Annotated in this window: 68 protein-coding genes and 2 pseudogenes (1 of these 70 only partly in view); 15 read left to right on the plus strand and 55 right to left on the minus strand. The window is 43.2% G+C overall.

Features of this window, described 5'->3' with window-relative positions:
• Positions 1-229: 229 nt before the first annotated feature.
• From ACED60_RS18250 to artP, 6 genes are all read right to left on the minus strand, one after another.
• Entirely contained in the window at positions 230-526 is a 297-nt protein-coding gene (locus ACED60_RS18250; RefSeq protein WP_371728141.1) for a hypothetical protein, read from the minus strand.
• On the minus strand, positions 516-869 hold the full coding sequence (locus ACED60_RS18255) for a hypothetical protein (RefSeq protein ID WP_371728142.1): 354 nt from the start codon (positions 867-869) through the stop codon (positions 516-518). The genes ACED60_RS18250 and ACED60_RS18255 overlap by 11 nt, the downstream gene beginning before the upstream one ends.
• Before the next feature lie 338 nt (positions 870-1,207).
• On the minus strand, positions 1,208-1,876 hold the full coding sequence (gene artM, locus ACED60_RS18260) for an arginine ABC transporter permease ArtM (protein WP_371728143.1): 669 nt from the start codon (positions 1,874-1,876) through the stop codon (positions 1,208-1,210).
• Entirely contained in the window at positions 1,873-2,559 is a 687-nt protein-coding gene (artQ, locus tag ACED60_RS18265) for an arginine ABC transporter permease ArtQ (RefSeq protein ID WP_017078229.1), read from the minus strand. Before artQ ends, artM begins: the two co-directional genes overlap by 4 nt.
• 3 nt (positions 2,560-2,562) lie before the next feature.
• Positions 2,563-3,306 (minus strand): lysine/arginine/ornithine ABC transporter substrate-binding protein, encoded by a 744-nt coding sequence (locus ACED60_RS18270; protein WP_371695509.1) that lies wholly within the window; start codon positions 3,304-3,306, stop codon positions 2,563-2,565.
• A 174-nt stretch (positions 3,307-3,480) separates the two neighbouring features.
• A complete protein-coding gene (gene artP / locus ACED60_RS18275) occupies positions 3,481-4,209 on the minus strand; it encodes an arginine ABC transporter ATP-binding protein ArtP (RefSeq protein ID WP_371728144.1) in 729 nt (242 codons plus the stop codon).
• A 555-nt stretch (positions 4,210-4,764) separates the two neighbouring features.
• On the opposite strand from artP, the gene ACED60_RS18280 reads away from it, so the two are divergent.
• On the plus strand, positions 4,765-6,588 hold the full coding sequence (locus ACED60_RS18280; RefSeq protein WP_371728145.1) for an ABC transporter ATP-binding protein/permease: 1,824 nt from the start codon (positions 4,765-4,767) through the stop codon (positions 6,586-6,588).
• A 242-nt stretch (positions 6,589-6,830) separates the two neighbouring features.
• A complete protein-coding gene (locus tag ACED60_RS18285) occupies positions 6,831-7,295 on the plus strand; it encodes a thioesterase family protein (RefSeq protein ID WP_016786146.1) in 465 nt (154 codons plus the stop codon).
• A 127-nt stretch (positions 7,296-7,422) separates the two neighbouring features.
• Here the strand turns inward: ACED60_RS18285 and ACED60_RS18290 are convergent, their stop codons facing one another.
• On the minus strand, positions 7,423-9,678 hold the full coding sequence (locus ACED60_RS18290) for a peptidase U32 family protein (protein ID WP_017104327.1): 2,256 nt from the start codon (positions 9,676-9,678) through the stop codon (positions 7,423-7,425).
• 104 nt (positions 9,679-9,782) lie between these two features.
• Here ACED60_RS18290 and ACED60_RS18295 point away from each other — a divergent pair, with 104 nt between their 5' ends.
• From ACED60_RS18295 to gltS, 3 genes and pseudogenes are all read left to right on the plus strand, one after another.
• Positions 9,783-10,442, plus strand: a complete 660-nt coding sequence (locus tag ACED60_RS18295; RefSeq protein ID WP_012604003.1) for a glutathione S-transferase — start codon at positions 9,783-9,785, stop codon at positions 10,440-10,442.
• Between the two features lie 195 nt (positions 10,443-10,637).
• A pseudogene (locus ACED60_RS18300) lies at positions 10,638-10,802 on the plus strand (patatin-like phospholipase family protein); the annotation flags it as partial.
• 224 nt (positions 10,803-11,026) lie between these two features.
• The gene (gene gltS, locus ACED60_RS18305) at positions 11,027-12,250 is read left to right on the plus strand and encodes a sodium/glutamate symporter (RefSeq protein ID WP_371728146.1); all 1,224 of its coding nucleotides are present in this window, start codon (positions 11,027-11,029) and stop codon (positions 12,248-12,250) included.
• Between the two features lie 151 nt (positions 12,251-12,401).
• Here the strand turns inward: gltS and ACED60_RS18310 are convergent, their stop codons facing one another.
• The 3 genes from ACED60_RS18310 to ACED60_RS18320 form a co-directional block, all read right to left on the minus strand.
• Positions 12,402-12,851, minus strand: a complete 450-nt coding sequence (locus tag ACED60_RS18310; RefSeq protein WP_135381685.1) for a GyrI-like domain-containing protein — start codon at positions 12,849-12,851, stop codon at positions 12,402-12,404.
• Positions 12,852-12,918: 67 nt separating this feature from the next.
• Positions 12,919-13,152 carry a hypothetical protein gene (locus tag ACED60_RS18315; RefSeq protein ID WP_004733848.1) on the minus strand — a complete coding sequence of 78 codons (234 nt, stop codon included), beginning with the start codon at positions 13,150-13,152 and terminating at the stop codon, positions 12,919-12,921.
• 8 nt (positions 13,153-13,160) lie between these two features.
• Entirely contained in the window at positions 13,161-13,412 is a 252-nt protein-coding gene (locus ACED60_RS18320; RefSeq protein WP_004733849.1) for a Rho-binding antiterminator, read from the minus strand.
• 220 nt (positions 13,413-13,632) lie between these two features.
• On the opposite strand from ACED60_RS18320, the gene ACED60_RS18325 reads away from it, so the two are divergent.
• Complete coding sequence (locus tag ACED60_RS18325) at positions 13,633-13,998, plus strand: cytochrome c (protein WP_371728147.1); 366 nt, start codon at positions 13,633-13,635, stop codon at positions 13,996-13,998.
• A gap of 79 nt (positions 13,999-14,077) precedes the next feature.
• Here the strand turns inward: ACED60_RS18325 and catB are convergent, their stop codons facing one another.
• From catB to ACED60_RS18345, 4 genes are all read right to left on the minus strand, one after another.
• Positions 14,078-14,704 (minus strand): type B chloramphenicol O-acetyltransferase, encoded by a 627-nt coding sequence (gene catB / locus ACED60_RS18330; protein WP_017099903.1) that lies wholly within the window; start codon positions 14,702-14,704, stop codon positions 14,078-14,080.
• 93 nt (positions 14,705-14,797) lie between these two features.
• Positions 14,798-15,529 (minus strand): glucose 1-dehydrogenase, encoded by a 732-nt coding sequence (locus ACED60_RS18335; protein ID WP_371728148.1) that lies wholly within the window; start codon positions 15,527-15,529, stop codon positions 14,798-14,800.
• A 70-nt stretch (positions 15,530-15,599) separates the two neighbouring features.
• Positions 15,600-15,983 (minus strand): nuclear transport factor 2 family protein, encoded by a 384-nt coding sequence (locus tag ACED60_RS18340; protein WP_371728149.1) that lies wholly within the window; start codon positions 15,981-15,983, stop codon positions 15,600-15,602.
• 96 nt (positions 15,984-16,079) lie between these two features.
• Positions 16,080-16,796, minus strand: coding sequence for an HAD family hydrolase (locus ACED60_RS18345; RefSeq protein WP_017087143.1), 717 nt, complete (start codon positions 16,794-16,796; stop codon positions 16,080-16,082).
• A 253-nt stretch (positions 16,797-17,049) separates the two neighbouring features.
• Between ACED60_RS18345 and ACED60_RS18350 the strand changes: the two genes are divergently transcribed.
• Complete coding sequence (locus tag ACED60_RS18350) at positions 17,050-17,382, plus strand: PBPRA1643 family SWIM/SEC-C metal-binding motif protein (RefSeq protein ID WP_004733856.1); 333 nt, start codon at positions 17,050-17,052, stop codon at positions 17,380-17,382.
• Between the two features lie 182 nt (positions 17,383-17,564).
• On the opposite strand, the gene ACED60_RS18355 is transcribed toward ACED60_RS18350, so the two are convergent.
• The 21 genes and pseudogenes from ACED60_RS18355 to ACED60_RS18455 form a co-directional block, all read right to left on the minus strand.
• Positions 17,565-18,023, minus strand: coding sequence for a DUF302 domain-containing protein (locus ACED60_RS18355; protein ID WP_009846817.1), 459 nt, complete (start codon positions 18,021-18,023; stop codon positions 17,565-17,567).
• Between the two features lie 181 nt (positions 18,024-18,204).
• Positions 18,205-18,461: pseudogene (locus tag ACED60_RS18360) on the minus strand (hypothetical protein).
• A 188-nt stretch (positions 18,462-18,649) separates the two neighbouring features.
• Positions 18,650-19,042, minus strand: coding sequence for a hypothetical protein (locus ACED60_RS18365; protein ID WP_102248895.1), 393 nt, complete (start codon positions 19,040-19,042; stop codon positions 18,650-18,652).
• 121 nt (positions 19,043-19,163) lie between these two features.
• A complete protein-coding gene (locus tag ACED60_RS18370) occupies positions 19,164-19,745 on the minus strand; it encodes an HD domain-containing protein (RefSeq protein ID WP_135381692.1) in 582 nt (193 codons plus the stop codon).
• Between the two features lie 53 nt (positions 19,746-19,798).
• A complete protein-coding gene (locus tag ACED60_RS18375; RefSeq protein WP_029225365.1) occupies positions 19,799-20,215 on the minus strand; it encodes a VOC family protein in 417 nt (138 codons plus the stop codon).
• Between the two features lie 110 nt (positions 20,216-20,325).
• The gene (locus ACED60_RS18380) at positions 20,326-20,940 is read right to left on the minus strand and encodes a LysE family translocator (protein WP_371728150.1); all 615 of its coding nucleotides are present in this window, start codon (positions 20,938-20,940) and stop codon (positions 20,326-20,328) included.
• 49 nt (positions 20,941-20,989) lie between these two features.
• Positions 20,990-21,460, minus strand: coding sequence for a GNAT family N-acetyltransferase (locus ACED60_RS18385; protein WP_371728151.1), 471 nt, complete (start codon positions 21,458-21,460; stop codon positions 20,990-20,992).
• A gap of 36 nt (positions 21,461-21,496) precedes the next feature.
• Positions 21,497-21,853, minus strand: a complete 357-nt coding sequence (locus ACED60_RS18390) for a hypothetical protein (RefSeq protein ID WP_108193916.1) — start codon at positions 21,851-21,853, stop codon at positions 21,497-21,499.
• A gap of 90 nt (positions 21,854-21,943) precedes the next feature.
• Entirely contained in the window at positions 21,944-22,378 is a 435-nt protein-coding gene (locus ACED60_RS18395) for a GNAT family N-acetyltransferase (protein ID WP_371728152.1), read from the minus strand.
• A gap of 76 nt (positions 22,379-22,454) precedes the next feature.
• The gene (locus ACED60_RS18400) at positions 22,455-22,862 is read right to left on the minus strand and encodes a bleomycin resistance protein (protein ID WP_371728153.1); all 408 of its coding nucleotides are present in this window, start codon (positions 22,860-22,862) and stop codon (positions 22,455-22,457) included.
• A gap of 46 nt (positions 22,863-22,908) precedes the next feature.
• Positions 22,909-23,325: an NUDIX hydrolase gene (locus ACED60_RS18405; protein WP_371728154.1), complete on the minus strand. Its 417-nt coding sequence runs from the start codon at positions 23,323-23,325 to the stop codon at positions 22,909-22,911.
• A gap of 56 nt (positions 23,326-23,381) precedes the next feature.
• Complete coding sequence (locus tag ACED60_RS18410) at positions 23,382-24,227, minus strand: MBL fold metallo-hydrolase (RefSeq protein ID WP_371728155.1); 846 nt, start codon at positions 24,225-24,227, stop codon at positions 23,382-23,384.
• Positions 24,228-24,245: 18 nt separating this feature from the next.
• Positions 24,246-24,734: an N-acetyltransferase family protein gene (locus tag ACED60_RS18415; protein ID WP_371728156.1), complete on the minus strand. Its 489-nt coding sequence runs from the start codon at positions 24,732-24,734 to the stop codon at positions 24,246-24,248.
• Between the two features lie 80 nt (positions 24,735-24,814).
• A complete protein-coding gene (locus tag ACED60_RS18420) occupies positions 24,815-25,432 on the minus strand; it encodes an RraA family protein (RefSeq protein ID WP_371728157.1) in 618 nt (205 codons plus the stop codon).
• 61 nt (positions 25,433-25,493) lie between these two features.
• On the minus strand, positions 25,494-25,970 hold the full coding sequence (locus ACED60_RS18425) for a GNAT family N-acetyltransferase (protein WP_371703191.1): 477 nt from the start codon (positions 25,968-25,970) through the stop codon (positions 25,494-25,496).
• Positions 25,971-26,188: 218 nt separating this feature from the next.
• Positions 26,189-26,398, minus strand: a complete 210-nt coding sequence (locus ACED60_RS18430; protein WP_108085663.1) for a DUF3955 domain-containing protein — start codon at positions 26,396-26,398, stop codon at positions 26,189-26,191.
• A 231-nt stretch (positions 26,399-26,629) separates the two neighbouring features.
• Entirely contained in the window at positions 26,630-26,881 is a 252-nt protein-coding gene (locus tag ACED60_RS18435) for a hypothetical protein (RefSeq protein ID WP_017083586.1), read from the minus strand.
• Positions 26,882-27,110: 229 nt separating this feature from the next.
• Complete coding sequence (locus tag ACED60_RS18440; RefSeq protein WP_371728158.1) at positions 27,111-27,524, minus strand: GFA family protein; 414 nt, start codon at positions 27,522-27,524, stop codon at positions 27,111-27,113.
• A 306-nt stretch (positions 27,525-27,830) separates the two neighbouring features.
• Positions 27,831-28,205, minus strand: a complete 375-nt coding sequence (locus tag ACED60_RS18445) for a VOC family protein (protein ID WP_371728159.1) — start codon at positions 28,203-28,205, stop codon at positions 27,831-27,833.
• 78 nt (positions 28,206-28,283) lie between these two features.
• Positions 28,284-29,009 carry a pseudouridine synthase gene (locus tag ACED60_RS18450; RefSeq protein ID WP_260256502.1) on the minus strand — a complete coding sequence of 242 codons (726 nt, stop codon included), beginning with the start codon at positions 29,007-29,009 and terminating at the stop codon, positions 28,284-28,286.
• Entirely contained in the window at positions 28,982-29,143 is a 162-nt protein-coding gene (locus ACED60_RS18455; protein ID WP_260256501.1) for a hypothetical protein, read from the minus strand. The genes ACED60_RS18450 and ACED60_RS18455 overlap by 28 nt, the downstream gene beginning before the upstream one ends.
• Before the next feature lie 198 nt (positions 29,144-29,341).
• Here ACED60_RS18455 and ACED60_RS18460 point away from each other — a divergent pair, with 198 nt between their 5' ends.
• Positions 29,342-29,743, plus strand: coding sequence for a YkgJ family cysteine cluster protein (locus tag ACED60_RS18460; protein WP_371728179.1), 402 nt, complete (start codon positions 29,342-29,344; stop codon positions 29,741-29,743).
• A 52-nt stretch (positions 29,744-29,795) separates the two neighbouring features.
• On the opposite strand, the gene ACED60_RS18465 is transcribed toward ACED60_RS18460, so the two are convergent.
• The 8 genes from ACED60_RS18465 to glpT all read right to left on the minus strand — a co-directional run bounded on the left by ACED60_RS18465 (position 29,796) and on the right by glpT (position 36,286).
• The gene (locus tag ACED60_RS18465; protein WP_371728160.1) at positions 29,796-30,209 is read right to left on the minus strand and encodes an NUDIX domain-containing protein; all 414 of its coding nucleotides are present in this window, start codon (positions 30,207-30,209) and stop codon (positions 29,796-29,798) included.
• A gap of 184 nt (positions 30,210-30,393) precedes the next feature.
• A complete protein-coding gene (locus tag ACED60_RS18470) occupies positions 30,394-30,774 on the minus strand; it encodes an STAS/SEC14 domain-containing protein (RefSeq protein ID WP_099166966.1) in 381 nt (126 codons plus the stop codon).
• A 113-nt stretch (positions 30,775-30,887) separates the two neighbouring features.
• Positions 30,888-31,484, minus strand: coding sequence for a class I SAM-dependent methyltransferase (locus ACED60_RS18475; protein ID WP_012604039.1), 597 nt, complete (start codon positions 31,482-31,484; stop codon positions 30,888-30,890).
• Positions 31,477-31,983 carry an HAD family hydrolase gene (locus ACED60_RS18480; RefSeq protein ID WP_029223189.1) on the minus strand — a complete coding sequence of 169 codons (507 nt, stop codon included), beginning with the start codon at positions 31,981-31,983 and terminating at the stop codon, positions 31,477-31,479. Before ACED60_RS18480 ends, ACED60_RS18475 begins: the two co-directional genes overlap by 8 nt.
• Before the next feature lie 28 nt (positions 31,984-32,011).
• Complete coding sequence (locus tag ACED60_RS18485) at positions 32,012-32,956, minus strand: D-2-hydroxyacid dehydrogenase family protein (protein ID WP_371710048.1); 945 nt, start codon at positions 32,954-32,956, stop codon at positions 32,012-32,014.
• A 95-nt stretch (positions 32,957-33,051) separates the two neighbouring features.
• Complete coding sequence (locus ACED60_RS18490) at positions 33,052-33,516, minus strand: ASCH domain-containing protein (RefSeq protein WP_371728161.1); 465 nt, start codon at positions 33,514-33,516, stop codon at positions 33,052-33,054.
• Positions 33,517-33,778: 262 nt separating this feature from the next.
• Positions 33,779-34,834: a glycerophosphodiester phosphodiesterase gene (gene glpQ, locus ACED60_RS18495; RefSeq protein ID WP_371728162.1), complete on the minus strand. Its 1,056-nt coding sequence runs from the start codon at positions 34,832-34,834 to the stop codon at positions 33,779-33,781.
• 78 nt (positions 34,835-34,912) lie between these two features.
• A complete protein-coding gene (glpT, locus tag ACED60_RS18500) occupies positions 34,913-36,286 on the minus strand; it encodes a glycerol-3-phosphate transporter (protein WP_017097431.1) in 1,374 nt (457 codons plus the stop codon).
• Between the two features lie 553 nt (positions 36,287-36,839).
• Here glpT and ACED60_RS18505 point away from each other — a divergent pair.
• Complete coding sequence (locus ACED60_RS18505) at positions 36,840-37,559, plus strand: membrane lipoprotein lipid attachment site-containing protein (protein WP_135381715.1); 720 nt, start codon at positions 36,840-36,842, stop codon at positions 37,557-37,559.
• Positions 37,560-37,736: 177 nt separating this feature from the next.
• Positions 37,737-38,237, plus strand: coding sequence for a hypothetical protein (locus ACED60_RS18510; RefSeq protein ID WP_371728163.1), 501 nt, complete (start codon positions 37,737-37,739; stop codon positions 38,235-38,237).
• A 104-nt stretch (positions 38,238-38,341) separates the two neighbouring features.
• Here the strand turns inward: ACED60_RS18510 and ACED60_RS18515 are convergent, their stop codons facing one another.
• The 4 genes from ACED60_RS18515 to ACED60_RS18530 all read right to left on the minus strand — a co-directional run bounded on the left by ACED60_RS18515 (position 38,342) and on the right by ACED60_RS18530 (position 40,655).
• Entirely contained in the window at positions 38,342-38,596 is a 255-nt protein-coding gene (locus ACED60_RS18515) for a DUF3297 family protein (RefSeq protein WP_029223190.1), read from the minus strand.
• 243 nt (positions 38,597-38,839) lie between these two features.
• On the minus strand, positions 38,840-39,298 hold the full coding sequence (locus ACED60_RS18520; protein WP_371728164.1) for a GNAT family N-acetyltransferase: 459 nt from the start codon (positions 39,296-39,298) through the stop codon (positions 38,840-38,842).
• A gap of 67 nt (positions 39,299-39,365) precedes the next feature.
• The gene (locus ACED60_RS18525) at positions 39,366-39,500 is read right to left on the minus strand and encodes a hypothetical protein (protein WP_017107965.1); all 135 of its coding nucleotides are present in this window, start codon (positions 39,498-39,500) and stop codon (positions 39,366-39,368) included.
• Positions 39,501-39,524: 24 nt separating this feature from the next.
• On the minus strand, positions 39,525-40,655 hold the full coding sequence (locus ACED60_RS18530) for a PcfJ domain-containing protein (RefSeq protein WP_371728165.1): 1,131 nt from the start codon (positions 40,653-40,655) through the stop codon (positions 39,525-39,527).
• A gap of 235 nt (positions 40,656-40,890) precedes the next feature.
• Between ACED60_RS18530 and ACED60_RS18535 the strand changes: the two genes are divergently transcribed.
• From ACED60_RS18535 to ACED60_RS18550, 4 genes are all read left to right on the plus strand, one after another.
• Entirely contained in the window at positions 40,891-41,313 is a 423-nt protein-coding gene (locus ACED60_RS18535) for a universal stress protein (RefSeq protein ID WP_012604051.1), read from the plus strand.
• A 181-nt stretch (positions 41,314-41,494) separates the two neighbouring features.
• The gene (locus ACED60_RS18540) at positions 41,495-42,877 is read left to right on the plus strand and encodes a DASH family cryptochrome (protein WP_371728166.1); all 1,383 of its coding nucleotides are present in this window, start codon (positions 41,495-41,497) and stop codon (positions 42,875-42,877) included.
• A complete protein-coding gene (locus ACED60_RS18545) occupies positions 42,874-44,433 on the plus strand; it encodes a cryptochrome/photolyase family protein (protein WP_371728167.1) in 1,560 nt (519 codons plus the stop codon). The genes ACED60_RS18540 and ACED60_RS18545 overlap by 4 nt, the downstream gene beginning before the upstream one ends.
• On the plus strand, positions 44,433-45,173 hold the full coding sequence (locus ACED60_RS18550) for an SDR family oxidoreductase (RefSeq protein WP_122046628.1): 741 nt from the start codon (positions 44,433-44,435) through the stop codon (positions 45,171-45,173). Before ACED60_RS18545 ends, ACED60_RS18550 begins: the two co-directional genes overlap by 1 nt.
• A 147-nt stretch (positions 45,174-45,320) precedes the next feature.
• Here the strand turns inward: ACED60_RS18550 and ACED60_RS18555 are convergent, their stop codons facing one another.
• The 8 genes from ACED60_RS18555 to ACED60_RS18590 form a co-directional block, all read right to left on the minus strand.
• Entirely contained in the window at positions 45,321-46,205 is an 885-nt protein-coding gene (locus ACED60_RS18555; protein WP_371728180.1) for a PA4780 family RIO1-like protein kinase, read from the minus strand.
• Positions 46,206-46,294: 89 nt separating this feature from the next.
• A complete protein-coding gene (locus tag ACED60_RS18560; protein WP_076671818.1) occupies positions 46,295-46,438 on the minus strand; it encodes a DUF2256 domain-containing protein in 144 nt (47 codons plus the stop codon).
• 423 nt (positions 46,439-46,861) lie between these two features.
• Entirely contained in the window at positions 46,862-50,578 is a 3,717-nt protein-coding gene (locus ACED60_RS18565; RefSeq protein WP_371728168.1) for an SbcC/MukB-like Walker B domain-containing protein, read from the minus strand.
• A 5-nt stretch (positions 50,579-50,583) separates the two neighbouring features.
• The gene (sbcD, locus tag ACED60_RS18570) at positions 50,584-51,837 is read right to left on the minus strand and encodes an exonuclease subunit SbcD (protein WP_371728169.1); all 1,254 of its coding nucleotides are present in this window, start codon (positions 51,835-51,837) and stop codon (positions 50,584-50,586) included.
• 227 nt (positions 51,838-52,064) lie between these two features.
• Positions 52,065-52,637, minus strand: coding sequence for a porin family protein (locus tag ACED60_RS18575; protein ID WP_012604060.1), 573 nt, complete (start codon positions 52,635-52,637; stop codon positions 52,065-52,067).
• A 507-nt stretch (positions 52,638-53,144) separates the two neighbouring features.
• A complete protein-coding gene (locus tag ACED60_RS18580) occupies positions 53,145-53,801 on the minus strand; it encodes a glutathione S-transferase family protein (protein WP_371728170.1) in 657 nt (218 codons plus the stop codon).
• A 291-nt stretch (positions 53,802-54,092) separates the two neighbouring features.
• Complete coding sequence (locus ACED60_RS18585) at positions 54,093-54,689, minus strand: LysE/ArgO family amino acid transporter (RefSeq protein ID WP_041472819.1); 597 nt, start codon at positions 54,687-54,689, stop codon at positions 54,093-54,095.
• A 14-nt stretch (positions 54,690-54,703) separates the two neighbouring features.
• Entirely contained in the window at positions 54,704-55,162 is a 459-nt protein-coding gene (locus ACED60_RS18590) for a GNAT family N-acetyltransferase (protein WP_017097442.1), read from the minus strand.
• Positions 55,163-55,388: 226 nt separating this feature from the next.
• Here ACED60_RS18590 and ACED60_RS18595 point away from each other — a divergent pair, with 226 nt between their 5' ends.
• Positions 55,389-55,461 carry the start of a diguanylate cyclase gene (locus tag ACED60_RS18595; RefSeq protein ID WP_371728171.1) on the plus strand. 1,253 nt of this gene lie beyond the right edge of the window, so the window shows 73 of its 1,326 coding nt (coding positions 1-73); its start codon is at positions 55,389-55,391; the stop codon falls past the right edge of the window.

Raw genomic sequence — 55,461 nt, forward strand, 5'->3', positions numbered from 1 at the left:
ACGTATATCAGCATGAGAACCGACGACATTACTTGCTTCATCTATGCGGTAACACTATCCCCTAAGCAACAAGAAAGGCTCTGATAATACAGGAGAGAAACTTCTACGTTTTTAATTGACAGTGGGGGTCATATCAACGCCGCGTTAAGTAGTAAGCAACACTTGGCTATACTTGAGCGAAGCAAAAATGCCAAGTGTTGCGAATCTGTCTTGAACGCTTTGTTATACGTTAATTTTTCGACGTACCCGATAACTGCTCGGTTAAGAAGTCATTCTTTTCTTTGTAGAACGAAACCATTTCGGTTAGCCTTTTATTCTCTTCTTTTAACTCTAAGACTTCCTTTTGAAGAGCAAGCGTGGACTCAAGCTTGCTTACCAACTGTTCTACCTGTTCAATTTTAACCATCTGATCAGATTGTGGTTTAAATTCTTTTTCGACGATTAGAAATGAAGCTAAAAATGCGGTTGCAACAGCAACCATTACTGTCAGCATCATCGTATATTTCTGAGTAAAACTACTCTCCATTGCCATTGTTCCCATTTGTATTTGCTTGTAGTGGTTCAAAAGCTTCAACTACTATTTTGATTGAACCATAAAGTGCTGTTAGAAAAAAAACTATTCCACCGACAAAAATGCTTCCAGAGTCAAACAGAGATGCCACCTCTGTACCTTGAATCTCTCGGGGTAGAGTAAATGCTAAAACGATCATTTTAATAGCTGCAATACTTGCTGCACATCCAAGCAAAAGCGGTACGATCATATTCAAATCGAAACTTCGCTTTCGCCAAATAATCCCTATAATGTATAAAATTAGCATCACAATACATAGCGCAGCAGTCGACTTAAGCCATATCTGATCGCTATTCATATTTCAAAATCCTCTATCTCCTCTGAGTTATTATCCTTTAACGTATAGCAGCTCTTAGACAGAAAAATTCTGCATTTAAATATAGAATTTTTCTATCTAGTTTCATATGCACGGGACTCTACCACGATTAATCACAGTATTTCAGTGACTTAAAACATAGATAAACTCATTGAATGACAAAATGCAGAATATTTCTATATAGTATGATTTTAGCGAAAACTCGCCCGTACTATATGTAATCACAGTACTCTGCACATACCCAAACACAAAAAAGCCTGCCATTTATGCGAACATTAATGTCAGGCTTTATACGTTAGTTAAGCTTTTGAGTGGCTAGCTTACGCAGCTTCGAATGCGAGGGCCTTCTTCTCTACCTGACGGAAGACCAGCGTTAATACACCATTCACGGCTAGGTAGAATGCGCCAGCAATGCCGAACACTGTGAGTGTGTCGTAGGTTTGGCCGTTGATACGCTGAGCGTATCCCATCAAATCCATGATGGTGATGGTGCTTGCCAGTGATGTGCCTTTGAAGACTAGAATCACTTCGTTCGAGTAAGCTGGAACGGCGCGACGTAGTGCGTATGGCAGTAACACTTTAAGCGTCGCGATTTTGTCCATGCCTAATGCGCGACATGCTTCCCACTGCCCTGCTGGAATCGCGTTGAATGCACCTCTGAACAGTAGCGTGCTGTATGCCGCGGTGTTCAGTGCGAGTGCTAACATTGCGCAGAACCAAGGTTGGCTAAGCCATGTCCATAGGAAGCTTTCACGAATCCAATCGAATTGACCCGGGCCGTAATACACCAAAAAAATCTGAACCAACAATGGTGTGCCGGTAAACAGCGTAATGATGCCACGAGTTAACCAGTGAATCGCCGGTATTCTTAGGATTAGCGTTACCGTCATCAGCAATGACAAGATACAACCAACAAGCAATGAAGCGCCTGTGAGTTGCAGACTGGTCGCTAAGCCCTCAAGCATTTGAGAGAGGTATTGTTGATTCATGCCATTGCCCCTTTGTTACCCAAACCTTGAATAGAGAACTTACCATCAATCACTTTTACCAATCTTTGTGTGATTAAAGTGATGACCAAGTAGATTGCTGCTGCTGTCGCGTACCAAGTAAATGCTTCGTGCGTTGCCGCTGATGTTAGTTGTGCTTGTTTCAACAAATCCGTTACGCCAATCAGCGATACTAATGCGGTGTCTTTCAGTAACACTAACCATTGGTTGGTTAACCCTGGTAGCGCGTGTCTTACCGCTTGAGGTAAAACTATACGAAAGAATGAACGTGATTGAGAGATACCAAGCGCGCTTGCTGCTTCTCTCTGCCCTTTGCTTACTGCTTTTAATGCACCACGCAAGGTTTGCGAAGCATAAGAAGCAAAGATAAGTGACAGTGCAACAACACCAGATAAGAACGGGCTCACTTCTATGAAGTCGCCAGTGATCATGAACAGAACTTGTGTCGAACCAAAGTAGATAAACAGTACGACCAGAATTTCTGGTAAACCACGAACAATCGTCACAAATGCAGTCGTTGGCCATTTGATTGCAATACGACGAGACATCTCACCACTTGCAAACAAAACTGCTAGAACCAATCCAACCAATAGGCTTACGAACGCAAGCTGAACTGTCATCCAGCTTGCTTCGACGAGCCCTAAAGAGTAACCCGTTAATTCCATAAATTACTTACCGAAGTACTTGTTAAAGATCTTGTCGTATTCGCCGTTCGCTTTCACTGCTGTAAGTGCAACGTTAAGCTGGTCTACAAGTTCTTGGTTGCTCTTGTTTACTGCGATACCAAAGCCGTTACCGAAGTACTCTTGGTTTGTTACTTGGTCGCCAACATACGTTAGGTTGTCTTGCTTTTTGAACCACTCAGCTACTACCGCTGTGTCACCAAATACTGAATCGATACGACCGTTTTTCATGTCGATGAATGCATCTTGGTAGCTTGAGTAAGGTACCGCTGTTACGCCAGCCATTTGCTCAAGTAGGAAGCTCTGGTGAGTTGAACCGTTTTGAACGCCAACACGCTTACCTTCTAGTGCTGCTTGGTCTGCTACTTTGCCTTCAATAGAGATGAATGCTGCAGAGTTGTCGTAGTAAGCGTTAGAGAAGTTTACTTGTTTAAGACGCGCTTCAGTGATGTCCATTGCCGAAATAGCGGCATCGTAACGTTTGAATTTAAGCGCTGGGATTAAGCTATCGAACGCTTGGTTGTGAAAAGTACAAGTCGCTTTCATCTCTTCACAAAGTGCGTTTGCTAGGTCTACGTCAAAACCTTGGATTTGGTTGTTCTCGTCCATGTATTCGAATGGTGCGTAAGTTGCTTCCATTGCGAATTTGATTTCATCTTGTGCCGATGCATTAACAGCCATGCCTGCTGAAGAAAGGCCGATAAGTGAAGCTAGTAGAATCTTTTTCATTTTGTTACTCCGAATCTGTGTGATTTTGACCTGTGGCCATTTTTATAATTTGATTTGTTTTAACTGAATCTATGTTTGACTAAATTGTGTTGTGATTAGCCGAATCAAGTAAATTAGCTGAATCTTGGGCTATGTGAATCCAATGCGTTAACTCAGGTTTAATGAGTCACTAATCTAGTGAGTCAAATACTCGGCAAACTCAGGTGTTTGCGGATTAACGAATGAATCGCTGGTGCCGTGTTCAACGATGTACCCTTTCTCTAGGTACAGAACGTGGCTAGCAATCTTCTTCGCGAAATCGACTTCGTGCGTCACGACCACTTGGGTAATGCCCGTTCCGCTCAATTCTTTAATAATGCTCACGACTTGGTTGGTGATCTCAGGATCAAGCGCCGCTGTTGGTTCATCAAACAACAACACATCCGGTTTCATCATCAGCGCACGTGCAATCGCAACACGCTGTTGTTGACCGCCAGACAGTTGAAGTGGCCAAGCGTCGGCTTTGTCTGCAAGTTGAAGTGTCTTTAGTACTTCTTGCGCTTGCTTAATCGCTTCTTGCTTATCCAAACCCGCAACTTTGGTTGGTGCTTCAATCAAGTTTTCCATCACCGTCATGTGTGGCCATAAGTTGTATTGCTGGAACACCATGCCGACTTTACGACGAAGTTTAAGCCCCTGCTTCTCTTGGATTTGGCTTGAAAAATCGACTTGCTCGTTCGCAATGTCTAATTCGCCGTTGTCCGCGATTTCTAGCAGGTTCAATACACGCAGTAATGAACTCTTGCCCGCGCCGCTTGGGCCAAGCAATACCAAGGTTTCGCCACTCTCACAGTCGAAACTGATGTCGTGAAGAACTTGGGTATCACCGTATGATTTGTTGACGCTCTTTACTTGAATACTCATGCCACAATACTGCATTAATTGTCATTTGTTGGTTATTCTATTCAATCCGAGGTTTTATGCAAGAAAAATGTATAAAAAACTACTTTGTTGAATTTTTGTAACAAATATTGCACAAAAAACAGTCGCTATAACTGGTCTTACAACCAAAATTCGCAAGTCATTGATAAAGTTAATATCGAGATAAATAGCAAACGTTTTACTATCAACTTATAAATCATTGCATGGTTGCTTGTTTATGTGTGCACTCTCCTATCAACGCTAATTTACTTGCATAAAAATTAGGGTTAAATAGCTTAGTTTCCTATCCAACTGACTGGTTCAGAATGCTTAGTTTTCCTTTAAGGTCGTTTCGAATTATTCACTTAGTGGTGAGGAAATATTGGAAATTGAGTTTCCTAGGGAGCGTCACAGCGCAATAAATGCTTTAATGGGTTCTATTCTCAACAACAAGTACCTCCCAGCGAACAACGCGCAGTACAGGCAACAAGCCATAAGCAATTAGTCATAAGCAACAAGCCATCTATTTTTAAAGCGACAACACATTAAGGCAGTCATATGCAAAACGATGTCTCTTCTACGCTCGACTCAAACCAGCGACAGACTCAAAAGAATCCCGATGCCAAACCTGAGAAAAAAAGCCTCAGTATTTTGTTTGAGCTAAGTAAATTCATTCAGCCTTATAAAGGTCGTGTTATTGCTGCTTTGATCGCGTTGATCTTCACGGCGAGCTTAACCCTTTCAGTCGGACACGGTATTCGCCTTCTTATCGACCAAGGTTTTAGCCAACAATCACTCTCAGATTTAGGCAGCGCGATTCAATTCATCATGGTCGTGGTCGTGTTGATCTCGATTGGTACTTTCTTCCGCTTCTATTTGGTTTCTTCTGTTGGGGAACGCGTGAGTGCGGACATTCGCTTATCGGTTTTCAATCATGTCGTGACGCTGCACCCGAGTTACTTTGAAACCAACGGCAGTGGCGACATCATGTCGCGCATCACCACGGATACCACTCTGCTTCAAAGTATCATTGGTTCATCGTTCTCTATGGCGATGCGCAGCGCGTTGATGTGTATTGGTGCAATCATCATGCTGTTTGCGACCAATATTAAGCTGACGTTGATTGTATTGGCCTCGGTGCCATTTATCTTGATTCCGATTCTTGTGTACGGGCGTCGTGTAAGAGCCCTATCTCGTCAAAGCCAAGATTCGATGTCTGATGTCGGGTCTTATGCCGGTGAGGCGATTGAGCATATTAAAACGGTTCAAAGCTACAGCCGAGAAGAGCAAGAGAAAGCGTCGTTCGCTGTTGAAGTGGAAAAGGCTTATGAGATTGGTCGCCAGCGTGTAAAACAGCGCGCGATTCTTATCTCTGGCGTGATTGTTATCGTGTTCAGCGCAATATCAGGGATGCTGTGGGTTGGTGGTAGTGATGTCATCAACGGCACCATGTCGGCGGGTGACTTAGCGGCGTTTGTCTTCTACGCCATTATGGTCGCTTCGTCATTAGGTACCATTTCTGAAGTGATGGGTGAACTGCAACGCGCGGCAGGTGCGACCGAGCGATTAATCGAGATCCTACAAGTTGAAAGCCATATTGTTGCGCCAGTTGCGAACCCAACATCACTCGATAACGTGACACCAGAAGTCGCTTTTGATGATGTGACCTTCTGTTACCCATCAAGACCAGACCAGCCCGCAACAAGCAACCTCACGCTAACGGCCCACGAAGGTAAAGTGTTGGCATTGGTTGGCCCGTCTGGCGCAGGTAAAACCACCCTATTCGAACTGCTGCAACGTTTCTACGACCCACAAGTGGGTAAAGTGACGCTAGGCGGTGTTGAACTGAATCAGTTTGATCCGAATGAACTGAGAAAGCAGATGGCGTTGGTTCCTCAGCAACCCGCTCTGTTCAGTAACGATGTGTTCCATAACATCCGATACGGAAACCCAGAAGCAACGGACGAACAAGTTATCGAAGCGGCGAAAAAAGCGCACGCGCACGAGTTCATTCAGAACTTACCTGAAGGCTATCACAGCTTTCTTGGTGAACGCGGTGTTAGGCTTTCTGGCGGCCAGAGACAACGCATAGCCATCGCACGTGCCATCCTAAAAGATCCGAATATTCTCTTATTGGACGAAGCAACCAGTGCGCTAGACAGCGAAAGTGAGCATCACGTACAACAAGCGTTAGAAGAGTTAATGCGTGGTAGAACGACGATCATTATCGCCCATCGATTATCAACAATTAAACACGCCGACCAGATTGCGGTGCTCGATAAAGGACAGCTAGTAGACATCGGCGACCACCAGTCTCTCATCAATAGCTGCGAATTGTACCAACGCTTAGTTGAACTGCAATTCAAACACCTTGATGCGTAATCATTGAGTGAATGTGCGTAAGTCGTTTGTTTAGTGAGACACTAATCAATAAGTAACGGAAAGTTAAGTCACTGACATTGTGTGGTTTCAAGCTTCAAAAACTTAAATCACACGTGTTGCAGTTTTGTTAATTTAACGGTAGGGTTTTTATTCCAATAACAACTTATCCCGATGAAGGATAAACAGATAACGTTAATTACCCAGATAACATTAACTACACAGATAACAATAAGAGAGTTCGCATGGAAGCACTATTATCTGACTACCCGGTAGTAACAGAAATCCCTGTCGCTTGGGGAGAAATGGACGCACTCAATCACGTTAACAACGCCGTATATTTTCGCTATTTCGAAACCGCTCGCTTAGATTTTTTCAAGCACGTTGAGCTGATGGAAGAGATGGCGATTACCAAAGTTGGCCCTGTTCTTGGTGACACTTACTGTAAGTATTTCCGCCCAGTCACGTATCCAGATACCTTGATGATTGGCTCTCGTGTTACTGATATTCAAGATGACCGATTCACCATGGAATACGCGATTGTCAGTAAGACTCAGCAAAAACTGACGACCATTGGCACCGCGACTATCGTGATGTTTGATTTTGCTTCAAACCAAAAAGCCCTGCTCTCGCTACGCTTAACCAACGAAATTGAAAAGATGAACACGTTGAAAAGCCCATGCTTCAAACAAGAAGCCGTGACGGAATAACGTATTCGCTGATTCAGAATACTCAAATACAGAAAGGCCACTCGATTGAGTGGCCTTTTGTTTATTACTTCACAGTGCTTACAAGCGGTTAAGCCTTATAGACCTTTAGTGTTATAAGCCTTGAACCCTATAGACCTTGAACGTATTGAGCGTTAGTTCGAACTTCAACCATCTGCTCTAGGTTCTGTTGTGAACCATCAACGCCGTCAATCAAACCTTGGAAGTGTTTGATAAGCTCTACTTTGTCTTGTACTTCTTTCGAACCCGCACCGATGTTGGTTAGGTCAATGAAGAACTCATCGAACAGACCAGAGAAATCCGTTACAGCGTCATGGTTTAAGAACTGCTCGTGGTTGTAAATGCTAGGGTAGCCACCCTTCTGCTTATCAACCGCGAAAGAGATACCTTTCACGTTAGTAATCGTGGTCGCTTTCTCACACTTCAGCATACAACCGGCTTCAATGCTTGGCTTGTTACAACCTACCGTTCTTTGGAAGAAACACTGACGACTGGTCATCATCAAGATTGGGTGGTAGATGCTGTAGAACAGTTTGAAGTTCTCTGGACGGCGAATATGACGAATCTGACCTTTGTTGATCTCGTTCGAAATGAAAGCACCAGCACAGTTTAGCTCTTCTTTCAGCGTAACCAATGCGTGAGAGTTTGTGGTGTTCATGAACGGGCCTGCTACCCACTCAATTCCCATCTCGTAAGCTTTGTAGGCAATACCCGTGTTGTTGGTCACGATGCGAGCTGGCTTGATCTCTTCAAGGATACGAACTGCTTCGTCGTAATCTTTGCCGATCAATACGGCAGGGAACCAAGGAATCAAACGTGGGTTTGCTGCCAAGATATCGATGTACTTGTTACAACGCTTCTTGAAGCTTTCAGGCAGTTTGAAGTAAACATCCGCGTCAGTTACGTCACACAGGTGCAAGTCTTCCACATCCGCGATAAGCATCGACATAGTTGGCTTCTCGTTCACCTTCGGTTGCTGAGGCAGTGCTGGCACTTCAACGTGCTTAATCACTTTCACAGAACCGTTTAAGATGAAATCGATTTCGTCTTTTAAGACCGACACTTCTTTCAAAGGAAGAATCAGACCTTCATCTAGGTTGTCGTAGTTACAGTTTTCAAGCGTATGAACAGCACTCTTCACTGATTTGAAACGCTTTTCAAGTAACGCCTGAGTAATCGCAGTCTCTTTAGCTGTTGCCAATAACGATTGAGATTGAACCGTAAAGTTTTCTTTTGGTGTGTTCACTGTCACCGTAAATGGTTGACCCACCTTAGCGCTAAACGACAATGACACCGGCGTTTTACGAATATCAAGGAACTCGATCTTGTCGCGCATTTCACTACCTAGCGCATTCTTAGCTTCATAAAGATCGCTAGTTACTTCTTGAATTTGCACAACAGAGATTTCATTGTTCTCTTTCGTCGCTTTATCAACGGCGTAGTTCATGCTGTTGTCACGAGGATTATCAATGAACATGTCTTTCGTTAGGTTGCCCTTAAGGAAAGAGTTGGTGAAATCACGGTTGAATACTTTGTGTAGGTTCGAATCGTCTTCGATCAACAAACCACTTTCTACAAAGCTATCAATCTGTTTACGCCATGTGTCTACCACAGTGTATACGTAGTGTGCGCCTTTAATACGGCCTTCTACTTTCAACGAGTCAACTTTCGCGTCAACCAGTTCAGGTAGGTCGTAGTAAGCGGAGTTATCTTTCAAGTTCAGTGGGAACTTGTTGCCTGCGTTGGTGATTTCGTATTCATCACGACACGCTTGGCTACAACGCCCACGGTTACCTGAGTTACCCACACTTACAGAGCTTGAGTAACATTGACCAGAGAATGCGATACACAAAGCACCGTGTACGAACACTTCAGTCAATACATCGTGATCGTGTGCCACTTCCGTCAGCATTTTGATTTCTGGTAGGTTCAATTCACGAGACAAGTTAACGCGCGTCGCGCCAATCTTAGACAAGAACTTAATCTGGCCTTCGTTGTGCGTCGTTAACTGAGTCGATGCGTGAACATCTAACGATGGGAAATGCTTTTTCACCAAATCAAACAAACCAAGATCTTGAACGATGATGCCGTCTAGTTTGGTGTTCACCAGTTGGTTCAGCAATTTAGTGATAGTCTTAATTTCATGCTCCAGCAGCACAACGTTAAGAGTCAGAAACACTTCACAACCATATTCATGAGCAAGGCGAATCACACCATTCAACTCATCTAACGAAAGGTTAGAGGCTCTGTTACGAGCGTTGAAGGTGTCTAAACCACAATAAACCGCATTGGCACCGGCCACGATAGCGGCTTTAATCGCCTCGACATCGCCACCTGGGGCTAATAACTCAATCTTTCTGCTCATTTTTGAAGTCGCTCACTTACTTATAATTTTTAAGGCGCGTATTCTACCTACAACACGATCTCTTTACCACCTAACAACACTTTCCAAACTAAATGACCTCAATAATGCCAAACGAATTCGATTTACCTATCCTTTATTCTTTAAGACGCTGCCCTTACGCTATGCGAGGAAGGATGGGCATCGCACTATCACAGCAGAAAGTGTTACTTCGAGAAATTGTTACCAAAGATAAGCCTAGCGAACTATTGGCCAGTTCGCCAAAAGGCACTGTTCCAGTATTGGTATTGCCTGATGGTCAAATCATCGAGCAGAGCTTAGATGTGATGAATTGGGCGCTTCAACAAAACGATCCTCAAGATCTTCTGCGCTTAAGCAATCCAATACTTAGCGAACAAGTCCAACAACTCATTAAAACCAACGATGAAGAATTCATTGGTCACTTAGAGAAATACCGCGCTTCAGTGCGTTACCGAAACATCGATAGTGAACAACGTCGACAAGCCTGCGAAGCGTTCATTAGTCAGTTAGAAGCGCTACTCACCGATCAGCCCTACTTTTTTGGAGAAACCCCAAGCTTAGCCGATTTTGCCGTGATGCCTTTTGTTAGCCAGTTCGTAAGAGTCGAGAAGAAGTTGTTTGTGCAATCTGAATATCAGAACGTTGGACGTTGGTTAAGAACGCATCTCGACAGTAAGCTCTACACCCAAGTCATGAAGCAATACCCTTTGTGGAATGAAACCAAGCAAGATTGTGTTTTTGGGTAGCATTAAGTCGCTATGAATTGCTGGAGATATCCCTAGATTACCGAAGATGACTGTAAACAGTTCTAAATAAGCATAGACAGCACTCTATTGTTATGAAAATCGTGACACTGAATCACAAGCGATGCCATTGATGGCATATTAGATATCAACGAAAATCGCCTTTCACTCAATCACAACGTTAGTTTGAAATGCGCTATGCCAAAAAACAAAGTAAACACATTCAACACACCTAGCCCCGATTTTAAAGGGTTCGCGAAAGTTTCACTGTTAGTGGCCTTCTCGCTTGCCCTTTCAGGCTGCAGCGCGAAAAACAAAGCAACCAACACAAGCCCATCTGCTGCGCAGCAGAATCAAGCCTACATTCCAACAAACGTTATTTACTCATCAAATTCCGACGGACTTTATGATAGACAAAGAAAACGTCGATCTATTGATTGAAGAAGGTAACAAACAACTTGTTGCCGATCCGGAATTCCGAAACTTCTTATCATTTGAACGCAACAAATAATGCTAATCTAGTTGCTTATTAAAGCGCAATTTGGCAACTAAAGTTACGTCATAACTTCACCTTTACAAGGATCACTATGGAATTTGAAAACAACATCTTACATCTCGGGTCATTCTTTGCAGTGACCATGGGGATCGTGGTTCTATTTATCGGTCGAAGGCTTAGCCAGGTCATCGGTTTTTTGAAAGAGTTCAGTATCCCTGAACCTGTCTCTGGCGGGATTTTGGCATCACTCCTGTTCGCGGTTTTATACGCGACGACCTCAATCGAAGTGCAGTTTGATCTGTTTGCCCGCGATGTATTATTGGTCTACTTCTTTACCACCATTGGTATTAACTCAAGTTTAAAAGACCTGTTCAAAGGCGGAAAGCCCTTGGTCATTTTGCTAGCAATCACTATCTTCTTCATGATCATGCAGAACATTGTCGGTATTTCTGTCACATCAATGTTCGGCTTAGAGCCTGTCTTTGGTCTACTCAGCGGAAGTATTTCGCTGATTGGCGGACATGGTACCGCGATTGCTTGGGCACCCAAGGTTGCAGAAGAGTTCGGTCTAGAAAGCGCGATGGAGATAGGTATCGCCAGTGCAACATTCGGGCTGATTTTAGCCAGCCTGATGGGTGGCCCTATTGCGAAGTTTCTCATCACGCGTCACAATCTCAAACCTGCCGACGGGCAATCAAACTCAATCGATTCAAATGCCAAAAAGCAACAACAAGCTCTTACATCATTTCAATTTTTAGATGCCGTGTTAGCGATTCATATTTGTGTCATTGTCGGCGCGTTGCTTAATGAATTGATCAGTCAGACAGGATTGCAGCTTCCATTGTTCGTATCGTGTTTGTTTGCGGGTATCGTGATCACCAACGTAATGCCAGACTCCTACCCGAGAATTTCAGGCGCTAAATGGCCAACACGCTCGCCCGCTATCGACTTAATTGCTGAAATCTCCCTGGGTACATTTTTGGCGATGTCACTAATGAGCATGCAACTTTGGACGCTCATTGACTTGGCTGGTCCCATCTTCGCGATATTGGCAATGCAGCTGCTACTGGCTGTGATAATCAATATCTTCATCGTGTTCCCATCAATGGGTAAGACCTATGATGCAGCCGTTGTATGTGCGGGGTTCGGAGGGATTTCGTTAGGTTCCACACCGACAGCCATGGCAAACATGTCGGCAGTAAGCCAGAAATATGGGCATTCAGCACAAGCCTTCATCATCGTGCCATTGGTATGCGCGTTCTTCATTGATTTAGCGAACGCCCTGATTATTCCTTACTTCATGAGAATGATGTAGCTGACCTTTGTTAAGACGGTACACCACAATTTGTAAAAGCGGTGTACCGCAATTTATTTAGGCGGTGTACCCCAATAAAAAGAGCCGCTCGTACAGAGCGGCTCTTTTGCTAATGACTCAATTTGCACTAAAACTAACGACAATCCAAAGCTTATTGAATCGCTATCGAAATCTCGACTTCAGTTTCGCCTTTGTAAAATTCAAAGTCTGTCGTGTAAGTTCGAACATGTGGGCAATCTGCTGCGTTGAAGTACGCCCACACTTCGCCCCATAAATCGATGACCGCTTGAGGAAGTTCACCTTCAGCAGAAAACGTCAGATATTTACCTGCTTCAATTTCGGTTTCAACTAGCGCATCTAAATTGTTATCGGTGAGTGCGCTAGTACAAGCGACGACATCAAATTCACCCGTAAAGTCAGACTCGTAATTGGTGTAGACACCATACACTTTTGAATCCGGCGTTAATTTTGGAAACGCTTGGTCAAAAAAGCCCTGCCACAATTGCCCTATCTTGGCTTTGGCCGGGTCAATCTCATCGGTATTAGTGGTTCTTACTGAAAAACCATACGCCTTTACGGCTTCAATCGTTTCTACTTTCATTCGTTTTATTCCTAAGCCAATTGACGATCTAACTGTATTGAATCCAATGTTTTGTAAAATAACACGACTAATCTTGTATCTCTTTATGCCCACATTTTTCGCAGACAAGGTGACGAGAAAACTCATCCATTGACGCGATAAACGGGCCAAGGAACCAACCTTTTATCATGCCTGCCCAAAACTCGCTTCGCTTTTGGTTAGGTTTGTCTGCAAACGCACTCGTCTTTCTGACCAACACAACAACATGTTGTGTGTCTTCTCTGCATGCGGTGCAATAGCATTGTTCTATGGTGTTATTCATTTGAAAGCCTATGACGTTTTGAATGAAATCTGCTGAAAATGAGGATTGTCGACACAGACTTCTAGTGTGGAAAGATCAGTGAGTACGACAAGTTGTTCTACACCTTGAATACTGACCTTAATGCACTCTTCACGGCTATCATTGCGTTGAGTATCTAATCCGACACATTCAATCTGCTCGCCAGACTTCAGCGTTAATTTGATTGGGTATCGGTGCATACACACAATCTCAATATAATCGTAATCGTTGCAACTAATCATAATACCCCTCCAATTCATCCACCACGCTAATGCGACACGCCATACTATGCAATATGCATATAATCAATCATTTACCCAAGTCACATTGATGTTCGTCCGAAACTAAACTTGCTTCTAAACCTACTTCTAAACTTAGCTTAATCCAGCTTAACCCATTCACGTTTCTTCTACTCACGCCTGCTTATTCTTTCATTGTTAAATAATAATCGAGAACAAAACAATGAAAACCATGAACCATTTACACGTGTTAGCTTTTTTAGGCTTAGTCGTTTCAATGATGACGTTTAATGTGAGTGCCGCCTCAGAAATAGATGCGAGGCACTTTGCTAATGGAAAAGCCAAATACACGCAGCTTTGTCAGGTATGTCATGGCGACAAAGGACACGGTGATGGCCCCACTGCCGCTTCATTACCACACAAACCTGCTAACATCGCTAATAAATTGAGCGGCTTTTTTACCAGCCCAAGCTCTTTAGCGGATGACATTTTAGAGGGCGATGTAGAACAAGGCATGCCAGCGTGGCAAGGTGTGATCACAAAGCAAGATGCGTTAGATATCTTGTGGTATGTAGATTCAATTCAGTAAGTTTTCGCTTGTGTGAGCATTCTTGTATAAACACCATGAGGGGCTACATTGTCACGCGTGGCTATATCGGGGACTGCGATTACTTGATCGCTTTCCAATAATGATAAAGCCCGTTGATATCTGAAGAGCACATCAACGACATCGCGCCTTTGATCTGTTCTTCGCTCCACTCCCACCATTTCATTTCTAACAACTGAGCAATCTCAGTGTCATCGAATCGATAACGGATATGGCGTGCAGGGTTTGAACCGACAATCGAGTATGGCGCTACATCTTTGGTCACAACCGCTCTACTCGCGATAATCGCCCCGTCACCAACCTTAACACCACTCATGATCATCGCTTCTGTACCGATCCACACATCATTACCAATCACGGTATCGCCAGAGCGTTCAAAGCCGTCGATCGCACCTTCAAACTTCTCGTCGTCTTGATAGAAAAACGGGAAAGTGCTGACCCACTGATTTTGGTGGCCTTGGTTTCCCGCCATCATAAATACGGCACCTGAACCAATCGAGCAATAGCTGCCAATGATCAGCTTATCGATGTCGGTTCTATCCGGTAATAGGTAACGCGCACAGTCATCAAAGCTGTGGTTATGGTAGTAACCCGAGTAATAGCTGTGCTCGCCCACAATTATGTTTGGGTTGGTCACTTGCTCTTTAAGTGACTTTCCAACAAACGGGCTTTCAAAATAGTTTTTCATGTTTGTACTCTTAGTTTCGTTCTTTTAGTTGGGTACTTTTGTTGCGTGTTTATGGTTTTAACAGGTTTATCTTAGTGTAAATGCCAACGTGCCCTAACGACCGCCTGCAATATCAATAAACGAACCGGTTACATACGACGCTTCGTCTGATAATAACCATGCGATAGAGTTAGCCACCTCTTCTGGTGTGCCACCTCGTTGTAACGGTAGCTGCGAAGCTAGTCTGTCTACGCGATCAGGCTCTCCGCCATCTGCGTGCATCTCAGTATAAATACAACCAGGCCTTACGCCATTCACTCGGATATTACGTGAAGCCAATTCAAGCGATAAGCCTTTGGTGAGTGAATCCATCGCACCTTTCGATGCTGCGTAATCCACGTACTCAAACGGTGCGCCCGTTCGCGAAGCAGCAGACGATACATTCACAATAGAACCCGTACCGTCAGCTTGTTTAATAAAGGCTTTACTGCAAAGGAAGCAGCTTGATACGTTCGATTTCATCACCTTTTCAAAGCGATCCAATTCGATGTCAACCAAAGGTGACTGAGTAAACAAAATCCCTGCATTATTGACCAAGTGAGTCACTGGACCTAACTTGTTACGAGCAATCTCGAATAAGGATTTCACGTCCGATTCAACAGACACATCCGCACGCACGCTTATGGCGGTTCCGCCTTGTTCACGAATCTCGTTCACTAGATCTTCAGCTCGCGACTCATTGTGTATGAAGTTAACACATACAGCATAGCCTTGATTGGCCAACAATTTAGACGTCGCCGCGCCAATGCCTCGGCTCCCGCCTGTTACAATCACTACCTTGTTCAATGAAACCTCCTAATGCCGCTTGTTTGTTATAACCTGGTTTTTCGTTACAAACTGATCGTATCGACACAAACTAATTGTTCGATACAACCTGAATCCACTGCGATCGCCAAGCCGGCGCTTCGAATGGGTCTGGCCAAAACTCAGTTTGCTTTTGAATTAAACCATCAACAACCGTGTGAAAGGTAATCACTCGGTCTTTCAATACACTGTCAGTAACCGAAACGTCCGTTACTACGGAATCTCCTTCACAGACAATCGAATTCAGGGTGAATTCCCAAACACCATTGGCTGGGTATTCAGAGTTGATTGCCGTAAAGTTATCGCGCCCTAATGTGAGTTCAGATGACTGAGGCCAATAGCCTTCAAAATCTGCGGCTAGCCATTCACTTGCCTTGGCAAAATCATTACTGCGCATTGCATCCCAAAAACCTAATACCACTTCTTTTGGTGTCATTATTCTTCCTTAAAATCGTTCAGTTATAACGAATTTTTTACATAGCTATTTAGGTACGTGAAGAGATCGCTTTAAGCGTACTTAAACTATATACCTCTACGTATACTTACCGATGATCGTTAAAAGATCATCGACATGGTTGGCAATGTAATCGGGCTTGGTTTGCCAGTTTTCAGGCTCAGATCGGCTATAACCGGCAGCCACCGCAATCACTTTTGCGTTCTTACCCAATGCTGCTTCAATATTGCGAGCAAACTGTGTATCCGCTTCATGGTCACCGATGTACATCAAACAAAGCTCGTTAGACTGATCGGCGCCAAATATGTTCTCAACACATTTCACGCCACCAAACGGGTGTGGCTTTTGGTGGCCGTTCGAGACATCGTCATAGCCCACTACCGATTTAAACAAATCACCAATGCCATAACTGTCGAGCACACCACGAATATTCAATTGAGAGTTTTGAGAACAGATCCCATGAGGAAGATGATCAAACTGACTTACCACAGTGTTCATCCCGTCAAACAAGGCGACAGCAGTTTGGTTTTTCTCTTGATGCTCTGCCCACATTCCACCGGCGATCAACATTTCGTCATGCGATAAGCCGTAATAATCGACATATAAAGCTTGCCAGTTTTTAGCACCGTGGTTGGCTTCGTGATAAAGCGTTTCGCTCAGCAGATATTTAGGTAAGTTCTCACCTGATAAGTGTGGCGCGACCACAGAGATAATATCTTTGGTAATTGCGATATTCTTTGGAACTGAATTCACTAAGGTTCCATCGTAATCCCACAGGATGGCATCTAACTTCATGGGGTATCTCGTTGTTTAAATTGACGATTTCAATTTATCACTTGAAGGCCTGTTAAGGGAAATCTTATTGTCTTGAGTTTCAAAATTAGTCTAATTAGAACAAAGCTATAAAACAAATAATTGCTGGCAAACAAAAACCAACAATCTTTACTCACATCACTGCTTTATCAATTGGAATATATGCGTATAATCCCCCGCTCTATAACGCTACCCAGCATAGGAATAGCGTCATCCCAAATTTTGTGAGTACCCAATGTCGAAACTATTTTTCAAAGGCCGTATTGAAACAAGACAGAACCACGTTCTTGCTGGCTACAATGTAAACCGCGATGTTAAAGTGGGTACTGAAGAGTCACCAGTTGCTGTAATGGTTCAAACTGAAGCTCGTAAAGCAGAAGTTGAAGCAATCGCGGCCGAGCATTCAATCTTTGTTACTGTATCTGTTGATGCAACTAAAGAAGAAAACACGCTTGAGTTCGACACATTACTAAACAAGCCAAAAACAATGACGTTCGAAAAGACACCTAACCGTAACGACCCATGTTCTTGCGGTAGCGGTAAGAAATACAAGAAATGTTGTGCATAAGCACTTCTGATTCATGCTACTCATAGTGTGATTGAGATGATTGATTAAAACGGGCAGATCACTACGATCTGCCCGTTTTTTTTATGTCCAGAGTTACTCATTTGGAAATATATTAGCTTTTAGAGAAAAATAGCTTTTGCTCAACCATGATAAATCAACCAACATGCTGGTGAACTATTGGGTTATTTCGCTTTAGCCACTGTCGCTTCTGACAACTTACTTAGTACACCCGATATTTTTTGAATCACTTTGTCACAGCCATTGATCGCGTGACGCTCTACCAAGTAATTAGGATCGTTGTAAGACAACCATACTTTCTTATTGGAATCTTCCGTGACTAACACCTTCTGCGGTAAATCTATCGCGACTTCTTGAGCACATTGCATTAATGGTGTCCCTACTTTCGGGTTACCAAAGATGATGACTTCGGTTGGTCTCAATTCAAGATCGACCTTACTCGCGTTTTTCTGATGGTCGATTCTCGCAAACAAGGTCAATCCTTTGCTTTTGGCGATTTCTTCAAAGCGGTCAGCGGTCTCTTTCACTGAGTAATTACTTTGATATTTAATCAAACCATCAGAAGCCGTAGCTGAAAATGATGCCGAGAGTAAAATGGCGCATAGTGGTAGTAATTTTTTCATCGTCACCTCTGAGATTTAACCTAATCAAACTTACATTCGTAGCGCCACTTCTAAAATCAGCGACGTAACCCATGTCAGTATAGACACGTTTCCATCCTCAATTTGCAGAGAGGATCACTTTTCTAATGCGTCTTATTATCAGCAGTTGAGATAGGAATTGTTTCAAAAGCTAAACACATGATCAGTGCCACGACTTAGTCCCACACTTTTCACACTGGTATTCGTAATCACTGTCGACATAAAAACCGGGAACATTATGGTCACCTTTAAACAATAACGTCATCAGGTACTCCATCAACACGCCTAGTTTCCATTGTTTCTTTTCAGATTCAGCTTCCGCTTTAGATTGAGCATCGGAAGCGTTAACAGCAAGGTCGGGGTAAGTGCGTTGCACTGCTCACAGTGATAAGGGTGTTTAATATATTTATTATCAAGCATTTATATGAGCCATCTGACATTTATTAAGTTGATGAATACTAACAACTTATCACTCGGTTCTCGAACTCATTGTTGTCCTTTAGAGTTTTATTAGAAAGAAATGAGACACGAGATAATACCATGTGCCATGTATCTACTTTTATTGGCATTGCGCAGAACAAAAAGAGTAACCGTGTATCGTTTGAAATTTAGTTAAGCGCTTTAATTAGAACCGTGTATTTCCACAGGTTTGCTTCATCTTCTCCGAGCTCGATACTTGCTTCTCCACCCTCTTTATCAAGAATAAAAACAGGCATCTGTCCGCTAGACTCTCCATTTTCATAATCGCATGACATTTTGGCTTCCAGTAGAATAGCGTTAGCTTCATGCTTAGAAAGAACACCCGAATAAATGCATTCTTCAGTTTGAGATGAGACTTCCTGTCCGAAAGAGTCGAACTTAAAGGTTGGGAAGTTGAGTTTTGATTCAGAATCCTCGACAGTGATCGACACTTGGTAATCGATAGCTTCAATATTGTTATCGGTTGCAAATACACAACCGGAAACGCCAAGTAACAATACAGCTAAAGCAGTGGTTTTCATGTGGTTCTTATTCCTTCAACAATGGGCTTGCTACTCTGAAGTAACACTATGAATTCCCGGGTTTAATTTAAACGTTGTTAGGTGAAACTTGTTTGCCATTACTTGGCAAGATAGCTAACTTTTACTTTAACAACCCTTTGTCCGCAGCACCTTCAAGTTGCACTTCTAGTTCTTTCCATAGAGCACGACTGCCTTTAGAGATACGCTCGCCATTAAAGGTCAGTACTTTGTCTTTGGATATGTTGTGCTTCTTCCAGCTGTGACCATCACCATGGATGTTATGAAGCAAAGGTGGCACTCTATCGATCGCCTTACCAAATCTGGCTTCCGGTGACTCACCCGCTTCGAACTCAAGCCATAAATCCAAATACTCGGTTCTTAAATGGCTTGGCAATGATTTCAGCAAGCGCTCAACACAGTTTCTCTCTTTGAGTTTGTTTTCTTCGGTTTCACTGGCATAAATGATGGTGTCTCCTGCATCGATTTCCCCAAGGTCATGTATCAGTAACATCTTCATCACTCGCGTAATATCGATTTGTTCATTGGCATAGTCTTTCAACATAAGAGCGCTCAAACAGACGTGCCAACTGTGCTCAGCGGAGTTTTCATATCGATCCAATCCAACCGGTTTTGTCTGTCGATGAACATCCTTTAATTGTTCAATTTCGACCATGAATTGCAGAATGCCTTTGATTTCTTCCACGATGAGCTTCCTTTAATTGAGCTTGAGCAACACACGAATGAGCCTTAGCTTATTTACCTGTTAGCCATAGGGTGTTCAGGGTTTAACTGAAGGAGATCCCACAAGTTACCGTAAAGATCTTCAAACACAGCAACGGTACCGTAGCCTTGCTCTTTAGGCTCTCGGACAAAGTTAATGCCCAAAGACGTCATGCGCTCGTAATCACGCCAGAAATCATCGGTGTTTAAGAATAGGAATACGCGTCCGCCAGTTTGGTTCCCGATGAAATCGTATTGCTCTGGCTTGGAAGCTCTAGCAAGTAACAGGCTCACACCTGTTGAATTTGGTGGAGCAACAACAACCCAGCGTTTATCTTCTTCTGGTAGATACGTGTCTTCGATGAGATCAAACTTAAGCTTGTTTACATAGAAATCAAGCGCTTCATCGTAGTCTTTTACCACGAGTGCAATGTGGACAATATTCTGTTTCATAACATACCTTGTTGGGGTTTTAGCTGCGTGGAATGATGCCATGAAGCAAGCAAAGACACTAGGTGTTCACGCTTAGTTTGGTGTTATGGCTAAACCATTCCAAAAAGTACTCATGTTTTAAGTGCTAACAAAGTACCGCAAGTCGCCAAAAAGCCACCTGATAATCTGTTCAATAGCATCTTTGCTGAGCGCCCTTGAAATACAAAACGAGCTTTAGAGGCAGTGCAAGCATAGAGACTCAATACTCCACCTACAGCTACAGTTGAAATCACCAAAATCATCATCACATCTGTTGTGGTAAATGTTTTTAGGTCTATGAATGCGGGAAAGAAACCCATGTAAAACAAAATCGCCTTTGGGTTTGAAACTGTCATCAATAAGCCGATAGTCACGCTTGAGGCTTTCGTTCCTTGCTCCGAAGATGTACTCGATGATTCACTAACATCTGACGTCCATGTTGTGTAAGCCAACCAAAACAAATAGGTAACGCCTACATATTTAATTACCGTAGCAAATTCACCCATTGCGCTAGCTAAAGCTGATAAACCAGACAAAGCTAAGAATATAAAAATGTAATCCGCGATTAGTACGCCAAGCACCACTAACAAGCCTTGTTTCCAACCAAAGCTTAGAGACCTCGACAGAACTGCGAGAACGCTGGGTCCCGGTATGGCTGCAGATAGTAACATCGCAACAAATAGAGCTATTCCTGATGTAATTGACATGATCCCTCCCTAGATCGTTTGTCGTTCGACAATTAACCTATTTATGTGACTAAACGATTTGACCGCACATGATAAATTGCGGGCCTGCTGCGCCACCTAAATACTGTTCATTGGTATCTTCGAAGCCGCCTTTCTTATAACAGTTGAATGCTGCGGGATTTTTGCAATTCACGGTTAAGTAAATCAACTCATACGCTGAGTAATTCGCTTTTAAATATGGAAACAAAGCTTTGACCGTGCCCGTTCCTAAACCTTTACCTTGCTGGTTTTTATCAAGCACAAAAGCTCTTAAGCCAATACTTCCTTCAGGGCAGAATTCGTAGTGCTCTGCGCAAGCGATATCCAGCTTAAAGAAACCAACAACTTCGTTATCAGACTTAATCACGTGCAAGTGCGTCGTTTCACTGCCGTCTAATAAAAACTCTGCAGCTGTACCAGCGAACTTAACCTGTTCATCGGCGAGTTGGATGGCCTGAACTAACGCCACATGTGATTCTTGAAGCCTTTCAATAGTTATCATTGTTGTTCCTTCTGTATAACACGCACGAAAAACCGACTAGAGCTCATCGCTAGTGTCTCGAGAACCGTAGTTTGGGAAGTTGATATTAAGAACGTTATCATCCTCAAGTGTGAATAGAACGCTTCCATTCTCGACACCAGTTTCGTTCCTATCTGAACAACCTAGAAACAGCTCCCAATCAAACGAATATTGAAGGCGGTATTGATTCGCATTGATGTGTAGAACGTCTTTGATTTTAATACCGTCCACCACGTGTGCCATATCATCGATGTATGACAGGTCTGGGATTAACTTTTCTTCGAAATCACTCTTATGCTCGGTTAAGAAATTGAGCAGCTCAGAACATAACTCGGAGCCATGAACCAATGGTTTAGACAGACTAGAAAACAACATTTCTAAATACTCCAAGGATTTTTTTGATATTGGCAGATACACGCGAATCTGCTACGAATGCAAGCTCACAGCCAACGGGAATCGATAGGACTAAACGTTACTATTATCCGAGCTATTAAACGAGTACATTCGAACTTCATCTCTCGGGAACCAGCCTAATTTTTCGTAAAACTGTTGAGCGTTGATGTTGTCGTTATAGACAAACAAGTGGGTCTTAGGGATACCCAACCCTGCAAGTGCGTTGACCGCCTCAGCGACAAGCTTACAACCTAACTTTTGCCCTCTGAAGTTTGCCGAGACAGCTAAGTGTTGTAAATACCCACGACGTCCATCGGTTCCGACTAACACTGCGCCAATGATCTCGTTGTTACTCTCAGCCACAAAACTCAGACCGGGATTACGTTCTAAATAGCTCGCAATGCTTACTTTCGAATCGGCATCGCGAATACTCATGCCTTCTGTTTGGCACCATAACGCGATCACTGAGTCGTAGTCTGAACTGTCCATTTCCCGAATGTTGACCACTCGACTCTCCTTGTTATACGGGTAATTAATTAGTCGTGTTTCTCGTAATAAATGAGTAGTTAATAATACTTATGTGTTAACGAATATCTTGGCAGAACCTAAAGAGATAACCATCTGGAGTTTGAACGATGAACTGCTTCTGAATCGCTATGGACTCTCCACATTGATAAGATTTTGACTCTAAAGCTAAGTAAATAGAATCAGCGGCGCTTTCGTTAACTCTCTGATATAGCGGTTCGATGTCGATAACATCCCATTGAAAATTAATGCCACGTCCTAAAGGTAACGCCAGATCACCTGAAAGCCATTTTCGACTTTTGCCCGCAATCCCTTCAAGCATCACATCAACACCATCAAGCGTTAGGTAAGCAAACTCCTCATCAGGACGTTCGTATTTCACATCAAATCCCAACACATCGACAAAGAAGGATTTGCTCACATTAATATCGAAACAATAAAGCTCTGGAACTACTCGTAATGTCATCATTGATCCTTTAGTCATTCAATTAAAGATATGAGGAGAATCTGTTTTACTGCGCTAGCTTCCCAAGGATGACCGGATCGCTCAACAGATTCGTCAGAGGAAGAAACAATGGCTCAGGTAACTCATCTAGCTTAAACCATTTCCATTGCTTACATTTGTCAGGCTCGGTCACCTGTGGTTCGCCGCTAGCATCAGAAGCAACGACAAACAGCGTTATATAATGCTTGTTCTCTTTCTCGAAAATATCATTGGTAAAAGAGAGCTTCTCAAATGCATTAACAACCAAGCCAGTCTCTTCGAGTGTTTCGCGTTTGGCACACTCTTCAATGCTCTCACCCCATTCAAGATGTCCGCCCGGCGTAGCCCACGTATGAGCCCCATGAGAACCAATTCGTTCTCCAAGTAGTACTCGTCCTTCACGTAGAATAACCGCAGCGACACCTACTCTTACTTCCTGACTCACTTAAAACTCCTTAATTCTTACCAAAAGACAAACGTACATCTAAGGTTTGACCAACGTTACACATGAATACATCGACCTGTCGGCATTGCCTCAAGACGCTTACCTAATACTTCTTTCAACAGGCCATAAGCTTTCTTGCCTGTGCAGTGCCCTGTATACAGTTTATCAATGGGGTATTGAGACAACGTCAATCCAAGATCTCTAATGTCTTGCTTTGTGCCACCAATACTATTGAACAATGGTAAGCCCACTAAATGGAAGCCCCCGACAACCGCTTTTATTCTCTCTCCTGGGAACAGAGTAACCGCTGTATCAACCATATTAAGAACGCCACTATGCGCACATCCCGTGAATATAACTAAACCATCTGGCTCTTTAATCACTAACAGTAATTCATGATCAAATGAGTCGCGCTCCCGTCGATTCTTAGACTGTGTATAAAGGTATTTATTACCCTTAGGTTGTTCGTGTTTCACGCTAATATCTGTGATAGCAAAGACATTTGGGGCGATCTCAGTCGTACGATTAACGAAGACTAACCGCTCGTTGCTGTTTTCTAGTAAGTCCGGATTGATCCCGACATCACTTTTAAAACCGAAAGCCCGAAAATGGTAGTTTTTCTGTTCGCAATTTTTGAGAAACACTTTGCCTTTAGAGTTATGAGCAACAAAATCAGCGGTGCCATTACAATGATCATGATGCCTGTGTGATATGACAGCGAGGTCTACATCTTTGATATCAATACCCAGTAATGGTGCGTTTTGACAAAACGTATCGCCACTTCCCATATCGAACAAGATCTTTAGCGATTCAGTTTCAATATGCAGTGATAGTCCGCGCTCAACGGCTAAATCTTTCCTATTATCCAGTCGAGAGTTATCAACCAGCGTCGTTATTTTCATAGTTCTCTTTTTATGTGATCACGAGTCGGACATTATCCAACGGAAACAAGGTCTTTGACCATCCATTCGCTCAACCTCTGCACCCAACCTTTTGTAGAAATCATGCGCTTTCTTATTATGTGGACTTGCCGTCCATGAGATGTGAGAGACATATGATGACTCCGCTTGTGACTTTAAAGCCAACATAAGTTCACGGCCATACCCTTTTGATCTTTGATTTCCTGTAACCAATAGGTCGTCAAGCCAGATTGATGGCTCTCCACTGAAGGATGAATATCGATAGTGATACAGTGCGAAGCCAAAAGGCTCACAATTCCGTTCCAATATTAATGCATGGGCAAATGCGTAATCACCAAATAGTGTACGTTCGATTTTCTCTATAGTTGTCGAGATTTCACCAACAAACCCTTTCATACTCCGGTCAAAGTCGGCTTTTTGTTCAATAAACTCTAACAAGACACTTGAGTCTTCTTTCGTCGCAGTCCTTACGATCACTCTCTTCTCCATGGATGAATTTATTCGTTGTCGCCTAACGCCTGTTAATTGATGCAAAATGCCACGCGTTACAAATCAACTTGCTGCACCAATTAAGATTTTTGTTTCGCAGACGTTATTGCTTGGGCTATTTTGGCCCTATGGTTTATTTCCCACTCAGCGAGTGTTAATGACGCCTCTTTACTTGCTTTCTGTGAAGCTATTAAAAACACTTCGTCTTTTCTGGATTTAGGAATAACGACAATACCTTCTGCATCAGCAACAATGATATCTCCCGTAGAGACCTTTGCTCCCCCGCAAGTGATTGGAGCGCCCAATTCAGAATAGATCTCTTTCTTTCCCGGAACTGGATGAACACCTTTCGCAAAAACTGGAAACTTCATATCTGAAATTTCAGTCAAATCTCGAATGACACCATCAATAATAAAGCCTTTGATACCTCGACTCTTCGCGACTGCGCATACATTACCACCAGCTACTGCATATTTGCTATCAACTCCATCCACTACAATGATGGAACCTTCAGGTGCTTCGTATATGGCTGAATGAAGCATTAAATTATCACCAGACGTTAACTGGACAGTAAACGCTTCTCCAAAAATTGGCGGCATTCCCTGCCAAAGAGGACCAATGCTAAAGTTAATAAAGTGGTCGTTACTCAGTATGTTTCCGTAATCGGTTGTCGCAAGCTTTGAAAAATCTGACTTCATATTTTCACTCCATGTTTGAATGAAACCTGCCGGTCTATGTATGTTGCTTTATCTGTTGAGGCTACCCGCTTAGTTTCTTAGACATATTGAAACCGGTAACCTCAAAGCCAACTTCTTTGTACAACTTAAGCGCCCGCTCATTATGATATGCGACCCTCAGTTTTATTTGATTGATACCAATAACAAGTAGTTGGGTCTCTAACGCAGAAATTGATTGAGTACCATAACCTAGGCCTCGATGTTCATTCGAGATGAAGAAGTCATAGATAAACGTAGATTTATCCCCAATATTGACTGAGTGCCAAAGGTAACCCACAAGCTTACGTTCACCATCGACTTCAGCATCAATGCATAATAGCGAATGCTCATTGCTCTCTAGTCCATTAGGGAAGCTGCGATGCAAGTCCTTCTTTGCCAATTCGACTGCAACGTCTAAAGAATGCCCATAGTTTCTAGCTATTTCCTGACTGTAATCGTCAATAAAATACTGACAATATGCTGGATATTCGTCTTGGCGCATTCCTCTAAGTACTACCATGTTCATCCTTTATAAACGTTGAATTCAATTAGTAACATAACGCCCGCTTGAGCAGATTACAACGCTACCAATGATCTCAAATTTAACACCTAACCCACTGAAGTTAAAACGAGTGGAAACACCAATGCCGCCGCATGCCAAAGGTGCCACGCGTACCGAATCACGCTTAAGTTGTTAGTGATCACAAAACACCTTCGTGTACTCGTAGCTTAACTGGATTACTGGCACTTTTTATGTCTAACGAAGGTCACAACCAAAGCAACCAACGCCAGTAGCTCAAAAAGCCAAAATAGAGGAATAAGCCCGAATGGCTCAACCAACACACCATTTTCATCTACGTATGAACCTATGGTGTTATAAGCAATGAAACACAAAAGACCACTAACGCAGAAAAGGAAACTGATTTTATACTTACGGAGAAAATTCATCGGAGCCTCGACATTTGAATATCTAAAATGTCAGACACTTTGTAAGAGAACATGGTTCACTCGGATAGGCATAATTGGATAGACGAGTTATCGCCGCTTGAAGTAGCTGACATCGCGATCACCTCACTCATTGTGCCGAAAACACTAAAGTTGATTCTAGCTGGAAATGCCAATCGTTTAGCATCATTTTTATATACCGAAATGGATAATAAACACTTGTTATGTGCTTTTTTATTGAGGCTTATCTTCTGGGTTATCACGATACCAGGCTTCGAGCAGTTCCCGACCATAGATGACTTCTGTCTGCATATGCATGTAAAGAAGGAATGCAGCTAATAGAAAACTAACTCCGTTCAACCACCTTAATGCTTGTTTACGCTCTGCATCATAGAAAAACATACTGACACCAACAAGCAAGAAAGGATAACAACCTATAAGAAGTAACAACCAGCCAAGGTAACTTGATATTGCCATATCTGTCATTTCCGCCCCCTCAGAGCCATTGGGAAACTCATTGCATATTAGAGTAACTATTCAGCTATTAGGAGTTCACATAATCGAGTTTCGAGGCACTTCAAGTTGGGGGTTGATGCTGGGATGTTAGGCGTGAACACCACCTCACCAAAACCATTGCACCGCAAACACTAAAATCGACCGAAACTAAAAAATGCCGAGCGGTGTGAATTAGTCTTAAGCTAATAAAAACTAAGTGCTACTCTCCACTTTCAAAGTAGGCAAATACTTCTGCACCAGTCATATTTTGCGTTTCATTTTTAAATTCGTAGTATTCGGGCTTTTCATCAATGAATATTTGATGAGTTAATTTGTAGTCATCCCCAGACATCAATAAACCGACAGGAAGATGATACTGATTATTTGGCACCAAAAAGTAAAACAAGTGAGTACCACATTTACCGCAGAACCCTCTCTCAGCCCACTCGGATGACTTATATCTCACTACATTTGATTCACCTGATATTTTAACTGAGTCAGCGCAATCAATGACTAACATCGGACCGCCAGACCAATTTCTACACATACTACAATGACAAGCCCCCAATTCATTACTGGCGTACTCTACTTCCAACTCAACCGAGCCACATAGGCACTTTCCTTTACCTTTCATAAATCCTCCAATCTTTGCAATGTGTGTAAAATGAATAGCAGATAACGCTTTTTATACCGATGACTTAATAAGAAAGGCTATTTTTGATTTCCCTTCTCCGACAGATACGCGGCATACTTTTTAGAGATCCATTTATGAATATGAAGCCCTGTTTTACGAACAAGATACCAATCTATAGCAACTAAAATCACCAAACCGATTACAGTTCCCATTATAAAACCTCCATGCTCATTGAATTGTCACTCTAGCAAATAGGACAGAAAAGCACCGTGAACCTAGACATACTATCAATGCAAGTTGGATGAATCAGCGCGACCTGATGTTTTCAGCCACACGCCACAACACACCACTTGGGTCGGTGATACAAAACTCAAGCATTCCCCAAGGCTGTTCAACAACCTCGGAAACGGTAACTTCAAATTCCGACACTACATTAGAGTTCTGGATGTGTTGATACCAACTTTTTACGTCTTCAACCAGCAAGTGCATCATGTAATTGTGACAGTGCGCAGGTTCATAAAAGTTTTGCAAAAGGAAGGCGCAACTTCCGTGTCGTAGATAGGCGATATCGTGAAATTCAGACATCAGCTCGAAGCCGATTGACTGGTAAAAACGCTTGGATAAATCGAAGTCTTTCGCGGGTACAAAAGACTTAATTTCTGAGACTTTGAGGTTTTCCATCCTACATCCTTATAGTGTTGATATTCTGGTGCTGACACGCTTAACGCTTTAAGTAGTTGCGGCGTTTATTCCGAGCTCTTATTGAGAGTCTTGCTGAAATGAGTCGACTTCGGCTTTAGTTAGATAACGCCACTGACCTGCTTCAACATCTAAACGAACATCACCAATCTGCTCACGGTGTAGTCCAACAACTCGATTCCCTACCGCAGCAAACATTCGTTTTACTTGATGAAACTTACCTTCTGTAATGGTCAACAGCACTTCTTTACTGGTAATCACTTCGAGTTCTGCCGGACGCGTCAGTTTTTGTTCGCCCTGCAATTGAATGCCCGCTTTGAACTTGTCAGCGACATCATCTTTGATATCTCGTGACAATGTCACGCGATATACCTTCTTACATGACTTGGTTGGCAGAGTGATGTTGAATGACCATCGCCCATCATCGGTAATCAAGACTAAGCCTGTTGTGTCGGCATCTAAGCGCCCTGCGATGTGCAGTTCTGATGCTTTCTCTAACTCTAGGTAATTGAAAAGCGATGGGTACACTTCGTCGATATTGGAACAGATGGTGCCCGCAGGCTTGTGCATTAAGATGTATCTAAACTCTCGTAGCGTTAATGCATCACCATTAAGCAGGATAGCGTTACTTTCATGAACCTGAGTAGACTCGTCTAGCACAACCACACTGTTCACACTCACCTCACCGTTTTGGATTCGCTGAACGGCTTCGAGTTTTGTTAGTTCTGTGCTTTTACAAAGGTATTTATCAAGGCGCATTAATCGTCTGCACCACATTTCGCACAAGGCTTATAGGTGCGTTCACCTTGAGCAATCACCACATAGTCTCGAACGCAGTTATCACATAGCGCCAACTTTGGGTAAGCGTCTTTCTGTTTCATTGCGTTAATGTCGCCTTCAGTGGTGTATACGGTTCTCATTTTTATGCCTTTGTTTTAATGACTTGCTAGGCGCAAATTGTATCACTGTTTACATCCCTGTTTGCAGTGTTGTGACTTAGATAAATGAATATCAAATCAGGTTGCTCCTTTGAGTTTCCGAGTGATGGACAACAAAATCAACGTGCCACGGCTATCAGTGGTAAAATGACAAAAGCTCACCAACCAATGAAGTCACTAATGAAAAATTGTAATCAATGCGGAAAATGCTGTATCAAATATGGAGATGGTGACCTTGCCGCGACTCAAGAAGAGATTGATTTGTGGGAGCTGTTCAATCCAGATATCTTTGAATATGTTCAAGGAAGCGAGATCTGGTTTGATCCTAAATCTGGCGAACGTTTAAGTCGTTGCCCTTTCCTAGAAGTTGTTCCAACGAAAGATAAGAATGCCCAAGCGAAATATACGTGCAGCATTTACTTAGACCGACCTGAAGATTGCCGCCACTATCCGAGTTTAATCAATGAGATGGTAAGAGATGAATGCGAGATGATTGAGGTGGTGGATCTACAAGATACGAAAAAAGCTCAAAGAAAACTCGACATTCTTATGAAAGACAGCCGTCCTTCAAGCTTTTCATAAGCACTGATCTATAAAGATCCTCACTAAACAGTCGTTTTGTATTAACGAACCATTATTTACTGATAAGTGGTAAATACTGGTTTGCTTCTAACCAATCAAGCGCAACAAGAGCAGCCAATGAACATACTGCTCTGTCGCTGCCATCAACAAACTTAAGCTCTTCAATTTCAGCGTCTGGAGCGAGTTCGCCAGTATAGTCTGCAAGGTAACACGTCAATTGCACTGACACGCCTTCTGCTTTGCCATCAGCTTGGCCAGTGAACGTCTCAACGTATTTGATGGAATCAGGTACTAGGTCTACTGATATTTCTTCTTTGATTTCACGAACCAATGCTTGCTCGTCACTTTCCCCTGCTTCGCGCTTTCCGCCCGGCAAGTAGAACAGCTCTTTGCCTTTTGATCTCACCATCAGCAACTTGCCATCTTCAATGAATATCCAAGCGAGCTTATCAATTACCTTATTCATGTTCTTAAACCTTGTTATTGTGTTTATTATTTTGGTTAGCACAACGTATCGCGCTAGGCGTATGTTACATCCAGAAGTGAACATATTCTATTGAATTGCTTAGGAAATGGCTTTGAGAGTCGATAAACGACAGCCTTCAAGTAGAACACTCGCCAGCTGTCATAAGAACTGAACTGTGGTTGAATTAATCAACTAGCCACTCGATAGCGGAGTCATGATCTTCAAAAGACTTAATCTCACCCGACACAAACCAACTCCCGACTTTTGATGCCATTTCTTGCCAGCTTTTATCGCCGTAGATGGCAATTTTGTCTATTTTCGAGTTCAGTTCTAGCCCAAGTTTGAAATCATCCCAAGCTGCGCGCAACTCCCATCCTGTTAAGGTTGAAATGTCGACGAGCATCTTAAGTTCAGATGAGTCGAGTTCTTCTAGTGTGGTATTCAGAATTGGCATCATCGCTTGATAGTCATCGTGTGTGAGTTTGCCTTTCGCTTTAAACACAACGATGGTTTCACCGCTAACACGTTCAATGCCAACTGATATTCCATGACGTTCGATACTCATAACCTAGCCCTCATAGTAGAAACTAAAGTTAGCTTAGAGGATTAAATAACAAAGAGATGAGAGGTTCGCGTCAAAACAGACATGCATCCAAACGAGTTTTAAATACTGATATTTTAACAGCGCTTAATCGCAACAACCGAATAAGTGTGCCAATGCTTCATCCTACCCAGCGACGTGAGTGCTTGTTCGTCTCGCTCATGGAATCGTACTATCTCAAAGTCGTTGAATAAGCTAAGTACTTTGGCTTTTGTTAACGGCGTTGTTGGGGTTCGATAGCCATGTGCCCAACTGTCATCGACGCCCATGAAATCGCCCGCGAACACGCCTCCCACTTCAAGACAGTTTTCAATATTGTGCCAAACCTCGTCAAAACGGGTTGGATCAGCAAAAAACAGACTCGAATTGGCAATCACTACGCCAGATTTCGGGTAATCATAGTGTTCAAATCCACTTTCAGATATCTCGACCAAAGATTTGCGACCAAAACGATCCCGACATAGTGCAATCGAATCAGGATTAACGTCGAAGCCATACACTTGATACGCTTGCTGTTCTAAAAAGGCGATGTCACTACCTGTTCCACAACCACAATCAATCGCAACATTTAAGCCTGACTCATTCAGTTTAATTGCGTACTCAGTTCTCTTTAAATGAGGTTTGCTTAGTGCCTTTTGGTAATACTGACGCCAGATCTCAGAGTGATCATCCATGGTACTTCTCCAACAGTTCGCTTAGGGATTGAACTTGCATGACATTCGGATGCCCTGACTTAAGATCAGCGCCCTCCGTGTTCAACCACACCGCTTTCAAACCCGCTTCAAGTGCTGGGTAAATGTCTTTGTCTAAGGTGTCACCCACCATGGTGATATCTTGTGGTGCTACACCGAGTTTGGAAATGATGGCAGGATAAAAGCCCGAATCGAACTTAGAAAAGCCAATGCTCGCCTTACAAAAGTAACCCAATATATATTGAGAAAGGCCAACACGCTCAAAGGCTCGAATGATGTCGTCTTTACTGGAATCACCAGCATTGGTGGCAACATAAACTTGTTGAGTTTTCGATAGATCAGCAAGTAATGCGCGAGCACCACTCACTTCTTGTACGGTTTCCCAGTCACACATCTTCCCTTGTGCGTCTGGGAAATCGACCATCAGCGTATTGCCCCAGTCGAATAAGACTATTTCTGTTAATTCGATTAGCTTTGTCATCTTGCCTCCTGCATTAGTCATCGCACCTTTATAGGCCATCTCTTTGATAGGACAGAATGTTGTCGAAAGCGATATCGAAGTAGAGTTCGTAGCTATTTTGTTCAACATAGCCCAAATGCGGTGTCGCAGTGACATTTGCTAAGGACAATAGCGGTTCGATGTCTGTAGTTACTGGCTCACAATCGAACACATCAATAGCGGCTGTTTTGGTCGGTATCTCGCGTAGTTCATGATAGAGAGCCATCGGTTCGACTAACTCGGCACGGCTGATGTTCACAAACAGTGAGTTCGGCTTCATCAAGCTAAGGTCGCGTGCCGTAACACATCCTCTGGTGACATCATTCAAACGCAAATGCAAAGAAAGCACATCAACTTCTCGAAAGAAGTCTTGTTTAGTTGTTGCTGCTTCTAATCCATCCGCTTGTGCTTGATCACGTGAAGCTTGGCTGCCCCACACTACCACAGACATCCCAAATACTTGGGCATATTGTGCAATGCATTTTCCGATTTTTCCGTAACCCCAAATACCAAGCTTCAAGCCCTTCAAAGTTCGACCTAACCCTAACGAGCCTGAATCTTGCCACTGGTTTTGCTTAAGGTTTGACGCGTAAGTAGGAATGTGGCGCGATGCAGCCATAATCAACGCCCAGCATAATTCAGAGGGTGCGACTGGCGAGCCTCGGCCTTCTAACACGGTAACACCAAATCGTTCGCACATTTGCGGGTCGATATGGTTACTTACTTTGCCCGTCTGGCTAATCAGCTTGAGGTTTGGGAGCTGCGATAACAAAGATTCGGTGATCTCGGTTCTTTCACGAATGAGCACAATGGCTTCAAACGAGACTAACTTAATGGCGAGCTCTTGCTCTGAGTAAGTCTGGGTAAATACCGTGACATCGTGTTGTTCGAGTTTGTTGAAGCAATCGAGGTCTTTAACGACGTTCTGGTAGTCATCCAATATCGCTATTTTCACATCACTCTCCTTGTGAATGTTAATCTTCTGGCGTTAGTCAAATGGAGGCTAAAGTGCCAAGCCTTCCGATTCAACACACACGCGATGGGGCTTCACTATTTATAAACCACTTTGAAACGCTCCAACATGAGTAACATGTCTTCACTTGGTGAGATCTTGAGCTCTTCACATTCACGAGAGAAGAAGTTCCAGTGAGCTTCTCTCCACCATTCGAGTGATTTGTCACCCTCGCCCTCTGCAGCAGCAAACTCCGCCGTCACCTCGTTGTATTTGCACTGTGAGACTGAAGTGATCTCTACAATGCAAACTGGCTTGCCATCCCAGTCAGTGACGACTTGCAAGTGACCAACTACTGGTCTCGTCTCGCCTTCATGGCTGTACCAATATTCAAGGCTGCAAGACGCTTGTTTTTCACCCTTGAGAATTAACTGAGCACATAGGTTGGCGTTATATTCATCAGCACAGTAATAGTCGGCACTAAAGGAGGTGTATTGCGAGGCAACCTCTGCTGGCAATGTGTTGAGGTAGCTATCGAGATAAGCTTTGCTTCTTTCTTCCATGATCTTTCCAAATTCAATATTAGGTTGAGCCGATAAATACTCATAGATTAAGCATCTGGCTGCATTGGGAGTAACCTATCAAGCCAGGTTATTGCTGTAAACCGAGTGAATATCAAAATGTGGGCTGAGAAAGAAGAATATCGGAAGGATTTCGAGGCCAATACAAGAAAGCTAAAAAATCAAAAGAAGAGCCAAAAACAGCTTTAGATTATGCTTTTGGCTCTGAATATCTCGTTACTAGTCGCTCATAATTAGCAGGATATTAACGGTTCAAGAAGTCGACCGCTTTGTCTGGGAAGTCAGTAAACACACCATCGACTTTGACTTGGTTGTAGAAGACATCCAACATGCCATCAAAGTTATCAGCATAAGCTGGGATTCTTCCCGGATCGGCACGGAACGTGTACGGGTGAACATCTAAGCCCGCGTCTTTTGCTGACTTCATTAACGGTTTAATAATGATGTTATCTTTGGTCGATGCATCATCCACCAACATTGGCTTCCAAGGGCCTATTCCTTCCGCATAAGTCGCCACTTTTTTCATGCCACCAGCTTCAAACATCCAGTCGTAACTGTACGGCGTTGCTTTGTCGCCTTGGTACGTCATGGTTTCATTCCAATCTGTATAAGCCATCAACTGAACGAGCTTAAGATCCATTTCCATCGCAGGCATGAGTTCATCATTGATGCGTTGGAGTTCATTGGTGTCAAAACACTGCAAATACACTTTATCGTCTTTTGATAGGTAACCATATTGATGCAAGGTCGCAAGCACAGCTTTGGAGATGTCTTTGCCTTCGTGACGATGGAACCAAGGTGCTTTAATTTCAGGATAGATGCCCACGTCATAACCTAAGGTCTTATTTAAGCCTTGGATCAGTTCGATTTCTTCTGCAAATGTAGCGACACGGAAATCAGACTGCCACATTGGGAAGCGCGTTGGGTACCCTGCCACTCTGTTGCCTTGTTCATCTAAGTTAAAGCCTTCGGTCACCTTTAATGACTTGATCTCGGCAAGCGTAAAATCAATCGCATAGTAACGGCCATCTGCTCGTGCACGGTCTGGAAAGCGGTCAGCAACATCAGTGACGCGATCTAAATAATGATCATGCAAAACCACCAATTGGTCGTCTTTAGTCATCACTACATCTTGTTCGATGTAGTCGGGTTTCATCGCATAAGCGAGCGCTTTAGCGGGTAATGTGTGTTCAGGTAAATAACCAGAAGCGCCGCGATGCGCAATCACTAAAGGATCGGCGAACGTATTTGCAGATAAACTTAGGGCTAATAAGGTCAGAGACAGTGACGTTGTTTTCATTATTGTTTCCCTTGATAAAACAGAAGCTGGATATACCTGCCTCTGTTGTTATTAGTATGGTGTGGTTCAGCTAATAAACTACTGAGTTAGCGCTTCTTTTTCTCGTTCGAGATCTTTTTGTTTATGGTGCGCACGCTCACCGAGGAAGGCGTAAAGCAGACAAATTATTGAAGCAACACAAGCTCCGACCAAAATCATGAAGCCGCCATCCCAGCCGTAATGGTCAACCATGAAACCAAGCACCGCATTGGCAGCAACTGCGCCACCTAAGTAACCAAACAAGCCAGTAAGACCTGCCGCCGTACCTGCCGCTTTCTTTGGTGCAAGTTCAAGTGCATACAAGCCGATTAGCATTACTGGACCATAAATAAGGAAGCCAATCGCAATCAGTGCCAACATATCAACCGTTGGGTTACCCGCAGGGTTCAACCAATACACCAACACTGCGACAGTTACGAGAACCATAAACAGGATCCCTGCTGGAGCGCGTCGACCTTTGAATAATTTATCTGAAATCCAACCACACAATAACGTGCCAGGAATACCTGCCCACTCATACAGGAAGTAGGCCCAAGAGGATTTATCTACAGAGAAGTCTTTCGCTTCTTTTAAGTAAACCGGAGCCCAATCGAGTACGCCATAACGGATAAGGTAAACAAACGCATTAGCAATCGCGATTGACCACAACAGCTTGTTAGAGAAAACGTACTTAAAGAAGATCTCTTTCGCCGTCATTTCTTTCTCATGAGACGTATCGTAGTCGTCTGGGTAATCATCTTTGTGTTCTTCAATCGGTGGTAAGCCGCAAGATTGAGGTGTATCTCTTACAGTAAACCAAACAAAGACAGCAACGAGAGTGGCAAAAAATGCAGGAACATAAAAAGCGGTTCGCCAATCGTCGTTAAAAGCCCACAGCCCCAACAAGAACATTGGGCCAATCAAACCGCCACCCACGTTGTGAGCAACGTTCCATACCGATACGATCTCACCACGTTCTTTTCGTGACCACCAGTGAACCATGGTTCGCCCACAAGCTGGCCAGCCCATGCCTTGAAACCAACCATTCAAGAACAGCAGGATAAACATCGCAGTGATGCTGCCTGTCGCCCATGGCATGAAGCCGAAGCAGAACATGACCAGTGCCGACATTAACAAGCCACCGCTGAGAAAGTATCGGGGGTTAGAACGGTCAGAAACACTGCCCATTAAGAACTTAGATAAGCCGTAAGCGATAGATACCGCCGCTAATGCAACCCCTAGTTCTCCGCGGCTAAAACCTTGTTCAATGAGATAAGGCATCGCCAAACTAAAGTTTTTACGGACTAAGTAATACCCCGCATAGCCAACGAAGATGCCGAGAAACAGCTGCCATCGTAGTCGTGTGTAGGTGCTATCGATCTTATCTGATGACAAGCGATCGATATGCGCCATAGGTTTGAATATTCCAAACATAGGAACCTCATAATTATTGGGCGAAGGAAGAATTTAAATGCTCGAACGAAAAAATTAGCGCCTATTCGAAATCAAGGGAATTGTATGTGCTTCAGGATTAATTTCTGTGATAGAGGTGGTTATTAACAAAAATAACTTTAAATACAGCATATTAGTTTCATTTAATTAGACTGCGCTTCATATTTTTGTTTGTGTTGTTCTTGAGTGCAGAGTGCGCTTGTATAGAAAACTATCTTTCGAGTGAGCAAATATCGAACTTTTCAAACAAGGATATGCAATTAAGTTAAACAATTGTAAGCAGAATCAACCTCTTTGCGCCCAATTAATGTGAATAGATAAGTCGCACATCGCAATCGGCAATGCGTATAACTAGCAATACATAGCCAATGGTGATGTTTTGTATTTCTTTCCGTTTATTTATCGAATTACCAAGGTTGTTTATTGTACATCTCAAGCGATGCAGCAATGTCTATACACAAGGTGTGTACCCATCACCTAGTAGTGAGGTTAGTCAGTGAGCATCTTACGAATTCAACAAACGTTAGGAAATATCATGAACAAATCACTTATCGCACTCGTTCTTACTGCTGTTTTAGCAGGTTGTTCATCTGGCAGTGGTTCTGAACCGGCACAACCTCAATTTGATGGTGACTATGGTTTCGAAAACATTGACCCAGGTTTCGGAAACGGCGACTCTGATAGTGATGTCGACAATGGGTTTGATAATATCGACCCTGGATATGGCAAAGATGATTCAAAAAACATTGCTGATACCATTGAACAAGCTGATCTAGGCTTCATCTACATCCCAGATATCGGTGATGTACCATTTTTTAATAAAGACACAGGTGAAGCTCATATAAGCGCCGTAAAACAACGTTCTGATGATCACGAAACGCTATACAGCATCTACGTAGATGATAAACGTGTTGGTGAAATCATCATTCGTGATAACTATGTCAAAGTTAGCTCTGGAGACAAGATGATCTCAGGTGAGCAGAAGTCTTATCTTGATACTGAACATACCTTTTGGACTATTCGAGGTACGAACGGCAATGTAGTTGGTGACTTTAAGCGCCTCGACGATGGTGTTTGGGTGTTCCGTGAAGAAATGAACCGTGAAACATTTGTGGTTAAGTATCACGACGGTCAGTGGAACTTCATCCCTGTCGCAGACATTAAAAACAAGGTTAAAGACAACTTGCCGTCGCAAGCACAAGCCACCAAAGTGCGAGCAAAAATGCAGGTTAATAAGCTACGTACTTTGAAGTAATACTTATCACCAATCCCATATCAAAAAGGCATCCTCAAATCCAAGAGGATGCCGATCAAGCATCAACCAAGAATACATAACTAAAAAGCTCAAGGAAGATCCGGACTAGGTTACTAATTTACTGGCATTCAGTACTTTGAATTCGCCGATATTTTGTATACATAAGCGAGAGCTCCAATGACCATCAAAAAGTTTCCCCTTCTGACATTAGCCGCTGTCTTGCTGTTCACTATGTCTAACGCACAAGCCAATCAACAAAACCAAGAAGAAACTGCGATAACATTTGGCCTATCGGCTGAACGTGGGTGGAGAGATTGGTCTGCTTCTTACATCAAGTATCGTGGCCCGGGAAGCATAGGTTATGGCATCGAGTTTACTCGCTCGGCTTATAACGAAGGTGAAGAATCGTACGAATACAAGCAACACGACAACGAATATCAGTTTCACGCCCCTATTGGTATCACCGAAAACTTGTACATCACCCCAGGTTACGGGATTAAGCGTACCCATATGGACGTCACTTTGGATAACCGTGAGTTCTCTGACACCTCAACCAAACAAGTTGGTGGCTTAGATGCAACCTACATCATGGACAGTGGCTTTGTTGTAACCGCAGGTTTTGATAAAGCAGAAGGTGAAGACGTCGAGTTTTCGATTGGTGCAGGTATCGCATGGTAAAGTCGACTTAAGGAATCATACGCAAACAAAAAGGACCTAGATTTCTCTAGACCCTTCTATATAACAGCGTTTTGTACTCGACATTATCGAGTTACACGAAGTGATTAATCTTCGATGTAGAAAGCTTCTACTGTGCCTTTAAGAGTAATAAGCATTGGCTGACCAAAACGATCTAGCGCTTTTGGAGAAGGGATCTTAACCCAACCTTCGCTGATACAGTATTCTTCAACATCAGTACGCTCTTTACCATTTAGACGAATGCCGATTGGGTATTCGAAACACTCAGCCACGTGGTGTGGGCTGCGTGGGTTACCTGCAAGATGATCTGGTAAAGCTGGTCTTGAATTAGTATCGCTCATGTTCATTACCTGTATGTACGTAAATAAAAAAAGTGCGTCATTCTAGTCAATATAGGCTTAGTGCTCAACAACTGGTGCAATAAATCGTAGAGATCGTTTTAATCAACAGCGAGTTGTTTGATTTAAAGGCGATATAGGCATGAGTTTCAACGAAAATTTAACAGAGTTATGCATTGTTGATGAAAGAGAGAGCTTCATTACTCGAAAGGCAGATAACCTAATATCAAAGTTTTTATTCCGAACTTATCGATTAAGTTCAATACTCATCACTTTATGGTTCGGTTCTGATTCGATATCGACGATTGACCAACCAAGAGAAAGGTACAAAGGCGCAATATTGGTGTAGGCGTACAACTTAGACGTTGAATCTTTCGAGGGTTGGGATTGATAATAGTCTGTCATTTGTTCAACACCACGATTAATCAATTCACTTGCAATACCTTGGCCACGCCATTGAGCATCAACATAAACAGCATTAATCCAAACCACATCCCGCACTTGATGAGGTTCCTGAAAATGGGAATACGCCAAGCCACCAATGACCACATTATCGCGAAGTGCTGTTATTGCTGGTGGAAGTTGCACGCTGTCTTTATAGGTATCTTTAAACTTGAAATCAGACCATTCGCTTTGAAATAAGCCCTCTAACTCACTCCAATAAGGCGAGCTTTCATCGCAATTTCTAAAGATTACTTTCTGCATTTTTTCCGTCCTTTGAAAGGGTGTGATTCGGCTATCCTAGCCTTTTTTAATTTAAGTGTAGGTAAAGCTACTCTTCTTCTTCGTAACTGTCTGCTGGGTCTTCATTGATTTCTTCGCCACACCCCAAGCATTCGGCTTGCAAATCCGTTGGCATCACAATAATCAAACCACAATGCGGGCATAAATCACCTTGTTGAAACATCCTGTTATTCCTTCTACTTCATGGCTATTGCTTAGGGTACTTTTGCTTACTCACTTCTAACCAGTCATGGATGACTTGGCGAGCCGACTCCGATGGCGGTGCATTTCGTTTTCCGCAAATTTGGTCAATCTCAAACGGAAAGGCTTTGCTTGGAACACGACGTAGGCCGATGGTTAAGCGCTGAGGCTTAAGCATTCGAAATACCACATAGCGGTCGCTCATGATTCGATTGTGATAGACGCCAATACAATGTTTTTGTTCCACGCCCTCTTGTTCAAGGTCGTAGTAATCAGTAAGCGGATGAATGTTGTCGTTACCTAGCAAAGGAATTGGATAAGGGATGTCCATGTCCACAGGGCGATTCCCTTCTAGACGGCGTAACTGACGCTGTTCTGTCCATCTATCATGCAGTTGCTCAAACATAGCAAAGGAATTTTGACTGGTGATGGCACGCAATGGATCGTCCATCTCCAAATCTTGACCCAGTAAAATCGCGTCTTGGAACATGGCCATCTTTGAAGGCGCATTGAGCCTTCCCTCTTCAACCATTGCAATACCTAATCGACTGCCGGTTAAAAACGGATGAACCTGATCCAAACGCAGCGCTGTGTAGCCTACTTTAGAGTAATGTTTGAATTTGAGCACACGTCTTTGCAGCGGCTCGAGAATGCGAACAATGTGGTCAAGCTCATCACCGATGTCGTAATGCAGCTCTAGCTTATCGATAAATTTAAGGGTCGCTTTACTACTGTCTAAGCCCAATTTGGCTAAGATTCTCTTTTGTCCTAGGCGACTCAGTTCCAATGCTTTCTTGTTATCGACACTGTGTTTCATGCAGATTAACGCCAAGATAACCGGTCGTAATTCGAGCAGTTGAGCCGCCTCATAAGTGTTCGCAGCTAACCAAAGCATTTGATATTGATACTCGGGAAAATCATCAGTGATTTCACGATAACGAGCAGGTAACGAATCTAACCAACGACCATTTACATCAAATTGTTCAACGAGGTTGAGACTTAAACCAATACCACCATCGAGCGGGCGTCGACCATCGTCAAACACATGAAAGCCCACGAGCTTTTGTGACCAATCTCGGATCTCAATATCGTAGTCGAAACCTAACGTCCTAGTGGGAATGGTGAGTAGTGCTGTCATTGATGCCTCTTCGTTATTGGCGCATTAAACCGTAAAGCCTATTTAACAGAATAAGCTAGCGCTTCAACCACTATAACAACCTTTTGTAAATTTCTTATCAATCAAAGCGATATAAATACGATAGTGCTTAGAAGAACATTGAATGATGATTTTATGCAATATGAGATCTCTTCGATATCATTTGTGCTAACAAAAACTATGCTTGTTATATAACTGATAACACGAGGCTTTAATTATGGAATACCGACATATTCTGGTCGCTGTTGAAATGTCCGACGACACTAAGATTCTGATTGATCGAGCGACCTTCTTCGCAAACAAACTAGAGGCTGGCATTTCGTTTGTTTATATCGACGGCACGCATGGAGAGATTTACCCTGAACTCGTTGATATTCAGGGAAATGAAGGCGATCTACCCATCAATGAAGATTCCGTTAAACATTTGAAAGAGTTTGAGGCCTACGCTAAACACCCAATCAAGCACATATTCGTGGGAACGGGAGATTTGAATGATAAGCTCAAAAATACCATCGAGGTAAATGGCGTTGACCTACTGCTATGTGGTCATCACCATGATTTTTGGCATAAAATTATTTCCCATTCGAAACAGATCATCGACACATCTCCAGTGGACATTCTAATCGTTCCAATGGATTAGATACTACCGTTCGAACTTTAAAACTTCCTGCATTGCCAGCCTCTATCGGTATTATTGGTTGGCTTACATCCCCTCTTATTTACCCCAATCCAACTATCACCCACTTGCTAATTTCATTTGTGATCTTGTCGGCTTATCAACTCGTAAGCGTCTAATAATTAAAAAATTACGAGTGTAAGTAATGAAAAAGATTGGTCTCTATCTTTTTACAAACGACTTAAGAATCAACGACAATCAATTGCTCCATTGCGCTGCGCAGAGCGTCGATAAACTCATTTTTGTGATTGTCGAACCCACTTTGGTTCGTTTCTCTGCTGATTTCGCGCAAGAACAAAGTTATGGCGCGCATCGCCAGACCTTTGTTTCACAATCGATAACTCACCTAGAATCGAATTTAGTTAAGTTTGGTCAGCAACTTGTCGTGATTCACAGTAATCATTTAGAACCAGACGCAGCCGAGCAAACACTCAGCCAAATCATTGCTACACAACACGTCACCCATTTTTTCGCCAATGCACATTGCGGTTACGATGAGCGACGATTGATTGATTCAGTTCACCGTCGTCACCCTGACTTAATAACATGCTTGCCACATCACTCGACCTTGTTTGACTCACATGAGATGCCGTTTGAATTATCAAAAGTCCCGAGCTCGTTTACCAAATTTAGAAAGCTAGTCGAACACTTAGACGTTAATCGCAATGAGACGGTTATTTCAGCTCTACCACCAGCAGTGAGACTAGCATCGACATCGACAATCTCATCATTCAGTTCACCAAATGATGAAAGCGCAGTAATAAGCGATTATTTGGGTGGAGAAGATGCCGGACTAGCGCATTTAGATAACTACTTCTCACATGATTACGCCCTTAACTACAAGCAGACTCGAAACGCATTTGACGGCATCGAAAACTCAACAAAGTTCTCGCCGTGGTTAGCACTCGGTTGCGTTTCGCCTAAAACGATTTATTGCCATTTAAAACAGTTCGAAGCCGATCATGGCAGTAACGATTCAACCTATTGGATCTACTTTGAGTTGTTGTGGCGCGAATATTTCTATTGGAAGTGTTTGTCATTGGGTTCGTCGTTGTTCGGTGAAACCTCAAACCATAAACTCGACTCTTCAAACTCCTCAGCGACGTTGAACCTGAATTTAGCCAAATGGAAAAGTGGCAATACCAACTATCCGATTGTCGATGCATGTATGCGCCAACTTAACGAAACAGGCTATATGTCTAATCGAGGAAGACAGCTTGCCGCTAGCTGTTTGATCTATGAACTAGGGATCGATTGGCGACACGGTGCAGCCTATTTTGAGAGCCAACTTATCGACTATAACGTGGCATCAAACTGGGGTAATTGGGCTTACATAGCCGGAGCCCTCAACTCTCAGGTAAACACCCAAGCCAACAAGCAAAATAATGCTAAACAACCTAAACCTAAATCACGACATTTTGATTTGGGTAAGCAAACAGATATGTACGATCCAGACCATGCGTTCATCAACAAGTGGAATGCGAGCAGCAAAGAACCTGCCTTAACTAACATTCAGGATGTGTTATGAATTTCAAAACCGTGCGCCTTGTCTTAGGCGACCAACTCAATATCCAGCACTCTTGGTTTCAACAGGTTGACGACGAGGTCATTTACATCATTGCCGAACTTAAGCAAGAGACTGACTACGTTGCATCGCACATCCAAAAGGTGGCGGCTTTTTTCTCGGCGATGGGCTATTTTACCGACGAACTCAAACAACAAGGTCATCAGGTACTCCACTTAACTCTTGATGACACGACTCAATTTGAAAATTTCGATGCGCTATTGCAGCACTATGTCCACGAATTCGGCGCTGAGAAATTCGAATATCAAAGGCCAGATGAATATCGCCTTTTAGAGCAGATGAACAAGCTGAAGCTCACTAATGCGACCAAAGGTTGTTGTGATACGGAACACTTCCTCTTTCCATTCGAAGAGATAGAACAACAGCTTCCGAAAAACAAACACATCATGATGGAACATTTCTATCGCCGAATGAGAAAGCGCTTCGACATTTTGCTAGAAGACGGAAAGCCCGTTGGTGGAAAATGGAATTACGATGCGAGCAATCGAAAGAAACTCAAGAAAAAAGACATTGAAAGCCTGCCTCAACCTCTGATGTTTGCCAACGACATTTCCGCGATTTTAGAACGCATCGAGCGTCATCAAGTTCAAACCATTGGTGAAGTTGGCGACCAATTATTATGGCCAGTTAACCGCGCACAAAGCTTGTCTCTGCTCGCTCATTTCTGCCAAGTCTGCTTACCGTTATTTGGGCAGTTTCAAGATGCGATGACGACAGAACACGATTCAAAATGGAGCTTGTATCATAGCCGCCTCTCCTTTTCGTTGAACAGTAAACTGCTAAGTCCCCAAGAAGTGATTGATGCTGCGTTATCAGCTTATCAAGCTCCTTCTAAGCCAAATGCACCCACTATCGATATTGCACAAGTCGAAGGGTTCGTACGCCAAATTCTAGGTTGGAGAGAATACATACGTGGCGTTTATTGGGCGAACATGCCTGCTTACGCCAACAAAAACCACTACTCAGCAGACCGTCAGTTGCCTCATTATTTTTGGAATGGGCAAACCAAGATGAATTGTATGAAGCACGCAATTGATCAATCCCTCGAGTTTGCTTATGCGCACCACATTCAAAGGCTTATGATCACTGGCAACTTCTGTTTAATCACAGGCATAGACCCTGACCAAGTAGACAGTTGGTACCTCGGTATTTACGTCGACGCGATTGAGTGGGTTGAAATGCCAAATACGCGAGGTATGGCACTGTTTGCGGATGGCGGGATCGTCGGAACCAAACCATACTCTGCCAGCGGTTCTTACATCAATCGTATGAGTGACTACTGTAAAGACTGTCACTACAAGATAAAAGAACGCAGCGGAGAGCAATCCTGCCCTTTCAATAGCTTGTACTGGCGCTTTATGAACCAACACCGCGATGCATTAAACCGTAATCCACGCATGGGCATGTTATATCGCTCTTGGGACAACATGAATGAACAAGACCAACAAGCGATACTCAAGACCGCAGAACAACGAATCACAAACTTGGAGAATTTATAATGGTTGAGCAACTCAGATTACACATACTAGTTGTTGGTGGGAGTGGCGGTATTGGTTTCGCTGTGGTTAAACACCTATTATCTGAGCTGTCTCGGTTTGATTTTCTTGATGTGCATGTAGACGCGACTTACCACTCTCAACAGCCAGAACTAGAAAACAGTCGTTTGAACTGGCACAAAGTCGATGCAACCAATGAAGCTGATATTGAGCAACTCAGCAAACAGTTTGAAAAATTGGACTGGTTGATAAACTGTGTGGGTATGCTTCACACACCAGAGCTCGGCCCTGAGAAAAACTTGTCTTCTATCGACCCTGAGTTTTTCCTGAAAAACATTTCGGTGAATACCCTACCCAGCTTATTATTGGCAAAGCACTTCACACCGGTTCTTAGAACGAGCGACAATCCAAAGTTTGCTGTAGTTTCCGCAAAGGTAGGTAGCATTTCAGACAACAGATTAGGTGGTTGGTATAGTTATCGGTCATCGAAAGCGGCACTCAATATGTTCATCAAAACCATGTCGATTGAATGGCAACGCACCATTAAGAATGGCACCGTATTAGCGCTACACCCGGGCACAGCAGACACGGCTTTATCTAAGCCTTTCCAGACCAATGTCCCTGAAGGTAAGTTGTTTGAGTCGAGCTATGTCGCCCATCAATTGGTGGACATCATTCGCACTGCTACACCTGATAACAGTGGGCACTTCTACGCTTACGATGGTGAGCAGTTAAAGTGGTAGTTAATACCAGTGGCCGTCTTTCATGAGTGTTAAAAAAAATAACCCAACAGAGTTGAGGCTCTATTGGGTTATTTTTTGAAAGAGCGCCTTAGTTTTTTAAGGCGTTATGACTGACATTTTACGAAAGATCAAAACGGGTCATTACGTCTACTCAGCCCAATTGAACTTACTGTCGTCTACACCTTCTTTCTCTTCTTTAACACGCTCGCGTCGGTGTTGTTCTTCAATTCGCGCAGCATCTATCTCTTGCATAATGGCTTCGATGTCTGCCAAATCGTCAGTTTCTGTAAACTCGCCCGTCAGCTTGCTGTCTGGCTTTAAGTCGCCTTTCTCGTAAAGCGCCCACATTTCCTTGGCATACTCGGTTTTCGCCAATTCAGGAGCAAACTGAGCGTAGTAGTCACGGATATTATTGATGTCACGAGCCAACATCCACTCAGCGTTGTTGTTCGCCGAAGCATCAACCGCTTGTGGTAGATCGATAATCACCGGACCGTATTGATCAACCAATACGTTAAACTCAGACAAGTCGCCATGGATCAAACCAACGCAAAGCATTTTAACCACGTAAGTCATCATCACCGCATGATCTTCAATCGCTTGTTCTGGTGGCATTACAACATCGTTCAAACGTGGTGCAACATAACCATCATCGTCAGTGACCAGTTCCATAAGCAGCACGCCATCAAAGCAACCGTAAGGGACAGGCACACGTACGCCCGCTTCTGCCAGTTTATATAAGGCATCCACTTCAGCACTTTGCCAAACCTTTTCTTGTTGCTCTCGACCAAAGCCAGAGCCTTTTTCCATCGCTCGAGCACGGCGGCTATTTCGGACTTTTCGGCCTTCACGATACGCGGTCGCTTTTTTAAAGCTGCGCTGGCTAATTTCCTTATATACCTTGGCACAACGGATCGTATCGCCGCAGCGTACAATGTACACAGATGCTTCTTTGCCACTCATGAGTTGGCTTGTCACCTCGTCGACTAAACCATCGTCAACTAAAGGCTGTATTCTTTTAGGTATCTTCATGTCGTCTTTATACATGAGTTACCTGACAGATAAAATATTAACTCGTTAAATGAGTGGTTATTCTCAATAGATTCTTAAATGAAGGGAGATTATGTGGGTTTTGTCTTATGGCGACGACAACGTTCAGAGCAATAAATCACCTCTTCCCAACAACGTTGCCATTTTTTACGCCATGAGAATGGTTTGAGGCAAACGGGACATGTCTTGGTGGGTAGATGTGGTTTCTTGTGCATGGCCGCTTCCTTTTTGATGAGTCCACTTCCTGCGTCTACTAGTGATTCTCTATTACGCTCGATTCTCGCTTCAGGGAGTGACGAAGGTAATACGACCAACCCCAGATTCCCTATTACGTTCGTACCTCACTTGAAGGAATGACGAAGGTAAAACCAACAAACCTAGAGTCCCTACTACGTTCGTAGCTCACTTTAGGAAATGAAGAAAGTAATACCAACAACCCCAGATTCCCTATTACGCTCGTGCCTCACTTTAGGGAATGACGGCTGCTTTTTATTCGATCCTGACATTAAGGGATGACGGCGAAGTGATTAATTACAACTTCCGACTCCGTCATCCTCGAGAAGGAGGAACGACTGAGTCGGGGATCTGCTTCATCTAGCTTTATTTCTATTTCTGCGCTGATGGAATATAGCTAGAACCTAAGCAACAACCTTATACTGCTTCTCCATCTCACTGACACCTAAGCCAGAGTGTTTTGTTACTTTAAGCTGAACAGGCACTCGCTCTTTCAGTGCTTCAACGTGACTGATGACGCCAATCATCTTGCCTGACGCATTCAGGTTATCGAGCGCGTTTAGGGCAATGTCCAATGTGTCGCTATCCAGCGTGCCGAAACCTTCATCCAAGAACAGAGAATCAATACTGGTTTTGTAGCTCACAAGATCAGAAAGCGCTAATGCCAACGCCAAGCTCACCAAGAAGCTTTCGCCACCGGATAACGTCTTGGTATCACGCATCACATCGCCCTGCCATGTGTCGAGCACTTGAAGTTCTAAGCCATCATCGGCTTTACGTTTTAGCTCATAACGACCATGTAAACGCTGTAGCTGCTTGTTCGCCAAATACACCAAGTTTTCCAGAGTTAAACCTTGGGCAAACTTACGAAATTTATCGCCGTTCTTAGAACCGATAAGTGAGTTCAGACGTGAGATATCATCAAACTCGACCTGCTGTTCGTCGATCTGCTTGAACAGATCTTGCTGATTACTGCGGTTCTGGCTATCCGTTTCAAGATTGGCAGAAATTGCGCCGATCTTTGTCGCATGGCTTTGTTGTGCGTTTTGGCATTCAGTAGTTGCTTCTTCAACTTGCTGTTGGTCTTGCTCTTGCCATGCTTTCGCATTTACGTGGTTTTGTAGCTCCACTTGCGTCGCTTTGGCGGTATTCAACCTTGCTTGTGCACTGACAATCGCTTCGTCTAAAGACTTCTTCAGGCTTTGAAGTTGAGTTCTAACCTCCTCATCCAACAACGCCGCTTCAAAATTTACCTCATCTTCGAATGGGCTCGTTTTCAGTGCTTCTAACCAAGCATTCGACGCTTGTGTGTAACTTGACTGCTTGCTAGTCAACTCTTCAGAGAAGCTAATGTGTTTGGTTTGCTCAGTTCGATGTTCCAGCTCGGAGCGGTTAAGCACCAACTGCGCGGCATCAAATGCATTTACCGCTTCGGTGACTTTTTGCTTCATCGCATTGCTGGTGGCTTGAATGTCTTTGTCACCAAACAACTCTGTTCTTTCAGCACTAATACGAGTCAACTCTAACACTAGAGACTCACTCTGTTGCGTGAGTGTCGCGAGCTCTTTCTCAACACTGCTTAGCTTGTCATCTAAGGTTTTCAGTTCGGCATTTTGAGTAATCAGCTGCTTTTCAATATCGGCCTGTTGCTGTTTGGTTTGCTGCCATGTGCTTGATGCTTGCGATTTCGCAGTAAACCAATCATCAATATGTTCAAGTTCAGGCGCTTCGATAGCCGTTTGAACAATGCTCTCTTTCAGAGCGTTCCATTGCTGTTCTTTTGTTTGAGCTATCTGAGCCACTTGTTCGTTCGTGCTGTGATTTTGCTTATTCAGATCCGCTAAGCGTTGCTCGGCCAACTCGAGATTAGACTGCGCCTTGTCAGCCATAACACTTGCAGACAAGCGTTGTTTCTCAGCTTCGGCATAGTGTGCTTTCGCATCAGCCAACGCTTTGAGTTGCTGTGAGCTCTGACTTAGTTGAACTTCACACTGCTGAGCAAAGGTCGCGACTATAGCTTCATTGCCTAAATCGTTAATCGTTAGCAACGCCAGTTCAGGAGCAGTGCCAACGAAATCAGATAAGCTATGTTGAAGCTTGCCGACAACGCCTTGCCAATTCAGTTGAGCTTGTTGAATATCCGCTTGCGCTCGCTGAATGTCATCGTTAAGCGCCGCAATCATAGGGGCCAGAGAATCTAACTGCTGACGATGCTCTTGGCCTTCTTTTTTGATGGCCGTTAACTCTAGGTTTTCCGTTTCTTTTTGAGCAACCAAATTTGCAGTGTCTTGTGACTGTTCAATCGAATGGTCTGTTGAACCACATAGCGGGCACTCAGAGCCTGATTCTAGAGCTGCACGGTATTTCGCCAACTCGCCTTCTTGATCAATCAAACGCGTTAATCGCTCAAGCGAAGTCTCTTTCTCTTTATATCGCTCCACCAACACTTCACGTTCTTTCGAAAGCTTGTCGACCAATTGGATGTTGGTCTGATGTGCCTGAGTTTTTGCGTGCAGCTGTTGCTGGGCATTTAGGAAACCACGGTTGATCTCAAGTAATGAGTGCGTATTGCGATTCCAGTACTCCAACAGATCTTTTTGCGCATTCAATACTTGTTCGCTGATGTTGCCTTGCAATGCTTCCCACTGTTGCTTTGCACTACTCTCTAGCACAACCAATTCACTTAAAGTTTTGTCTTGCGTTGCTTTAGCTTCTTGCGCAGATTTGATGATCGTTTGCTGTGCATCAACCGCAGACAAAGTTTGCTTCGCTGAGTTTAGTTGTTCTGCATGTTGACGCTCTAAAGTACGAACTTGCTCAACTTTGGCTTGCCATTGACCTAGGTATTTTTCCAGATGTTGGTCAGCTTGATGCGTATTTAGGTACTCAGTGCAGAGTTGATCTTGTTGCTTTAGTGCATCTATTTTTTGGACTAACACGACCTGTTGATTGCGCTGCTGCGTATGTTGTTCGTTTAGCGTATTCGCCGCATTAACGGCCGCCGTTTGCTTATCTTTGAGTACGGCAATTTGGTTATCGAGCGGACGGACGAGATCGATGATCTTCTCTTGATCTTGTTGCTCGTTTTTCGCTTGTTGGACAATCGCACTGCTTTGCGTCAGTTTAGTTTGCGCGTCTTGCTTTTCTGCATCACGAACGGCAAGTAACTTGGTGCTGTTATCTAGGTAAGCTTGAGTAGTGTTCACCTCTTGTTCGCAACGCTTTAAATCTTTGTGCATTGGGCGCAGCTTTTCAGCCGGCTCACTGTTCGCTAAGCGCTCTAATGAAGGTTGATTACGGTCTAGTTCATCTTGAGCGGTTTTAAGATCGTGTTCACTGGCCGCAATAGTTTGCTCAGCTTTGGTCACGTCTTTCCACCAGCTTAGATGCGCTTGCCACTCTTTTAACTGCTCGGCTAAACGCTTCTGCTCTACTTCTAGCGTTTCACGCTCTGCGGTCAGCTCTTGGATTTGCTCTTCAGACAGTAAGCTCACACCTTCGGCTTTCGCTTTAAGGTGATTAAGCGACTCTTCACTCGACTTAAAATGATCGTAGATACGCTCTGAAATCAGGCTATAAACTTCGGTTCCCGTCAGCTCTTCAAGTAGCTCGGCACGGTCGTTAGCATTGGCATTTAAGAACGCCGCAAACTCACCCTGAGACAACATGATGGATTTAGTGAAGCGTGAAAAATCGAGCCCTGTTACCTGCTCCACCAACTTAGTTTTCTTGGTCAGCATGGTCTCTAAGACTTTGTCGGTGTCAGCATCGGCAAATTCACACGTTGGCGTTTGTAATGCGCCATCGTGTTTTCCGCGAGCACGCTTTTGGTGGAAGTTCGAGCGGTAAGTTTTGCCCTGCACTTCAAATTCCAGTTCAGCAAAACACTCACCCGTGCCACGTGTCATTAATTCATTGTTGCCTTTGGCAATGCTCTTCAAACGCGGTGTGCGGTGAAACAATGCCAAACAAATCGCATCAAGAATAGTGGTTTTACCCGCCCCTGTTGGGCCAGTAATCGCAAACAGACCATTTTCTGCAAACGGTGATTGGGTGAAATCGAGCTTCCAACGTCCTTTCAAAGAGTTCAGGTTTTCAAATTCTAGGCTTAAAATCTTCATACTGGTTACTCTTCTATTTTGTTTGGCGCTTGAGCGCTCTCGGACACTTCAACCATCACTTGTTTAAACTTCACTGTCATTCGCTCTAAACGCGCTTTTTCAGAATCCGTTTCAAACTCTTCTAAGGCAATACGCTTGCTAAACACGTCCATCGGGCTCAGTTCAGATAAGGTCTCTGCCGACTCTTGCTCTAATGCTTGATTACGACGCTCTCTTGCTCGGCGCAGTTGAAGTACTTCCACATTCAAACCGTCAGTTAATGAGCGCATGCGATCTTGTAGATCCGACAAGTAATCTTGCGCTTGCACTTCTATCGATAACCACACGCTTTGTTCGCTATCTAAACTTATGTATTGGTTCAGCTGAGATTCGATCTCGCTCAAGTCGCCTTTGATTTCAGCTAGAGGTTGGAATGTAGGAACGGGCAATTGACAAATGGTTCGCACGCCCTCAACAAACTCAACCACACATACCTGCTTTTGAGATTTAAGTTCGTCAAAGCTTAAAGGGATTGGTGAACCGCAGTAACGAATGTATTCACGCTTTGCCACAACTTGTGGGCGGTGGATATGACCAAGTGCAATATAGTCTGCGTCTGGGAAGCCATCAGCGGCAAAACCATCAAGGTTGCCGACATAGATGTCGCGTACCGAATCCGATTGTTGAACACCCATTGCCGTTAAATGACCAGTAGCGATAATCGGCATGTGCTCGCTGTTTTCAAACTCCGCACGTTTTTCTACAGCGGCATCATAAACACTTTGGTAGTGCTGTTTGATTGCATCGCCGAGTTGCTTCTGACGCTCAACGCCTGTGACGCCCGCCTGGCTGGTCAACACATCACGAGGGCGAATAAAAGGAATGGCACAAACCAGCGCTTCTACATCGCCGTTCTTGCCTTTTAGTTCGACAACCTGAGTCGCATGATCTTCATTGGTGTTCGGAATCACGTCTGCACCCATGTATTTGAGCAACTGTTGTGTCTCTTTAAGCACAGAGACTGAATCGTGATTTCCACCTAATAACACCAATTGGCAGCCGATCTTGTTCGAATCGACCACAAACTTGTTATACATCTCACGAGCGTAACTTGGCGGTGTGCTGGTATCAAAAATATCGCCAGCAACAATGATCGCGTCGATGTCGTGCTCAGTAACTTGCTCAAGTAACCATTGTAAAAACCGTTCATGTTCATTCTTACGGCTTTTATTGTAGAAGTTTTGGCCAAGGTGCCAATCGGACGTGTGAAGAATCTTCATTGCTGCTCACTGGAAGTCGGTAATAGCTTTAATTTACCAAAATACCGATCAACTACCAAATGAGTTAGCATTATTTACCGTTTATAAGCTTGTGAAAACCAACTAATTTCAGGCTTTGGATCAACTATGCCCATAGCGTGACCAATCATTATTTTTGACATAAAAAAACCGCTCAACGTTAGAGCGGTTTCAAGTGTCCACAGCTTTAAGCTACTTAACAAAAGCCATTAAAAATTGTATGAAGCACCTAATGTTACTGTGCTAATGGCAAGAGATCTGTTAGTGATTGTATTCTTGCCTTTATTAGATGAGTATTCGTCAACACTAATTCCATCACCTTGAGATATCAAACGAAGGGTTAAGTTGTCAATTGGAGTATATTCAACACCAATACCAAAATGGAACCCAGCATCAGAATCGTCTTTTAAAGCACCATTTCTAGCATTTAGATCAACGTAACTCATGCCCATTAGCACGAACGGGCGGATAGAATTATCAAATGTATAACCAACATTTGCAGAAACAGAAAGTGATGTAGGAGAAAAAACCTTAGTACCCACCACTTCATAGTCAGCATAGTCTGTATATCCCAACTCAATACCTACGATACGGTTAAAATGGTAACCGCCGTAAAGACTATAACCCATATTTTCTGCATCTAAACTCCCCCCACCGTCAGTGTCTGAGTCTTGGTACACACCAAGGCCTGCACCAATGTATGGACCACCCTCGATACCAGCAGCAAATGTAGGAAGTGAAACCAAGCCAACTAGGCCCAATAGATATGTTGATTTAAGCATGCAAATACCCTTATTGTTGTCTGTCCTACAGCAACGTTAGTTAACAGCCAATAGTTTTCGACACTACTCCACCTGTTACGTTACTGTTTATAATAAATTAAATAAGCAACCCCGACGAATAATAAAACACCGTTCATTTGCGGGGTGAATGAGAAGATATCACAAGATTTTCAGGTCATCAAACGAACAATAATAGACACTTAATAAAGTCTTATTTATGAGACAGGTGTATTTCCTGCGGCGTAATGAGTACTAAAACACGTATAAACTTGATAGTAAATCTGAGTGTCATCAATATTAAACTTATTACAATCAAGTTGTTACCGCACAATTAAATTGTTACTCGTTCTCAAAAGAAATCTGAATCTTCACGCCTAAACATAAAAACTCATCCTGTTTATATCTTTATCCAATCAAAGATATAAACAGGAGAGTGAGTTTTATTTTTGGAGGGTATTTATTTAGTGCAACGTGCCATTAAAATATATTTCAATTAAATTCATATTATTAACGAACTTCAGCGAGACTAGCCAAGTAGTTATTCGTTAAATAAAAGCCGCTGAACTTGTCAATAAAGTCCGCTGGAACGGTTTTATCGGTCAATCCAGATTCAATCAGAGCCGCTTGCCAACTCTGTACTTTCGGGAAGCTTTCTAGCATATCGAAGCCTGAACGCTCTTTAATTACAAATGCTCGGTGTAACAGTGGTAACCAAGCGATGTCGACGTTAGAGATGTAGTCCCCTTTAAAGAACTCAGTATCACCCAGTTTTTTCTCTGCCTTTAGGAACGCCTTTTGTAAATTGGCTAAGCGTGTTTCAAATGTCTCTTTGTCTTTACTCGCCATGGTGCCGCACTGTGGCATGTAATGTTTGCTCGCTTGATAAGACCAAGCACGGTCGAGTGCTTTCTGCTCGGGTGAAACCTCTTCAATAGGCGTATATTTATCGTCTAGATATTCAACAATTGCATCAGATTCAAAAAGGACGGTGTCGTTCTCTGTAATTAATACAGGTACCTGCCCGTTCGGTGAGATATCCAAAAACCACTGTGGTTTGTTATTCAGTTCAATGTACTCAATTTCAAACGGGACGTTTTTCATTACTAGTGAACCCATTACACGTTGAACAAATGGGCAGTTTTTAAAGCTAATCAATTTAGTCATTTTTGGCTCCGAATCGGGTTAATAATTTCTTGTTACACCCCTAAGACGAACCCAAAATCCAAAAGACGAAGAATAATTCGTTATTTCACGAAATAATTTAATTTGTTGTTATCAAGACGTTTAAAACCAACAGAGAAATGCGAAATCTTTGCAAAGAATAATTAATAGCTAGGGAGGCAAGACAGAGGGATACAGTACTAATTACTAATTAACGAGCTAGCAAGCTAACAAGCCGTACTTTCCCCACCAGCGTTCAACTGATGAGGAGAAGTTAACGAAAGCAGAGTAAAACTAAACAACCAAAGATAGTGCAATAGATGCCATGATCACTCCTACAACAAACTCCAACATCTTCCATGATTTCGGGTTCTTAAACATTGGAGCTAAGAATCGTGCACCATAGCCAAGTAAAAAAAAGAACACGAATGAAGCCGATACTGCACCTGCACCAAACAACATTTGATTTGGTTGATATTGTGTAGAGATAGAACCCAGCAATACCACAGTATCCAGATACACATGCGGATTAAGCCAAGTAAACGCTAAGCACATGGTAACTGCTTTGGTTAAAGAGTTTTTGGTTTCGACACCGGCTTCTAAGGCATGATTTTCGGTAAATGCTGAGCGAAAGCTCAAGAATGAGTAAACCCCTAAAAAGATAGCCCCACCGTAACGAGCAAACTGCTCAATTTGTGGAAACTGATCAACGATTGCACCAAAGCCCATCACACCAAAGCTGATCAGTAATGCATCTGAAATCGCGCAGACAGCACAAATAGCAAACACATGCTGATTCTTTAAGCCCTGTTTAAGAACGAACGCATTTTGAGAACCGATCGCGAGAATAAGCGAAAGCCCGAGAGTAAAACCTGCAAAATAAGTCGGCATCAAAGGTTAGCCTCTTAACGTAACTCAATACTCATGAAATGACTGTGCGGGTCTAACACATAATTAGCAAAAGGTTCACAGTAACCAAAGCCAAATTTTTGATACAAATTACGCGCTGGCTTAAAGTAGTCTTCCGATCCCGTTTCTAGGCTAATACGTCGATATTGGCGAGCGGTTGCCGTATCCAAAACGTGCTGTAATAGCTTGCTTGCGACACCGGACTTTCTTGCAAACTGCGAGGTTCTCATTGACTTCAGTTCAGCGTGTTGTGTATCAAGCTCTTTAATGGCGACACACCCAAGCAGTTGGCTGTCTTTCCAAGCACTGAAAAAAGTAATCTCTGGCGACTTGAGCCCCTCTAGATCCAGTGCATGAACGCTTTCGACTGGCGATGTCGCATACATATCAGCTAAATGCTCTTCGAGTAGCTCAATAACCTCTCCACCCGACAAATCATCAATTTTTATTTCCATAACTCTTTAATTATCCTTAATAATTTTTTTATCCGTTTTAGATACAGTAAAATTACGCTACCCTCAAAAAGTTGCGTACGGCACACTTTAATCACATAGTCTCGTGACGCTTGCCGTGTTAGGTATCTGATAGCTTTGTCGATATACAGCAGTCACAATTTATTTACGACACCACCATTTATTTAAAGCACCTGTTTTTGGTGAGAGGATATGTAGTCAGATCTATATGAGCATCCAACTAGATTTAACCACAGCCACCCCTAGGCAGAATTTCGACTCTGCACAGGGCTATATTACGC

This window comes from Vibrio sp. 1F279 (assembly GCF_041439815.1).
Classification (GTDB): domain Bacteria; phylum Pseudomonadota; class Gammaproteobacteria; order Enterobacterales; family Vibrionaceae; genus Vibrio; species Vibrio tasmaniensis_A.

Excerpts from the sequence above, each read along its gene's own strand:
- ACED60_RS18425 (WP_371703191.1), bottom strand. The coding sequence starts at position 25,970 with ATGGTAGTACTTAGAGGAATGCGCCAAGACGAATATCCAGCATATTGT.
- ACED60_RS18535 (WP_012604051.1), top strand. The coding sequence starts at position 40,891 with ATGGAATACCGACATATTCTGGTCGCTGTTGAAATGTCCGACGACACT.
- ACED60_RS18355 (WP_009846817.1), bottom strand. The coding sequence starts at position 18,023 with ATGAAAAAATTACTACCACTATGCGCCATTTTACTCTCGGCATCATTT.
- ACED60_RS18580 (WP_371728170.1), bottom strand. The coding sequence starts at position 53,801 with ATGACTAAATTGATTAGCTTTAAAAACTGCCCATTTGTTCAACGTGTA.
- ACED60_RS18350 (WP_004733856.1), top strand. The coding sequence starts at position 17,050 with ATGTCGAAACTATTTTTCAAAGGCCGTATTGAAACAAGACAGAACCAC.
- ACED60_RS18555 (WP_371728180.1), bottom strand. The coding sequence starts at position 46,205 with ATGAAGATACCTAAAAGAATACAGCCTTTAGTTGACGATGGTTTAGTC.
- ACED60_RS18375 (WP_029225365.1), bottom strand. The coding sequence starts at position 20,215 with ATGAAACAGAATATTGTCCACATTGCACTCGTGGTAAAAGACTACGAT.
- ACED60_RS18420 (WP_371728157.1), bottom strand. The coding sequence starts at position 25,432 with ATGAAGTCAGATTTTTCAAAGCTTGCGACAACCGATTACGGAAACATA.
- ACED60_RS18250 (WP_371728141.1), bottom strand. The coding sequence starts at position 526 with ATGGAGAGTAGTTTTACTCAGAAATATACGATGATGCTGACAGTAATG.
- ACED60_RS18365 (WP_102248895.1), bottom strand. The coding sequence starts at position 19,042 with ATGAAAACCACTGCTTTAGCTGTATTGTTACTTGGCGTTTCCGGTTGT.
- ACED60_RS18530 (WP_371728165.1), bottom strand. The coding sequence starts at position 40,655 with ATGACAGCACTACTCACCATTCCCACTAGGACGTTAGGTTTCGACTAC.
- glpT (WP_017097431.1), bottom strand. The coding sequence starts at position 36,286 with ATGTTTGGAATATTCAAACCTATGGCGCATATCGATCGCTTGTCATCA.
- ACED60_RS18470 (WP_099166966.1), bottom strand. The coding sequence starts at position 30,774 with ATGAGTATCGAACGTCATGGAATATCAGTTGGCATTGAACGTGTTAGC.
- sbcD (WP_371728169.1), bottom strand. The coding sequence starts at position 51,837 with ATGAAGATTCTTCACACGTCCGATTGGCACCTTGGCCAAAACTTCTAC.
- ACED60_RS18565 (WP_371728168.1), bottom strand. The coding sequence starts at position 50,578 with ATGAAGATTTTAAGCCTAGAATTTGAAAACCTGAACTCTTTGAAAGGA.
- ACED60_RS18585 (WP_041472819.1), bottom strand. The coding sequence starts at position 54,689 with ATGCCGACTTATTTTGCAGGTTTTACTCTCGGGCTTTCGCTTATTCTC.
- ACED60_RS18285 (WP_016786146.1), top strand. The coding sequence starts at position 6,831 with ATGGAAGCACTATTATCTGACTACCCGGTAGTAACAGAAATCCCTGTC.
- ACED60_RS18465 (WP_371728160.1), bottom strand. The coding sequence starts at position 30,209 with ATGAATAAGGTAATTGATAAGCTCGCTTGGATATTCATTGAAGATGGC.
- ACED60_RS18430 (WP_108085663.1), bottom strand. The coding sequence starts at position 26,398 with ATGAATTTTCTCCGTAAGTATAAAATCAGTTTCCTTTTCTGCGTTAGT.
- ACED60_RS18560 (WP_076671818.1), bottom strand. The coding sequence starts at position 46,438 with ATGCACAAGAAACCACATCTACCCACCAAGACATGTCCCGTTTGCCTC.
- gltS (WP_371728146.1), top strand. The coding sequence starts at position 11,027 with ATGGAATTTGAAAACAACATCTTACATCTCGGGTCATTCTTTGCAGTG.
- ACED60_RS18390 (WP_108193916.1), bottom strand. The coding sequence starts at position 21,853 with ATGTTGTTTTCTAGTCTGTCTAAACCATTGGTTCATGGCTCCGAGTTA.
- ACED60_RS18475 (WP_012604039.1), bottom strand. The coding sequence starts at position 31,484 with ATGGATGATCACTCTGAGATCTGGCGTCAGTATTACCAAAAGGCACTA.
- ACED60_RS18415 (WP_371728156.1), bottom strand. The coding sequence starts at position 24,734 with ATGGAGAAGAGAGTGATCGTAAGGACTGCGACGAAAGAAGACTCAAGT.
- ACED60_RS18455 (WP_260256501.1), bottom strand. The coding sequence starts at position 29,143 with ATGAGAACCGTATACACCACTGAAGGCGACATTAACGCAATGAAACAG.
- artM (WP_371728143.1), bottom strand. The coding sequence starts at position 1,876 with ATGAATCAACAATACCTCTCTCAAATGCTTGAGGGCTTAGCGACCAGT.
- ACED60_RS18440 (WP_371728158.1), bottom strand. The coding sequence starts at position 27,524 with ATGAAAGGTAAAGGAAAGTGCCTATGTGGCTCGGTTGAGTTGGAAGTA.
- ACED60_RS18515 (WP_029223190.1), bottom strand. The coding sequence starts at position 38,596 with ATGAGCGATACTAATTCAAGACCAGCTTTACCAGATCATCTTGCAGGT.
- ACED60_RS18480 (WP_029223189.1), bottom strand. The coding sequence starts at position 31,983 with ATGACAAAGCTAATCGAATTAACAGAAATAGTCTTATTCGACTGGGGC.
- ACED60_RS18310 (WP_135381685.1), bottom strand. The coding sequence starts at position 12,851 with ATGAAAGTAGAAACGATTGAAGCCGTAAAGGCGTATGGTTTTTCAGTA.
- ACED60_RS18520 (WP_371728164.1), bottom strand. The coding sequence starts at position 39,298 with ATGCAGAAAGTAATCTTTAGAAATTGCGATGAAAGCTCGCCTTATTGG.
- ACED60_RS18280 (WP_371728145.1), top strand. The coding sequence starts at position 4,765 with ATGCAAAACGATGTCTCTTCTACGCTCGACTCAAACCAGCGACAGACT.
- ACED60_RS18340 (WP_371728149.1), bottom strand. The coding sequence starts at position 15,983 with ATGACACCAAAAGAAGTGGTATTAGGTTTTTGGGATGCAATGCGCAGT.
- glpQ (WP_371728162.1), bottom strand. The coding sequence starts at position 34,834 with ATGAAAACAACGTCACTGTCTCTGACCTTATTAGCCCTAAGTTTATCT.
- artQ (WP_017078229.1), bottom strand. The coding sequence starts at position 2,559 with ATGGAATTAACGGGTTACTCTTTAGGGCTCGTCGAAGCAAGCTGGATG.
- catB (WP_017099903.1), bottom strand. The coding sequence starts at position 14,704 with ATGAAAAACTATTTTGAAAGCCCGTTTGTTGGAAAGTCACTTAAAGAG.
- ACED60_RS18550 (WP_122046628.1), top strand. The coding sequence starts at position 44,433 with ATGGTTGAGCAACTCAGATTACACATACTAGTTGTTGGTGGGAGTGGC.
- ACED60_RS18505 (WP_135381715.1), top strand. The coding sequence starts at position 36,840 with ATGAACAAATCACTTATCGCACTCGTTCTTACTGCTGTTTTAGCAGGT.
- ACED60_RS18325 (WP_371728147.1), top strand. The coding sequence starts at position 13,633 with ATGAAAACCATGAACCATTTACACGTGTTAGCTTTTTTAGGCTTAGTC.
- ACED60_RS18460 (WP_371728179.1), top strand. The coding sequence starts at position 29,342 with ATGAAAAATTGTAATCAATGCGGAAAATGCTGTATCAAATATGGAGAT.
- ACED60_RS18445 (WP_371728159.1), bottom strand. The coding sequence starts at position 28,205 with ATGGAAAACCTCAAAGTCTCAGAAATTAAGTCTTTTGTACCCGCGAAA.
- ACED60_RS18540 (WP_371728166.1), top strand. The coding sequence starts at position 41,495 with ATGAAAAAGATTGGTCTCTATCTTTTTACAAACGACTTAAGAATCAAC.
- ACED60_RS18385 (WP_371728151.1), bottom strand. The coding sequence starts at position 21,460 with ATGATAACTATTGAAAGGCTTCAAGAATCACATGTGGCGTTAGTTCAG.
- ACED60_RS18345 (WP_017087143.1), bottom strand. The coding sequence starts at position 16,796 with ATGAAGTTAGATGCCATCCTGTGGGATTACGATGGAACCTTAGTGAAT.
- ACED60_RS18590 (WP_017097442.1), bottom strand. The coding sequence starts at position 55,162 with ATGGAAATAAAAATTGATGATTTGTCGGGTGGAGAGGTTATTGAGCTA.
- ACED60_RS18270 (WP_371695509.1), bottom strand. The coding sequence starts at position 3,306 with ATGAAAAAGATTCTACTAGCTTCACTTATCGGCCTTTCTTCAGCAGGC.
- ACED60_RS18490 (WP_371728161.1), bottom strand. The coding sequence starts at position 33,516 with ATGGAAGAAAGAAGCAAAGCTTATCTCGATAGCTACCTCAACACATTG.
- ACED60_RS18315 (WP_004733848.1), bottom strand. The coding sequence starts at position 13,152 with ATGAATAACACCATAGAACAATGCTATTGCACCGCATGCAGAGAAGAC.
- ACED60_RS18410 (WP_371728155.1), bottom strand. The coding sequence starts at position 24,227 with ATGAAAATAACGACGCTGGTTGATAACTCTCGACTGGATAATAGGAAA.
- ACED60_RS18525 (WP_017107965.1), bottom strand. The coding sequence starts at position 39,500 with ATGTTTCAACAAGGTGATTTATGCCCGCATTGTGGTTTGATTATTGTG.
- ACED60_RS18380 (WP_371728150.1), bottom strand. The coding sequence starts at position 20,940 with ATGTCAATTACATCAGGAATAGCTCTATTTGTTGCGATGTTACTATCT.
- ACED60_RS18510 (WP_371728163.1), top strand. The coding sequence starts at position 37,737 with ATGACCATCAAAAAGTTTCCCCTTCTGACATTAGCCGCTGTCTTGCTG.
- ACED60_RS18320 (WP_004733849.1), bottom strand. The coding sequence starts at position 13,412 with ATGATTAGTTGCAACGATTACGATTATATTGAGATTGTGTGTATGCAC.
- ACED60_RS18575 (WP_012604060.1), bottom strand. The coding sequence starts at position 52,637 with ATGCTTAAATCAACATATCTATTGGGCCTAGTTGGCTTGGTTTCACTT.
- ACED60_RS18435 (WP_017083586.1), bottom strand. The coding sequence starts at position 26,881 with ATGACAGATATGGCAATATCAAGTTACCTTGGCTGGTTGTTACTTCTT.
- ACED60_RS18545 (WP_371728167.1), top strand. The coding sequence starts at position 42,874 with ATGAATTTCAAAACCGTGCGCCTTGTCTTAGGCGACCAACTCAATATC.
- ACED60_RS18400 (WP_371728153.1), bottom strand. The coding sequence starts at position 22,862 with ATGACATTACGAGTAGTTCCAGAGCTTTATTGTTTCGATATTAATGTG.
- ACED60_RS18295 (WP_012604003.1), top strand. The coding sequence starts at position 9,783 with ATGCCAAACGAATTCGATTTACCTATCCTTTATTCTTTAAGACGCTGC.
- ACED60_RS18255 (WP_371728142.1), bottom strand. The coding sequence starts at position 869 with ATGAATAGCGATCAGATATGGCTTAAGTCGACTGCTGCGCTATGTATT.
- ACED60_RS18290 (WP_017104327.1), bottom strand. The coding sequence starts at position 9,678 with ATGAGCAGAAAGATTGAGTTATTAGCCCCAGGTGGCGATGTCGAGGCG.
- artP (WP_371728144.1), bottom strand. The coding sequence starts at position 4,209 with ATGAGTATTCAAGTAAAGAGCGTCAACAAATCATACGGTGATACCCAA.